This is a genomic window from Azohydromonas sp. (genome assembly GCF_035325925.1).
Classification (GTDB): domain Bacteria; phylum Pseudomonadota; class Gammaproteobacteria; order Burkholderiales; family Burkholderiaceae_C; genus Calidifontimicrobium.
The window spans coordinates 55,132-108,884 of the sequence record NZ_DAOKZA010000005.1 but is presented as its reverse complement, the minus strand read 5'-3'; the positions used below and the strand labels follow the sequence as shown (position 1 = coordinate 108,884).

At 71.4% G+C, this 53,753-nt stretch carries 47 protein-coding genes; 25 read left to right on the top strand and 22 right to left on the bottom strand.

Annotated features, from left to right (window positions below; all coding sequences use genetic code 11):
* The 11 genes from PKC53_RS03370 to PKC53_RS03320 form a co-directional block, all read right to left on the bottom strand.
* Positions 1–3,465: glutamate synthase-related protein (locus tag PKC53_RS03370; RefSeq protein ID WP_324426296.1), on the bottom strand; the 3,465-nt coding region annotated here is incomplete at its 3' end.
* Between the two features lie 391 nt (positions 3,466–3,856).
* Complete coding sequence (locus PKC53_RS03365; RefSeq protein ID WP_324426294.1) at positions 3,857–4,546, bottom strand: transposase; 690 nt, start codon at positions 4,544–4,546, stop codon at positions 3,857–3,859.
* Between the two features lies 1 nt (position 4,547).
* A complete protein-coding gene (locus PKC53_RS03360; protein ID WP_324426292.1) occupies positions 4,548–5,702 on the bottom strand; it encodes a deoxyguanosinetriphosphate triphosphohydrolase in 1,155 nt (384 codons plus the stop codon).
* The gene (gene aroB / locus PKC53_RS03355; protein ID WP_324426290.1) at positions 5,699–6,805 is read right to left on the bottom strand and encodes a 3-dehydroquinate synthase; all 1,107 of its coding nucleotides are present in this window, start codon (positions 6,803–6,805) and stop codon (positions 5,699–5,701) included. Before aroB ends, PKC53_RS03360 begins: the two co-directional genes overlap by 4 nt.
* Positions 6,806–6,873: 68 nt before the next feature.
* Positions 6,874–7,452, bottom strand: coding sequence for a shikimate kinase (locus PKC53_RS03350; protein ID WP_324426288.1), 579 nt, complete (start codon positions 7,450–7,452; stop codon positions 6,874–6,876).
* A 43-nt stretch (positions 7,453–7,495) separates the two neighbouring features.
* On the bottom strand, positions 7,496–9,175 hold the full coding sequence (locus PKC53_RS03345; protein WP_324426285.1) for an Ig-like domain-containing protein: 1,680 nt from the start codon (positions 9,173–9,175) through the stop codon (positions 7,496–7,498).
* 52 nt (positions 9,176–9,227) lie between these two features.
* Positions 9,228–11,378, bottom strand: coding sequence for a type IV pilus secretin PilQ (locus PKC53_RS03340; protein WP_324426283.1), 2,151 nt, complete (start codon positions 11,376–11,378; stop codon positions 9,228–9,230).
* A gap of 41 nt (positions 11,379–11,419) precedes the next feature.
* Positions 11,420–11,962, bottom strand: a complete 543-nt coding sequence (locus tag PKC53_RS03335; protein WP_324426281.1) for a pilus assembly protein PilP — start codon at positions 11,960–11,962, stop codon at positions 11,420–11,422.
* Complete coding sequence (locus PKC53_RS03330; protein WP_324426279.1) at positions 11,959–12,669, bottom strand: type 4a pilus biogenesis protein PilO; 711 nt, start codon at positions 12,667–12,669, stop codon at positions 11,959–11,961. The genes PKC53_RS03335 and PKC53_RS03330 overlap by 4 nt, the downstream gene beginning before the upstream one ends.
* 9 nt (positions 12,670–12,678) lie before the next feature.
* Positions 12,679–13,323, bottom strand: a complete 645-nt coding sequence (locus tag PKC53_RS03325; RefSeq protein ID WP_324426277.1) for a PilN domain-containing protein — start codon at positions 13,321–13,323, stop codon at positions 12,679–12,681.
* Positions 13,320–14,357 carry a pilus assembly protein PilM gene (locus tag PKC53_RS03320; protein ID WP_324426314.1) on the bottom strand — a complete coding sequence of 346 codons (1,038 nt, stop codon included), beginning with the start codon at positions 14,355–14,357 and terminating at the stop codon, positions 13,320–13,322. The genes PKC53_RS03325 and PKC53_RS03320 overlap by 4 nt, the downstream gene beginning before the upstream one ends.
* Before the next feature lie 468 nt (positions 14,358–14,825).
* Here PKC53_RS03320 and PKC53_RS03315 point away from each other — a divergent pair, with 468 nt between their 5' ends.
* Positions 14,826–17,117, top strand: coding sequence for a penicillin-binding protein 1A (locus tag PKC53_RS03315; protein WP_324426275.1), 2,292 nt, complete (start codon positions 14,826–14,828; stop codon positions 17,115–17,117).
* A gap of 9 nt (positions 17,118–17,126) precedes the next feature.
* Here PKC53_RS03315 and cyaY read toward each other — a convergent pair whose 3' ends face one another.
* On the bottom strand, positions 17,127–17,477 hold the full coding sequence (gene cyaY, locus PKC53_RS03310; RefSeq protein WP_324426273.1) for an iron donor protein CyaY: 351 nt from the start codon (positions 17,475–17,477) through the stop codon (positions 17,127–17,129).
* Here cyaY and PKC53_RS18920 point away from each other — a divergent pair.
* Together PKC53_RS18920 and lysA are read left to right on the top strand one after the other, a co-directional pair.
* The gene (locus PKC53_RS18920) at positions 17,476–17,661 is read left to right on the top strand and encodes a lipoprotein (RefSeq protein ID WP_349255492.1); all 186 of its coding nucleotides are present in this window, start codon (positions 17,476–17,478) and stop codon (positions 17,659–17,661) included. The two genes, cyaY and PKC53_RS18920, sit on opposite strands and share 2 nt — an antisense overlap.
* Positions 17,658–18,929 carry a diaminopimelate decarboxylase gene (gene lysA, locus PKC53_RS03305; protein WP_324426271.1) on the top strand — a complete coding sequence of 424 codons (1,272 nt, stop codon included), beginning with the start codon at positions 17,658–17,660 and terminating at the stop codon, positions 18,927–18,929. The genes PKC53_RS18920 and lysA overlap by 4 nt, the downstream gene beginning before the upstream one ends.
* Positions 18,930–19,114: 185 nt before the next feature.
* Here lysA and PKC53_RS03300 read toward each other — a convergent pair whose 3' ends face one another.
* The 7 genes from PKC53_RS03300 to PKC53_RS03270 all read right to left on the bottom strand — a co-directional run bounded on the left by PKC53_RS03300 (position 19,115) and on the right by PKC53_RS03270 (position 27,757).
* Positions 19,115–20,125, bottom strand: a complete 1,011-nt coding sequence (locus PKC53_RS03300) for an oligopeptide/dipeptide ABC transporter ATP-binding protein (RefSeq protein WP_324426269.1) — start codon at positions 20,123–20,125, stop codon at positions 19,115–19,117.
* Complete coding sequence (locus PKC53_RS03295; RefSeq protein WP_324426266.1) at positions 20,122–21,096, bottom strand: ABC transporter ATP-binding protein; 975 nt, start codon at positions 21,094–21,096, stop codon at positions 20,122–20,124. The genes PKC53_RS03300 and PKC53_RS03295 overlap by 4 nt, the downstream gene beginning before the upstream one ends.
* A gap of 139 nt (positions 21,097–21,235) precedes the next feature.
* The gene (locus PKC53_RS03290; protein ID WP_324426264.1) at positions 21,236–22,147 is read right to left on the bottom strand and encodes an ABC transporter permease; all 912 of its coding nucleotides are present in this window, start codon (positions 22,145–22,147) and stop codon (positions 21,236–21,238) included.
* Positions 22,148–22,208: 61 nt separating this feature from the next.
* Complete coding sequence (locus tag PKC53_RS03285) at positions 22,209–23,777, bottom strand: ABC transporter substrate-binding protein (protein ID WP_324426262.1); 1,569 nt, start codon at positions 23,775–23,777, stop codon at positions 22,209–22,211.
* A 72-nt stretch (positions 23,778–23,849) separates the two neighbouring features.
* Positions 23,850–24,833 carry an ABC transporter permease gene (locus tag PKC53_RS03280; protein ID WP_324426260.1) on the bottom strand — a complete coding sequence of 328 codons (984 nt, stop codon included), beginning with the start codon at positions 24,831–24,833 and terminating at the stop codon, positions 23,850–23,852.
* 171 nt (positions 24,834–25,004) lie between these two features.
* A complete protein-coding gene (locus tag PKC53_RS03275) occupies positions 25,005–26,546 on the bottom strand; it encodes an ABC transporter substrate-binding protein (protein WP_324426312.1) in 1,542 nt (513 codons plus the stop codon).
* A gap of 200 nt (positions 26,547–26,746) precedes the next feature.
* Complete coding sequence (locus tag PKC53_RS03270; protein ID WP_324426258.1) at positions 26,747–27,757, bottom strand: porin; 1,011 nt, start codon at positions 27,755–27,757, stop codon at positions 26,747–26,749.
* A 266-nt stretch (positions 27,758–28,023) separates the two neighbouring features.
* On the opposite strand from PKC53_RS03270, the gene coq7 reads away from it, so the two are divergent.
* Positions 28,024–28,647 carry a 2-polyprenyl-3-methyl-6-methoxy-1,4-benzoquinone monooxygenase gene (coq7, locus tag PKC53_RS03265; protein ID WP_324426255.1) on the top strand — a complete coding sequence of 208 codons (624 nt, stop codon included), beginning with the start codon at positions 28,024–28,026 and terminating at the stop codon, positions 28,645–28,647.
* Between the two features lie 17 nt (positions 28,648–28,664).
* Here coq7 and PKC53_RS03260 read toward each other — a convergent pair whose 3' ends face one another.
* Entirely contained in the window at positions 28,665–29,087 is a 423-nt protein-coding gene (locus PKC53_RS03260) for an OsmC family protein (protein WP_324426253.1), read from the bottom strand.
* Positions 29,088–29,413: 326 nt separating this feature from the next.
* On the opposite strand from PKC53_RS03260, the gene ilvA reads away from it, so the two are divergent.
* Together ilvA and PKC53_RS03250 are read left to right on the top strand one after the other, a co-directional pair.
* Positions 29,414–30,958, top strand: a complete 1,545-nt coding sequence (ilvA, locus tag PKC53_RS03255; RefSeq protein ID WP_324426251.1) for a threonine ammonia-lyase, biosynthetic — start codon at positions 29,414–29,416, stop codon at positions 30,956–30,958.
* Between the two features lie 54 nt (positions 30,959–31,012).
* Positions 31,013–32,089: a nicotinate-nucleotide--dimethylbenzimidazole phosphoribosyltransferase gene (locus PKC53_RS03250; RefSeq protein WP_324426249.1), complete on the top strand. Its 1,077-nt coding sequence runs from the start codon at positions 31,013–31,015 to the stop codon at positions 32,087–32,089.
* Positions 32,090–32,134: 45 nt separating this feature from the next.
* On the opposite strand, the gene PKC53_RS03245 is transcribed toward PKC53_RS03250, so the two are convergent.
* Positions 32,135–32,800 carry a hypothetical protein gene (locus PKC53_RS03245; RefSeq protein ID WP_324426247.1) on the bottom strand — a complete coding sequence of 222 codons (666 nt, stop codon included), beginning with the start codon at positions 32,798–32,800 and terminating at the stop codon, positions 32,135–32,137.
* Positions 32,801–32,855: 55 nt separating this feature from the next.
* Between PKC53_RS03245 and gspG the strand changes: the two genes are divergently transcribed.
* From gspG to PKC53_RS03180, 13 genes are all read left to right on the top strand, one after another.
* On the top strand, positions 32,856–33,302 hold the full coding sequence (gene gspG / locus PKC53_RS03240) for a type II secretion system major pseudopilin GspG (protein ID WP_324426245.1): 447 nt from the start codon (positions 32,856–32,858) through the stop codon (positions 33,300–33,302).
* A 29-nt stretch (positions 33,303–33,331) separates the two neighbouring features.
* Positions 33,332–33,790 (top strand): type II secretion system protein, encoded by a 459-nt coding sequence (locus PKC53_RS03235; protein WP_324426243.1) that lies wholly within the window; start codon positions 33,332–33,334, stop codon positions 33,788–33,790.
* A complete protein-coding gene (gene gspI, locus PKC53_RS03230) occupies positions 33,787–34,158 on the top strand; it encodes a type II secretion system minor pseudopilin GspI (RefSeq protein WP_324426241.1) in 372 nt (123 codons plus the stop codon). Before PKC53_RS03235 ends, gspI begins: the two co-directional genes overlap by 4 nt.
* On the top strand, positions 34,158–34,874 hold the full coding sequence (locus PKC53_RS03225) for a prepilin-type N-terminal cleavage/methylation domain-containing protein (RefSeq protein WP_324426240.1): 717 nt from the start codon (positions 34,158–34,160) through the stop codon (positions 34,872–34,874). The genes gspI and PKC53_RS03225 overlap by 1 nt, the downstream gene beginning before the upstream one ends.
* Entirely contained in the window at positions 34,871–35,848 is a 978-nt protein-coding gene (gspK, locus tag PKC53_RS03220; protein ID WP_324426238.1) for a type II secretion system minor pseudopilin GspK, read from the top strand. Before PKC53_RS03225 ends, gspK begins: the two co-directional genes overlap by 4 nt.
* Before the next feature lie 139 nt (positions 35,849–35,987).
* Positions 35,988–37,232, top strand: coding sequence for a type II secretion system protein GspL (gene gspL / locus PKC53_RS03215; RefSeq protein ID WP_324426236.1), 1,245 nt, complete (start codon positions 35,988–35,990; stop codon positions 37,230–37,232).
* Entirely contained in the window at positions 37,229–37,753 is a 525-nt protein-coding gene (gspM, locus tag PKC53_RS03210; RefSeq protein ID WP_324426234.1) for a type II secretion system protein GspM, read from the top strand. Before gspL ends, gspM begins: the two co-directional genes overlap by 4 nt.
* Positions 37,750–38,640, top strand: a complete 891-nt coding sequence (gspN, locus tag PKC53_RS03205) for a type II secretion system protein N (RefSeq protein ID WP_324426232.1) — start codon at positions 37,750–37,752, stop codon at positions 38,638–38,640. Before gspM ends, gspN begins: the two co-directional genes overlap by 4 nt.
* Before the next feature lie 11 nt (positions 38,641–38,651).
* Positions 38,652–40,901 (top strand): type II secretion system secretin GspD, encoded by a 2,250-nt coding sequence (gspD, locus tag PKC53_RS03200; RefSeq protein ID WP_324426230.1) that lies wholly within the window; start codon positions 38,652–38,654, stop codon positions 40,899–40,901.
* 10 nt (positions 40,902–40,911) lie between these two features.
* A complete protein-coding gene (gene gspE, locus PKC53_RS03195) occupies positions 40,912–42,333 on the top strand; it encodes a type II secretion system ATPase GspE (protein ID WP_324426228.1) in 1,422 nt (473 codons plus the stop codon).
* A gap of 4 nt (positions 42,334–42,337) precedes the next feature.
* Positions 42,338–43,546, top strand: a complete 1,209-nt coding sequence (gene gspF / locus PKC53_RS03190; RefSeq protein ID WP_324426226.1) for a type II secretion system inner membrane protein GspF — start codon at positions 42,338–42,340, stop codon at positions 43,544–43,546.
* A 112-nt stretch (positions 43,547–43,658) separates the two neighbouring features.
* Entirely contained in the window at positions 43,659–44,654 is a 996-nt protein-coding gene (locus tag PKC53_RS03185; protein WP_324426224.1) for an AAA family ATPase, read from the top strand.
* 49 nt (positions 44,655–44,703) lie between these two features.
* Positions 44,704–45,642, top strand: a complete 939-nt coding sequence (locus PKC53_RS03180; protein WP_324426223.1) for a 5'-nucleotidase — start codon at positions 44,704–44,706, stop codon at positions 45,640–45,642.
* On the opposite strand, the gene PKC53_RS03175 is transcribed toward PKC53_RS03180, so the two are convergent.
* Positions 45,633–46,349: a Crp/Fnr family transcriptional regulator gene (locus PKC53_RS03175; protein ID WP_324426221.1), complete on the bottom strand. Its 717-nt coding sequence runs from the start codon at positions 46,347–46,349 to the stop codon at positions 45,633–45,635. The genes PKC53_RS03180 and PKC53_RS03175 overlap by 10 nt on opposite strands.
* Positions 46,350–46,495: 146 nt before the next feature.
* Here PKC53_RS03175 and PKC53_RS03170 point away from each other — a divergent pair, with 146 nt between their 5' ends.
* The 6 genes from PKC53_RS03170 (at position 46,496) to PKC53_RS03145 (ending at position 53,746) form a co-directional block, all read left to right on the top strand.
* Positions 46,496–48,430 (top strand): AMP-binding protein, encoded by a 1,935-nt coding sequence (locus tag PKC53_RS03170; protein WP_324426218.1) that lies wholly within the window; start codon positions 46,496–46,498, stop codon positions 48,428–48,430.
* A complete protein-coding gene (locus PKC53_RS03165) occupies positions 48,427–49,257 on the top strand; it encodes an ABC transporter ATP-binding protein (protein WP_324426216.1) in 831 nt (276 codons plus the stop codon). Before PKC53_RS03170 ends, PKC53_RS03165 begins: the two co-directional genes overlap by 4 nt.
* Before the next feature lie 9 nt (positions 49,258–49,266).
* Positions 49,267–50,196, top strand: coding sequence for a branched-chain amino acid ABC transporter permease (locus PKC53_RS03160; protein ID WP_324426214.1), 930 nt, complete (start codon positions 49,267–49,269; stop codon positions 50,194–50,196).
* A gap of 88 nt (positions 50,197–50,284) precedes the next feature.
* Positions 50,285–51,361 carry a branched-chain amino acid ABC transporter permease gene (locus PKC53_RS03155; protein ID WP_324426212.1) on the top strand — a complete coding sequence of 359 codons (1,077 nt, stop codon included), beginning with the start codon at positions 50,285–50,287 and terminating at the stop codon, positions 51,359–51,361.
* A gap of 114 nt (positions 51,362–51,475) precedes the next feature.
* On the top strand, positions 51,476–52,810 hold the full coding sequence (locus tag PKC53_RS03150) for an ABC transporter substrate-binding protein (RefSeq protein ID WP_324426210.1): 1,335 nt from the start codon (positions 51,476–51,478) through the stop codon (positions 52,808–52,810).
* Between the two features lie 129 nt (positions 52,811–52,939).
* Positions 52,940–53,746: an ABC transporter ATP-binding protein gene (locus tag PKC53_RS03145; RefSeq protein ID WP_324426208.1), complete on the top strand. Its 807-nt coding sequence runs from the start codon at positions 52,940–52,942 to the stop codon at positions 53,744–53,746.
* Positions 53,747–53,753: the final 7 nt, after the last annotated feature.

Sequence of the window (53,753 nt, the reverse complement as noted above, 5' to 3'; positions counted from 1 at the left end):
GTCGCGGCCGGTCTTCATCTGGCCGTCGGCCTGCACGCGGATGCGCCCGCGCAGCCGGTTGAGCACCAGCGTCTGCTGCGTCTCGGCCAGGCCCAGCTCCCACGGCGTGCCGGCGTGCTTGATGCTGCTCCACGGCGACGCGCCGGTGCCGCCGTCGTGGCCGGCGATGACGACGTGGTCGGCCTTGCACTTGGCCACGCCGGCGGCGACCGTGCCCACGCCGACCTCCGAGACGAGCTTGACGCTGACGTCGGCCTTCGGGTTGGCGTTCTTCAGGTCGTGGATCAGTTGCGCCAGGTCCTCGATCGAATAGATGTCGTGATGCGGCGGCGGGCTGATCAGGCCCACGCCCGGCACGCTGTAGCGCAGGAAGCCGATGTACTCGCTGACCTTGCCGCCGGGCAACTGGCCGCCCTCGCCGGGCTTGGCGCCCTGGGCCATCTTGATCTGGATCTGGTCGGCCGACACCAGGTACTCGGTGGTCACGCCGAAGCGCCCCGACGCCACCTGCTTGATGCGGCTGCGCAGGCTGTCGCCGTCCTTCAGCTCGTAGTCGGCCTCGATGACCTTGGCGCCGATCACGTCGCTGACCCTGGTGCCGGCGGTGATGGCGATGCCCTTCAACTCGTTGCGGTAGCGCGCCGGGTCCTCGCCGCCCTCGCCGGTGTTGCTCTTGCCGCCGATGCGGTTCATCGCGATCGCCAGCGTCGAGTGCGCCTCGGTCGAGATCGAGCCGAGCGACATCGCGCCGGTGGCGAAACGCTTGACGATCTCGCTGGCCGGCTCGACCTCGTCGAGCGGGACCGCCTTGCCCGGGTCGAGCCTGAACTCGAACAGCCCGCGCAGCGTCATGTGGCGTCGGCTCTGGTCGTTGATCAGCTGCGCGTACTCCTTGTACGTCTCGAAGCGGCCGGCGCGCGTGGCGTGCTGCAGCTTGGCGATCGCGTCGGGCGTCCACATGTGCTCCTCGCCGCGCGTGCGCCAGGCGTACTCGCCGCCGGCGTCGAGCATGCCGGCGAGCACCGGGTCGTCGCCGAACGCGGCGCGGTGCATGCGGATCGCCTCCTCGGCGACCTCGAACACGCCGACGCCGCCGATCTGGCTCGCGGTGCCGCGGAAGTACTTGTCGACGAACTCCTTCTGCAGGCCGATGGCCTCGAAGATCTGGGCCCCGCAGTACGACATGTACGTGCTGATGCCCATCTTCGACATGATCTTCGACAGCCCCTTGCCGACCGCCTTGACGTAGTTGGCGATCGCCTTCTCGGGCTTCAGGTCGCCCGGCAGGTCGCGGTGCAGCGCGACCAGCGTCTCGAGCGCAAGGTACGGGTGCACCGCCTCGGCGCCGTAGCCGGCGAGCACCGCGAAGTGGTGCACCTCGCGCGCCGACCCGGTCTCCACCACCAGCCCGGCCGTGGTGCGCAGGCCCTCGCGCACCAGGTGGTGGTGCACCGCCGACAGGGCCAGCAGCGCGGGGATCGCGACGTGGTCGCGGTCCATGCGGCGGTCGGTGATGATGAGGATGTTGTGCCCGCCGGCGATCGCGTCCTGCGCCTCGGCGGCCAGCGACGCCAGCTTGGCCTCGACGCCCTCGCGGCCCCAGGCCAGCGGGTAGACGATGTCGAGCTCGTAGGGCTTGAACTTGCCGTGCGTGGACTTCTCGATCGCGCGCAGCCGCGCCATGTCGTCGAAGTCGAGCACCGGCTGCGACACCTCCAGACGCATCGGCGGGTTGACCGCGTTGATGTCGAGCAGGTTCGGCTTCGGCCCGATGAAGCTGTTCAGGCTCATCACGATGGCCTCGCGGATCGGGTCGATCGGCGGGTTCGTGACCTGCGCGAACAACTGCTTGAAGTAGTTGTACAGCGGCTTGTTCTTGTCCGACAGCACCGCCAGCGGCGAGTCGTTGCCCATCGAGCCGATGCCCTCCTCGCCGGTGGCGGCCATCGGGCTCATCAGGAACTTGAGGTCCTCCTGCGTGTAGCCGAACGCCTGCTGGCGGTCGAGCAGCGGCTCGGCGAACGGCAGCGGCGCCGCGTCGGCGTGCGGCACGTCGTCGAGCCGGATGCGCACGTTCTCGATCCACTGCCGGTACGGGCGCGCCGACGCGAACTGGTTCTTCAGCTCCTCGTCGTCGACGATGCGGCCCTGCTCGAGGTCGATCAGGAACATCTTGCCCGGCTGCAGGCGCCACTTCTTGACGATCTTGTTCTCCGGGATCGGCAGCACGCCGGACTCCGAGGCCATGACCACCAGGTCGTCGTCGGTGACGATGTAGCGCGCCGGCCGCAGGCCGTTGCGGTCGAGCGTGGCGCCGATCTGCTTGCCGTCGGTGAACACCATCGCCGCCGGGCCGTCCCACGGCTCGATCATCGCCGCGTGGTACTCGTAGAACGCGCGGCGGCGCTCGTCCATCAGCTCGTGGTTCTCCCAGGCCTCGGGGATCATCATCATCGCCGCGTGCGCCAGCGGGTAGCCGGCCATCGTCAGCAGCTCGAGCGCGTTGTCGAAAGTGGCGGTGTCGCTCTGGTACTCGAAGCTGATCGGGTACAGCTTCTTCAGGTCGTCGCCGAGCACGGGCGACTTCATCACCCCCTCGCGCGCGCGCATCCAGTTGAAGTTGCCCTTGACGGTGTTGATCTCGCCGTTGTGCGCCACCATGCGGTACGGGTGCGCGAGCGGCCACTCGGGGAAGGTGTTGGTGGAGAAGCGCTGGTGCACCAGCGCGAGCGCCGAGACGGCGCGCCGGTCCTGCAGGTCCCTGTAGTACACGCCGACCTGGTCGGCGAGCAGCAGACCTTTGTAGATCACCGTGCGGCAGCTCATGCTGGGCACGTAGTACTCGCGGCTGTGCGTGAGCTTCAGGCGCTGGATCGCCGCCGAGGCCGTCTTGCGAATGACGTACAGCTTGCGCTCGAGCGCGTCGGGCACGATCACGTCGGGGCCGCGGCCGATGAAGATCTGGCGGATCACCGGTTCCTTCGCGCGCACCGCCGGGCTCATCGGCATCTCGCGGTCGACCGGCACGTCGCGCCAGCCGAGCAGCACCTGGCCCTCGGCCCTTACCGCGCGCTCGAGCTCCTGCACGCAGGCCAGTCGCGACGCGTGCTCCTTCGGCAGGAAGATCATGCCCACGCCGTACTCGCCCGGCGGCGGCAGCTCGACGCCCTGCGCCGCCATCTCGGCGCGGTACAGCTCGTCGGGGATCTGGATCAGGATGCCGGCGCCGTCGCCCATCAGCTTGTCGGCGCCGACGGCGCCGCGATGGTCGAGGTTCTCGAGGATCTTCAGCCCCTGCTCGACGATCGGGTGCGAGCGCTCGCCCTTGATGTGCGCGACGAAACCGACGCCGCAGGCGTCGTGTTCGTTGGCCGGGTCGTACAGGCCGCCGCGCGCCGGCGCGCGGCGGGGTTCGTCGGGGTGGGTGGGTTGCGGGGCGCGGGCCCCTGAGGTCAGTCGGCGCATGGCGACCTCCGATCCGGACTGAGGAAGGTCGCGCAGCGTACTGCACCGCAGCATCGATCACAAGAGAAAATTAATAGGGTCGGAGTCTTTAAAGGAAGCAGAGTCTGATCGCGATGCTTAAATAGGGACACATTAAGAATCGCCACGTCGAACGCGCAACCGCCGTCGTCGGGCCGATACCCGCCGGTCGCTGCCGCTGCGTGGGCGCCCGACGAAGTGGCGGCGCCACGCCGGGCCGCGCGCAGGCGCCGCGGCGAGGCGCGGCGAGCCGCCGCGGGGCGCACGCGTTCGCGGGGGTGCCGGCCCGGCCGAAGCCGCCTCGGGCCGATCCTGCCGATCCTGCCGATCCTGCCGATCCTGCCGATCCTGCCGATCCTGCCGATCCTGCTGATCAGCCCGCCTTGCGTGGCCGCCCGCGCGCGCGGCGCTGCACCGGCCGGCCGGCCTGCGCCGCGACGACGTCGACGAAGCCCGGCGGGCCCAGCGCCCAGCCCTTCAGCGCGGCGTCGTCGATCGTCCGTCGCCGGACCGCCGGCAGCCCGACGTCGAGCCGCCTGCGCCAGGCGGTGTCGCGCTCGAACGGCGTGTTGCCCAGCGCCCACAGTTGCGGGTGCTCGTCGAGGGCAGCATCGCGTGCCAGACCCAGGTGATGCCGCGCGCTCGACCACGGCCAGTCGCCGGCCGACGACGCCAGCCCGGCGTCGACCGGCTTGGTCTCGAGGTGCACGAGCACGTCGACCAGTTGCGTCGGCGCGTCGAACACCGTGGCGCGGAACCGCCCGTCCCACAGCGTGCCGCGGCGCGCGTGGCGGCGGTTGACGGCGGCGACGAAGCGGCGGCCCAGCGCCTGCATCGTGCGGCTGAGCGCCGCCGCCTCGACCGGTTGCAGCACCAGCCAGACCTCGGTGTCGAGCAGCGCGTAGCCGTGCATCGCGACGCCGTGCGCGCGCAGCACGTCGTGCAGCGACGCCAGGTAGGTCTGGCGGTCGACGTCGTCGACGAACACCGGCTGCCGGTTGTGCCCCTGCTGCACGACCAGGTGCAGCGCGCCGGCGACGGCCAGCCGCGGCAGCCGCGCCATCTCACGCCTCGGAGAACACCGCGCGGCCGGTCAGCCGCTGGTGCTCGCGCAGCGCGAAGCGGTCGGTCATGCCGGCGATGTAGTCGGCCACGGCGCGCACGCGGTCGTCGGCGTCGGCGTAGTCGCCCGGCATCTCGGCGGGGGCGTCGCAATACGCGTCGAACAGCTCGCGCACCACGCGCCGCGCCGCGTCGGTCTTCGCGACGACCTGCGGGTGGCGGTACAGCGACTGGAACAGGAAGCGCTTGAGTTCGACGATCTGCGTGCGCATCGGCTCGCCGAAGCCGATCAGCGGCGGCGCGCGGCGCGCCGCATCGACGTCGGCCGGCGCCGCCTCGCGCAACCGGGCGCTGCTGTGGTCGATCAGGTCGTAGACCTGCTGCGACAGCATGCGGCGGATCGTCTCGAACAGCAGTCTGCGGCCGGCGAGCGCCGGGTGCGCGGCCTGCGCCCCGGCGCGGAAACGCGCCACCAGCGGCACCGCGGCGTCGAGCTGCTCGAGCGTCAGCAAGCCGGAGCGCACGCCGTCGTCGATGTCGTGCGCGCTGTAGGCGATCTCGTCGGCCAGGTTGACCAGCTGCGCCTCGAGCGACGGCTGCGTGCCGTCGACGAAGCGGCGTGCGACGCCGCCCGGCTCGCGCGCCTCGATCTCGTCGGCGTGGCGCCGCGAACAGTGCTTGAGGACGCCCTCGCGCGTCTCGAACGTCAGGTTCAGGCCGTCGAAGTCGGGGTAGCGCTGCTCGAGGCGGTCGACCACGCGCAGGCTCTGCAGGTTGTGCTCGAAGCCGCCGTGGGCACGCATGCACTCGGCCAAGGCGTCCTGGCCGGCGTGGCCGAAAGGCGTGTGGCCCAGGTCGTGCGCCAGCGCGATCGCCTCGACGAGGTCCTCGTTCAGGCGCAGCGTGCGCGCCGCCGAGCGCCCGAGCTGCGCCACCTCGAGCGAGTGCGTCAGCCGCGTGCGGAACAGGTCGCCTTCGTGGTTGAGGAAGACCTGGGTCTTGTAGACCAGGCGCCGGAACGCGGTGCTGTGCACGATGCGGTCGCGGTCGCGCTGGTGGTCGTTGCGCGTCGGCGCCGGCGCCTCGGGGTGGCGCCGGCCGCGCGATCGCGCGGGGTCGCATGCGTAGGGCGCCAGCGCGCCGCCGCCGACGCTCATGCGCTGCAGGCGGCGATCGTCTGGCGCACCAGCGCGTCGGGTGCGGCACGCTGCACCGCGCGGCCCGGCGCCTCGATCAGCACGAAGCGGATCTCGCCGCCCTCGGCCTTCTTGTCGACGCGCATCAGCTCGACGAAGCGCCCGGCGCCGATCGACGCCGGCGCCGCCACCGGCAGCCTCGCCCGCGCCACGAGCCGGCGCATGCGCTCGACGAACGCCTGCGGCACCAGCCCCAGCCGCGCCGACAGGTCGGCGGCCATGACCATGCCGCAGCCGACCGCCTCGCCGTGCAGCCACTCGCCGTAGCCCAGCGCCGCCTCGATCGCGTGGCCGAAGGTGTGGCCGTAGTTCAGGATCGCGCGCAGCCCGCTCTCGCGCTCGTCGGCGCCGACCACCGCGGCCTTCAGCTCGCACGAGCGGCGCACCGCGTGCGCCAGCGCCGCCTTGTCGCGCGCCAGCAGCGCGTCCAGGTGCGACTCGACCCAGTCGAGGAACGCGGCGTCGGCGATCGGGCCGTACTTGATGACCTCGGCCAGCCCGGCGCCGAGCTCGCGCTCGGGCAGCGTGTCGAGCACGCCCAGGTCGGCGATCACGCGCAGCGGCTGGTGGAACGCGCCGATCATGTTCTTGCCGCGCGGGTGGTTGATGGCGGTCTTGCCGCCCACCGACGAGTCGACCTGCGCGAGCAGCGTGGTCGGCACCTGCACGAACGGCACGCCGCGCATGTAGCAGGCCGCGGCGAAGCCGGCGACGTCGCCGACCACGCCGCCGCCGAGCGCGAACAGCACCGACTTGCGGTCGCAGGCCTGTGCGAGCAGGGCGTCGAAGATCCGGTCCAGCGAGGCCCAGTCCTTGTGCGCCTCGCCGTCGGGCATGTCGACGTGCAGCACGCGCGCGAACCGGCCCTCGAGCATCGCGTGCAGCCGCGCGCCGTACAGCGCCGACACCGTCGGGTTGCTCACCACCATCGCGCTGGCCGCGCGCGGCAGTCCGTCGTACGACGCCGGGTCGTCGAGCACGCGCTCGCCGATCAGGATCTCGTAGCTGCGCTCGCCGAGTTCGATCGGCACGCGCACGGCGGCGGCAGGGCGGGAGGCGCTCATGCGCCGGAGTGTACGTACCGGGTGCCCTGCGGCGCGGGCCGCCACGACGCCGCCGCGCAGCGTGCCGCTCAGGTGGCGCCGGCCTCGCCTTCGGGCCGCATCGGGTTGATCGGCGACGGCACGCGGCTCGTGTCGACGAGGCCGGCGAGCTCGAGCTGCATCAGGATCATCTGCACCAGCGCCGGCACCGACGGGCGGCCGGTCTCGATGACGTAGTGCGCGGTGCGTCGGTACAGCGGGTCGCGCTCGCGGAACAGCTGGCGCAGCTTCTTCAGCGGGTCGCCGCCCTGCAGCAGCGGTCGCTGCGTGTCGTGGCGCAGCCGGCGCCACAGTTCCTCGGGCGTCGAGCGCAGGTAGATCACCGTCGTGCGCTCGTGCAGCGCGCGCCGGTTGGCCTCGCGCAGCACCGCGCCGCCGCCGGTGGCCAGCACGATCGGCCGGCCCTGCGTGAGCACGTCGATCGCATCCTGCTCGAGGTCGCGGAACGCCGCCTCGCCGTGCGAGGCGAAGAAGTCGCGGATCGTGCAGCCGATGACCGACTCGATCTCGTGGTCGGTGTCGCGGAACGCCAGCCCCAGCTGGCGGGCAAGATGACGCCCGACGGTGGACTTGCCACCGCCGGGCATGCCGACCAGGCTGATGATCACGCGGTCATCCGGCCGCCGATCACGGCGACGCGCGGTCGCCTCGTCAGCCCGCCGGCTTGCCGCAGAGCACGACCGTGCCCCCGCCGAAGGTCTCGACCTGCACCGCGTCGGGCACCTGGGTGCCGAACGGGCTGAGGCCGAAGGCCGGGAACACGTCGCGGTTCTTGATGGCCGCGGCGTCGGCCGGAATCGGGTCGATGCGGAACGTCGCGCGCCCTTCGCTGCCACCGACGCCGGAGGCAGCCACCGTCAGGTCGGCGTCGATCCAGGTCGCGAAGCTCTTCGCGTACAGGATCTCGACGATGGCCGTGCCGTCGGTCGCGGTGCGCGGCTCGAGGAGGCGAATCGAGATGTCCGAGCGTCCGGGCTCGAGTCGGCCATCCTCGTCGGCGTCCTCCCGACCCACCAGCAGCATCTCGGACACGCCGTTGCGGTTCAGGTCCTCGTTCGGGCAGGTGACGTCGAGCGCCTTGACCCACGAGTCGCCCGACAGCACGTAGTAGCCCTTGTGGTAGTTCTTCAGGTTCAGCGACACCGACAGGTCGACGTCGGGTTTGGCCGCGCCGGCCGAGTCGGTCACCGAGACGAGGAAACGCTTCACGTAGGTGAGCTCGTTGACGACGATCAGCTCGTTGGTGCCGATCGACACGCCCAACGCCTCGTTGGCCACCGTCAGCGTCGCGTCGCGGAAGGCCGTGCAGTCGAGCAGGTCGGGGTCGGTGTCGGACTTGCCGTAGCAGGCGCGCACGACGACGCCGTCGGTCGGGCTCGAGCGCGTGCCCGGGATGTACGCCGTCGTCACCACGCCGTTGGCGTCGGTGTACAGCGTCGTCGCCCCGGTCGAGAAGCTGCCGCCGACGTTGTTCGGGTCGGGCAGCGCGAAGCGCACGCGCACGTTCTTGATCGGCTTGTTGAACTTGTCGAGGAACAGCGCGCGCACCTCGGCGCGGTTGGTCTGGCCGCTGGCGTTGACCGACACCACGCTGGGACTGACCGCGACCGAAGCTGCGACGATGTCGACGCCGGCCGGCACCTCCTCGACCTGGCTGGCCGGCTGCACCTGCAGCGTGCGCGTGTCGCTGGCCTCGCCGACGCGCGCGACGATCTGCACGCTGCCCGGCGCCGCCGGCGCGGTGAAGCCGAACGAGAACTCGCCGTTCGGCCCGGTCTTGCCCGACGCCGACTCGGGCGACAGGCCCGGCGCCGACACCGCGATGTCCTGGTTGGCCATCGCGGTGCCCGAACGGTCGACGACGCGGTACTGCACGCTGGCCGCCGCGCCCGGGTCGACCACCGGTGGCAGCGTCGCGGTGATGCGCGTGCCGATGACCTGCACCTGCGCCGTGCGCTTGACCGAGCCGGACTGCGCGGTGACGGTCAGCATGCGGTCGGCGCGGTTGGCGCCGATCGACAGCGTGGCCTGGATCTGGCCGTTGTCGCCGGTGGTGTCCGGCGCGGTGATCGTGCCGCCGTTGTCGATGGCGAAGGTCACCGGCACGCCGGACAGCGTGCGGCCGCCGGCGTCGACGGCGGTGACCGTGACCGTGGCCGTCGACGAGGTCGTGTTCGGCACCTGCACCGGCGCCTCGATCGTCAGGTTGGCCACCGCGGCCGTGCCCTGGCCGCCGCCGAACGGCGGCGTGCCGGAACTGCCGCCGCCGCCCCCGCAGGCCGCGACCATCACCGCGGCACAGGCCGCCAACCAGCTCTTGAAGCTGCGCATCTTCGCTCCCAACCGGAATCGTCTTGGAATGGTTCGTCGGTGCGCCGCGCGTTCAGCGCGCCGCCGTCTTCTCGGTGACCACCTTCGGCGTGATGAACACCAGCAGTTCGGTCTTGTTCGACGAGCGCACCGTGTTCTTGAACAGGTTGCCGAGCACCGGCACGTCGCCGAGCACGGGCACCTTGTTGACGTCGGTGCGGTCCTCCTGCTGGAAGATGCCGCCGATGACCACCGTGCCGCCGTTCTCGACCAGCACCTGCGTGCGCACGCGCTTGGTGTTGATCGCCGGCCCCGCCAGGGTCAGCTCGCCGCGGCTGTCCTTCGTCACGTTGACGTCGAGGATCACGTTGCCCTCGGGGGTGATCTGCGGCGTCACTTCCAGGCGCATGCTGGCCTTCTTGAACTCGACCGCCGTCGCGCCCGAGCTGGTGGCGTTCTGGTACGGGATCTCCTCGCCCTGCTCGATCTCGGCCTTGACCTGGTCGGCGGTGATCACGCGCGGGCTCGAGACGATCTTGCCGCGCCCGTCGGCCTCGAGCGCCGACAGCTCGAGGTTGAGGAAGCGGTTGGCGGTGGCGCTGAACAGCGACAGCGCGAAGGTGGCCGGGCTGCCGGCCCCCGCGAGTGCCGCGGCCGGCAGGTTGACGAAGTTCGAGTCGCCGTAGCTGAACGCCGGGCCCTGCAGCGACTGCGCGCCGACGGCGTTGTAGTTGCCGCCGGGCATCAGGTAGTTGCTGCCGCCGACCTTGTAGCCGGGCACGCCGCCGCGCAGCCCGCGCAGGTCGGTGGCGCCGAGCTTGACGCCGAGCGAGCGCCCGAAGCGGTCGTCGGCCTCGACGATGCGCGCCTCGATCTGCACCTGCCGCACCGGGATGTCGATCTTGGCGATCATCGCCTGGATCTCCTCGAGCTTGCCCGGGATGTCGGTGACGAACAGCTGGTTGGTGCGCGTCTCGTAGATCACGCTGCCGCGCGGGCTGAGGATGCGCGCCGGGTTGTTGTTGGCGCCGCCGGTCGAGCCGCCGCTCAGTCCCTGGCCGGTCAGTCCCTTGGCGACCTCCTCGGACTTGGTGTAGTTGAGCTGGAACGACTGCGTGCGCACCGGTTCGAGTTCGGCGATCTTCTGCCGCGCCTCGAGCTCGACCTGCTCCTTGGCCAGCAGTTCGTCCTTCGGCGCGATCCAGATCACGTTGCCGGTCTTGCGCAGCCCCAGACCCTTGGCCTGCAGGATGATGTCCAGCGCCTGGTCCCAGGGCACGTCCTTCAGCCGCAGCGTGACGTTGCCGGTGACGGTGTCGCTGGTGACCACGTTGAAGTTCGTGAAGTCGGCGATCACCTGCAGCAGCGCGCGCACCTCGATGTTCTGGAAGTTCAGGCTCAGCTTCTCGCCCGCGTAGCCGGGACCCTGCACCAGCTTGTTCGGGTCGACGGCCATCGGGCGCACCTCGAGCACGAACTGCGTGTCGCTCTGGTACGCGCTGTGCTCCCACGCCCCGCGCGGCTGCACGACCATGCGCACGCGGTCGCCGTCCTGCGTGGTGGTGATGGTGTTCACCGGGGTGCCGAAGTCGGTCACGTCCAGGCGCCGGCGCAGCGCCTCGGGCACCGTCGCGCGCGGGAAGTCGACGACCAGGTTCTGGCCCTGCTGGCGGATGTCGACACCCACCAGCGTGCTCGGCAGCTCGACGACGACGCGGCCCGCGCCGTCGGGGCCGCGGCGGAAATCGATGTCGCGCAGCGCCTGCGCCTGGACGTTCTGCGCCGGCGCGAACGAGGGCGCGGCCGGCGCGGCGCCGGCGGCGGCCACCGTCGGCGACGGCGCACCGCTGTCGACCACCAGCACCAGCGTCTTGCCGTCGAGCTGCGCGCGGTAGTTGGCGGCCTGGCGCAGATTGAGCACCAGCCGCGTGCGGTCCTCGCCCTGGGCGATCGCCACCGAGCGCAGGTTGCCCTGGTTGACCTCGACGCTGGGCCGGCCGGTGGCGTTCTTCACGCCGGGCAGGTCGATCGCGATGCGCGGCGGCGTCTGCACCGAGAAGCCGGTGGGCAACGCGGCCAGCGGCTCGCTGAGCTGGATGCGCACCACGTCGGCGCCCGCCTGCTGGCTGCTGCTGATCGACTCGATCACGCCCTGCGCCCAGGCCAGCGGCGAGGCTGCGGCCAGGGCGAGCACCGCGCCCCAGGCGCGCCGTTGGATCGTCATGCACTTCTCCCGCATCTCAGTTGCCTTGTGTGCAGCCGCCTTCACCGCTTGCCCTCCTGCAGTTGCAGCGTCATCGGGCGCTCGATCCACTCGCCGGCCGCGTCCTGCACGATCTCGCGCAGCCGCACCTCGGTCTCGGTGATCGCGGTGATGCGCCCGAAGTTCTGCCCGATGTGGTCGCCCACCGCCACCTGGTACAGCAGGCGGTCGACGCGCAGCAGCGCGTGCGGCCGGCCCTGCTTGCTGACGCTGCCGACCATCGCCATGCTGTCCAGCGGATAGTCTTCCAGCGGTTCCTTGCGGCGGTTCAGCTCGGACGCCAGCACCGAGCTCGTCTGGCGCGCCTCCTGCCGAAGCGCGACCGTGAGCTTCTGGTTGCTGAACGGCTCGACCAGGTCGAGCGCGGCGTACGGCTCGGGGTCGAAGGTCTTCGGCGGCGACAGCGGCTGCACGCTCGGCTTGACCTCGCGCTTCTGCTGCTCCATCCACTGCGCGAGGTCGCCGTTCTGTTCGGCACAGCCGGCGACGCCGAGCGCCGCCGCGGCGATGAGCAACGCCAGGCGCGGTTGCAGGGACGCGGTCATTTCCTCGCTCCGGGCTTGGCCTTGGCGGCCGCGGCCGCCTGGCGCTGCGCGGCCACCTCGCTCTCGTCGAGGTAGCGGTAGGTGCGCGCGGTGGCTTCCATCGTCAGCGCGCCGCTGCCGGTCTGCGCGTCGCGGCCGGTCGGCGCGGCGACGTTCAGGTCGTGCAGCGTGACGATGCGCGACAGGTTGGCGACGTCGGCGGTGAAGGCGCCGATGTCGTGGTAGCGGCCGCTGACCTTGATCGCGATCGGCAGCTCGGCGTAGTAGTCCTTCACGGCCACCTGGCCGGGGCGGAACAGCTCGAACTGCAGGCCGCGTCCGAGTCCGGCCTGGTTGATGTCGGACAGCAGCGCGTCCATCTCGGCCTTGCCGGGCAGCTGCTTCTCGAGCTGGGTCACGTACTCCTCGACCTGCAGCTTCTGCTTGCGCAGTTCCTCGAGGTTGACGGCCTGGGCCAGCTTGCTGCGGTAGTCCTGCTTGAGCGCCGGCTCGCGGTCGCGCGCGGCCTGCAGCTCGTCGGTGGCGTCCGACAGCAGCAGGAACCAGCCGATCACGACCACCGCCACGGCGACCAGCAGGTACGCGGCGATCTTGGGCAGCGGCGGCCACTGGCCGGGCTCGTTCAGGTTCAGGCCGCGGAACTGCGACGCCGCGTCCTGCAGCACGCGTCCGACGTCGACGCTGGGCTTGTTCGCCTTGGTGGCCATCGTGCGTCCTCAGGGCTTCTTGGCAGGCGCGCGCGACGGCGCGGCACCGCGGGCCGGTGCCACTGCATCGGCCGGCGGCTGCAGCGGCTTGAGCGACACGCGCATCGCGAAGTCGTACAGGCGGCGCTGGTCGCGCGCGGCATCGCGCGAGCTGGCCGCCGTCTGTGCCGCCACCTTGATCTCGACCAGTTCCGGGCGCTCGAGCCAGGGCGAGCTGTGCTGCGTGTTGCGCAGGAACTCGGAGACGCGCTCGTTGGTCTGTGCGATGCCGTTGATCGCCACCACCTGTCCGGTCTGCTTGATCGACTTCAGGTAGACACCCTCGGGCGTCTGCCGCGCTAGCTCGTTGAGCAGGTACACCGGCACGTTGCGGTTGGTCTGCAGGTCCTCGACGGCGCGCTGGCGCGCCTTCAGCGCCTCGATCTCCGAGCGCAGGCTGGCGATGTCCTTGATCTGCGCGTCGAGCTTGGCGATCTCGGCCGACAGGAACGCGTTGCGCGCCAGCTGCTGCGCCGTCAGGTGCTGCAGCGCGAGCAGCCACGCGCCGGCGATCACCACGCCGAGCACGGCGGCGGCGCCGAGGCCGGCGAAGAAGGCTTGCTTGCGCCGGCGGCGCTTTTCTTCCCGGTGGGGAAGCAGGTTGATCAGGATCACTGCACGAACCTCCGCATCGCCAGACCGCAGGCGGTCAGGTACGACGGCGCCTCGCGCCGCACGCGCGACTCGCGCACGGCCGAACCCAGCTTCATGTGGTCGAACGGGTTGACCACCTGCGACGCGAAGCCGGTGAGGTCGGTGACCCGCTCCTTGAGCCCCGGCAGCGTCGCCGTGCCGCCGGCGAGCATGATGTAGTGCACCTTGTGGTGCGGCGTGCTGGTGAAGAAGTACTGCAGCGCGCGGCCGATCTCCTGCGACAGCGTGTCGACGAACGGCGCGAGCACGCCCTGCTCGTAGTCGTCGGGCAGGTCGCCGGAGAGCTTCTTCGCCTCGGCCTCCTCGAACGAGAAGCCGTACTGGCGCGAGATCAGGTGCGTGAGCTGCGAACCGCCGAAGGCCTGGTCGCGGTCGTACAGCAGTTCCTCGTCGCGCAGCACCTTCAGGCTGGTGGTGTCGGCACCGATCTCGAACAGCGCCACCAGCGCGTCCTTGCCGTGGCCGGGCAGCTGGTGCACGAGGCGGCCCATCGCCAGGCGCGACGCGTGCGACTCGATGTCGAGGATCACCGGCTTCAGGCCCGCGGCCTCGGCCAGGCCCTGGCGGTCCTGCACCTTGTCCTTGCGCGACGCCGCGATCAGCACCTCGACGTCGCCGACCGAGGTCGGGCTCGGGCCGATGACGCAGAAGTCGAGGCTGACCTCGTCGAGCGAGAACGGGATGTACTGGTTCGCCTCGGACTCGACCTGCAGTTCGAGCTCCTCCTCGCGCAGGCCGGCGGGCAGCATGATCTTCTTCGTGATCACCGCCGACTGCGGCATCGCGAGCACCGCCTGGCGCGTCTTCGTGCCGCTCTTGCCGACCACGCGGCGCACCGCGTCGACGACCTCGTCGAACTTCTCGATCTGGCCGTCGGCGATCCAGCCCTTCTCGAACGGTTCGAACGCGAAACGCTCGAGCACGTACTCGCCGTCGGCGCCGCGCCCGAGTTCGACCAGCTTGACGCTCGACGAGCTGACGTCCAGCCCGAACATCGGCGGATGCTTGCGCCCGAGCAGCACATCGACAAAGCTCACGACCGAATCTCCCAACGCGTGGCCGGCGCCGGTGGGCACCGGCCTCGAGCCTGTTGTGCCGAGGTTCCCGAAGGACCGCGGCGACTCTTAATAGGTCCGTTCAATGCTAGCAGCAAAGCCTTGATGCACCGAGGGAAAAGCCGGCACTTCCCCGCGCATCTCGTTGCGCCGGACCGACGCTCCGTAGGCCTTCACTGCCGCCTGATGCGTAGCATCGACCATCGCCGCAGGCCGCGCACAACTCGCTTCGCGGCACACTTCACACGCCGGCGCAGTTCCTGCACCCGGTTTCTATAATCGCGTCCCGAGGTTCGGCGTTCGCCGTGCCGATTCCGTGCCCTCACCGTGCTGGCCAGCGCCGGTGGCGGCGTCGATCGCCCGCGTCGCGCGGGCCCGCTTGTGGCCGCATCGAACCCCTATCCCTGGTTGCTGAAGTCCGCGGCGTGGGTCGTCGGTCTGGCGCTGGCCGCCGCACTGGCGGGGCTGTCGCTGCTGGCCATCGCGCTGGCATTCGCGTACCCGAACCTGCCGCCGATCGACAGCCTGACCGACTACCAGCCGAAGCTGCCGATGCGCGTGTACTCGGCCGACAAGGTGCTGCTGGCCGAGTTCGGCGAAGAGCGCCGCCACTTCGTGCCGATCGCGCAGATTCCGCAGGTGATGCGCCACGCGGTGCTGGCCATCGAGGACGCGCGGTTCTACGAGCACGACGGCGTCGACGTGCTGGGCATCGTGCGCGCCGGGCTGGCCAACGTCGGCGAGGCCAAGAGCCAGGGCGCCTCGACGATCACGATGCAGGTCGCGCGCAACTTCTACCTGTCGTCGGAGAAGACGTTCACGCGCAAGATCTACGAGATCCTGCTGGCGCTGAAGATCGAGACCAAGCTGACCAAGGACCAGATCCTCGAGGTCTACATGAACCAGATCTTCCTCGGCCAGCGCGCCTACGGCTTCGCCGCCGCCGCCGAGACCTACTTCGGCAAGCCGCTGGCGCAGCTGAACACCGCCGAGGCGGCGATGCTCGCCGGCCTGCCGAAGGCGCCGTCGGCGTACAACCCGATCGCCAACCCGCAGCGCGCGCTGGCGCGCCAGCGCCACATCCTCGAGCGCATGCGCGAGGTCGGCTTCATCGACGACGCCGAACTCGCCGCCGCGAAGGCGCAACCGATGGTCTACCGCCAACCGTCGGAGGTGTCGGTGCACGCCGAGCACGCCGCCGAGACGGCACGCCAGCTGGTGTACGCCCAGTGGGGCGACGAGGCCTACGCGCGCGGCCTGAACGTGGTGCTCACGCTGGACACGCGCGACCAGGTCGCGGCCTACAAGGCGCTGCGCGAAGGGCTGATGAACTACGAGCGCCGGCAGCACTTCCGCGGCCCCGAGGCCTACGTCGACCTGCCCGCCGACCCGGCGGCGATCGACCTGCGCATCGCCGAGGCGCTGGCCGAGCACCCCGACAACGACGAGCTGCGCGCGGTCGTCGTGCTCGAGGCGTCGCCGAAGCGCGTCGTCGCCGCGTTGCAATCGGGCGAGACCATCACCGTCACCGGCGCCGGGCTGAAGCCGGTCGAGTCGGGGCTGTCGAGCCGCGCGGCACCGAACAAGCAGATCCGCCGCGGCGCCGTGGTGCGCGCCGTCGAGACCGGCAAGGGCCAGTGGACGCTGACGCAGATGCCCGAAGTCGAGGGCGCGTTCGTCTCGCTCGACCCGCGCAGCGGGCACGTGCGCGCGATGGTCGGCGGCTTCGACTTCCGCAAGAGCAAGTTCAACCGCGTCACGCAGGGCTGGCGCCAGCCGGGGTCGAGCTTCAAGCCGTTCATCTACTCGGCCGCGCTCGAGCAGGGCGTGACGCCGTCGACGGTGATCAACGACGCGCCGCTGTTCTTCGACGCCACGACCACCGGCAGCCAGCCCTGGGAGCCGAAGAACTACGACGGCAAGTTCGAGGGCCCGATGTCGATGCGCACCGCGCTGGCCAAGTCGAAGAACATGGTGTCGATCCGCCTGCTGCAGACCATCGGCCCCGAGACGGCGCAGCGCTGGGTCGCGCGTTTCGGGTTCGACGCCGAGCGCCACCCGCCGTACCTGACGATGGCGCTGGGCGCCGGCGCGGTGACGCCGCTGCAGATGGCCAGCGCCTACGCCGTGTTCGCCAACGGCGGCCACCGCGTCGCGCCGACGCTGGTCAAGCGCATCACCGATGCACGCTCGCGCGTGCTGTTCGAGGCCGTGCCGCCGCCGCTGGACGCGAACTCGCGCGCCATCGACGAGCGCAACGCGTTCATCATGTCGAGCCTGCTGCAGGAGGTCACGCGCAGCGGCACCGCGGCGCGCGCGCAGGGCACGCTCAAGCGTCCCGACCTGTTCGGCAAGACCGGCACGACCAACGACTCGATGGATGCCTGGTTCGCCGGCTGGGGCCCGGGCGTGGTCGCGGTCGCCTGGGTCGGCCACGACACGCCGCGCAAACTCGGCGACCGCGAGACCGGCGGCGGGCTCGCGCTGCCGATCTGGATCGACTACATGGCGCAGGCGCTCAAGGGCGTGCCCGTGTACGCGCCGCAGGTGCCCGCCGGGGTCGTCAACGGCGGCGGCGACTGGGTCTACACCGAGTTCGCGCACGGCGGCGCGGTGACCAGCATCGGCATGGAGGACCTGGTGCCGCGCGCGCCCAGCGAGGACGAGCGGCGCGGCATCCTCGACCTGTTCAGGCGCTGAGCGGGCGCCTCACGGCTCGAAACGCAGCGCGCGGCCGGCGTACTCGCTGGCGCATTCGGACAGCACGTCGAAGAACTCGCGCCCGCCGCGCTCGAGCCAGCGCCCCGCGACGTGGTGGAAGTGGTAGCCCTGGCGCGCGGCGAGCCAGATCTCGTGCAGCGGCGGCTGCGTGTTGACGACGATCTTGCGCCCGCCGGGAAAACCCAGCTCGAGCAGGCCGCCGGTGCGCTGGGCGTCGATGTCGATCACGTCGTCCTGCAGCCAGCGGTCGGCGCGCGCCTCCACCGCGGCCAGCAGCGCACCGCTGAGGCGGTCGTACTCGGTGTCGGTCAGGGGCGTGACGGCGGGTCGGTCGGCCATGGTCGATAGAATTTGCGGCATGCAACGAGAAGGTCGACCGAGTGTAGCGGCCGCGCCGATGCCCCTGCGCGCGACGGCGCTGCTGGCGCTGGCGCTGGTGGCGGGCGCGCTCGCCGGATGCGGCCAGAAGGGGTCGTTGCATCTGCCGGCGCCCTCGGGCGCGGCGTCGGCGCCTGCGCGATGACGCTGCCCGGAGCGCCCTGGCTGCAGCGCCGCGGCCGATCGCTGTGGCTCGAGCAGGTCGACCTCGAGGCGCTCGCCCATGCCCACGGCACGCCGCTGTACGTCTACTCGCGCGCCGCCATGCGCGCCGCCGCCGCCGGCTATCGCCAGGCGTTGGCGGGCCGGCCGCACCTGCTGTGCTACGCGATGAAGGCCAACTCGAACCTCGCGGTGCTGCAGACGCTGGCCGCCGAGGGCTGCGGGTTCGACATCGTGTCGGCGGGCGAACTCGAGCGCGTGCTCGCCGCCGGCGGCGACCCGGCGCGTGTCGTGTTCTCGGGCGTCGGCAAGACCCGCGCCGAGATGCAGCGCGCACTCGAAGCCGGCGTGCGCTGCTTCAACGTCGAGAGCGCGTCCGAGCTCGAACGGCTGAACGAGGTGGCGCTGGCGCTGGGCCGCCGCGCGCCGGTGAGCCTGCGCGTGAACCCCGACGTCGACGCGCGCACGCACCCGTACATCTCGACGGGGCTGCGCGACAACAAGTTCGGCATCGCCCACGACGAGGCGCTCGCCGCGTACCACCGCGCCGCGTCGCTGCGCGGCATCGAGGTGCGCGGCATCGATTGCCACATCGGATCGCAGATCACCGAGGTCGCGCCGTACCTCGACGCGCTCGACCGCGTGCTCGACCTCGTCGAGGCCGTCGAGCGCGAGGGCATCGCGCTGCACCACCTCGACCTCGGTGGCGGGCTGGGCATCACCTACACCGACGAGAGTCCGCCGAGCGCCGACACGCTGGTGCGCGCGCTGCTGGCGCGCATCGACGCGCGCGGCCACGGCGCGCGCGAAATCGTGCTCGAACCCGGGCGCTCGCTGGTGGGCAACGCCGGCGTGCTGCTCACCGAAGTGCAGGTGCTCAAGCCGGGCGCGCACAAGAACTTCTGCATCGTCGACGCGGCGATGAACGACCTCGTGCGCCCCGCGATGTACGGGGCGTGGATGGCGATCGTGGCGTGCCGCGAGCGCGATGCCGCCGCGACGGTGTGGGACGTGGTCGGACCGGTGTGCGAGTCGGGCGACTGGCTCGGCCGCGACCGCCAGCTCGCCGTCGAGCCCGGCGACGTGCTCGCCGTGCTCTCGGCGGGCGCCTACGGCATGGTGATGGCGAGCAACTACAACAGCCGCCCGCGCGCCGCCGAGGTGATGGTCGACGGCGCGCTCGCGCACCTGGTGCGCGAGCGCGAGAGCGTGCACGACCTCTTTGCCGGCGAGCGACTGCTGCCGGGGTGAGGACCGGCTGCGGCAGGGCGTCGCGCGCGGCGGCAGGTCACCCACGCGAGCCCGCAGCGGGCACCGCCTGCCCCGACGCACGGCCCGGCGCAGTCCGCCGGCGCGGCGCCGGCGGACTGCGCGGGTCGGCGACGGACGACGGGTGTGCGGCGTTCGCGGTCACGGGAAACGGACACGTCGGCGGCTCAGATCCGCCCCTCCTCGACCGCGTGGCACGCCACCTGCACGCTGCGGATCGATTGCAGCGCCGGACGCTCGCGGTGGCAGCGTTCGTTGGCGTGCGGGCAGCGCGGGTGGAACGCGCAACCGCTCGGCGGGTTCAGCGGGTTGGGCACCTCGCCCTGCACCGGCGTGCGCGAGCGCCCGGACATGTGGATGTCGGGGATCGCGTCGAGCAGCATGCGCGTGTACGGGTGGCGTGGCGCGGCGAACAGCTGGCGCTTGGGCGACAGCTCGACCAGACGCCCGAGGTACATCACGCCGACCTCGTCGGAGACGTGACGCACCACCGCGAGGTTGTGCGAGATGAACAGGTAGGTCAGCTGCCGCTCGCGCTGCAGGTCCTTCATGATGTTCAGCACCTGGGCCTGCACCGACACGTCGAGCGCCGACGTGGGCTCGTCGCAGACCAGGAACTCGGGGCCGGTGGCGAGCGCGCGCGCGATCGAGATGCGCTGGCGCTGGCCGCCCGAGAACTGGTGCGGGAACTTCTCGCAGTCGGCCTCGGCCAGCCCGACCGAACGCAGCAGTTCGACGACGCGCGCGCGCAGCGCCGCGTCGCCCTGCACCAGCGCGTGCTCGCGCAGCGGCTCGGCGATGATGTCCAGCACCTTCCAGCGCGGGTTGAGGCTGGCGTACGGATCCTGGAAGATCATCTGCATGCGCCGGCGCAGCGCCCGCAGCTCGGCGCCGCGCACGCTGGCGGCGTCGACGCCGTCGAAGTGCACCGAGCCGCGCGTGGGCGCGTACAGCCCGACCAGCAGCCGCGCGACCGTGCTCTTGCCGCAGCCCGACTCGCCGACCAGCGCCAGCGTCGTGCCGCGCGCGATCGCGAAGCTCACGCCGTCGACCGCGTGGACGAACTGGCGCGGCTTGCGCTCGACGACGCGATTCAGCCAAGGCGCCGACACGTCGAACACCTTGGCCAGGTCGCGCACCTCGACCAGCGTGCGCGTGGCCACTGAAGCCTCGCTCATGCCGCGCCTCCCGCGCGCAGCCAGCACGCGGCGCGCGTCGCGCCGGCGACCATCAGCTCGGGGCGCTCGCGCCGGCAGCGCTCGAACGCCTGCGGGCAGCGCGGGTTGAACGCGCATCCGGTGGGAATCGCGTTCAGGCGCGGCATCGCGCCGTCGATCTGCAGCAGCCGTTCGCGGTCTTCGTCCATCGCCGGGATCGAGCCCATCAGGCCCTCGGTGTAGGGGTGGTGCGGGCGGTGGATCACGTCGTGCACCGGCCCCACCTCGACGATGCGCCCGGCGTACATCACCGCGACGCGGTCGCAGGTCTCGGCGATCACCCCCATGTCGTGGGTGACCAGCATCACCGCCGCGCCGTGCACCTTGCACAGCTTCTTCAGCAGCGAAATGATCTGCGCCTGGATCGACACGTCGAGCGCGGTGGTCGGCTCGTCGGCGACGATCAGCCGCGGCTCGGCCGCCAGCGCCAGCGCGATCACCACGCGCTGGCGCATGCCGCCCGAGAACTGGTGCGGGTACTGGTCGATGCGCTGCTCGGCGGCCGGGATGCCGGTTTCCTGCAGCAGCCGGATCGCGCGCTGCCGCGCCTCGGCCTCGGACACCGGCAGGTGCGTGCGGATCGTCTCGACGAGCTGGCGCCCGATCGTGTACAGCGGGTTCAGCGACGTGAGCGGGTCCTGGAAGATCGCGCCGATCTTGCGCCCGCGGATCGCGCGCATGCGCTCGTACGGCAGGTCGTCGATGCGCTGGCCCTCGAGGCGGATCTCGCCGCCGGCGATGCGCCCCGGCGGCTCGAGCAGCCCGATGATCGCCGCGCCCGTCAGGCTCTTGCCCGCCCCCGACTCGCCGACCACGCCGAGGATCTCTCCCGGCGCGATCTCGAACGACACGTCGTCGAGCGCGAGCAAGGTGCCGCGGCGCGTCGGGAACTCGACGCGCAGGTGCTTCACTTCGAGCAGGGGCGCCGTCATGGCCGTGGTCCGCGGCGCGGCGGCGCCACCCGCGACAAGTCGTCGACCGGCTTTCGAGCGACCGCTACGGGTGAGGCTTCGCCGGTCCGCTGGCGGTGCCCCCCCGGGGGGGAGGCGCCGAAGGCGCTTCGGGGGGGATTCATCTCAGCCTCGGGTTCAGCGCGTCGCGCAGCCAGTCGCCGAGCAGGTTCACGGACAGCGCGATCAGCACCAGCACCACGCCCGGGAAGATCGTGATCCACCACTCGCCGGAGAACAGGAAGTCGTTGCCGATGCGGATCAGCGTGCCCAGCGACGGCTGCGTCGGCGGCACGCCGACGCCGAGGAACGACAGCGTGGCCTCGATGATGATCGCCGACGCGACCTGGATCGTCGCCAGCACCAGCACCGGTCCGAGCACGTTGGGCAGCACGTGCTTGCGCATGATGCGAAACGGCGCGACGCCGACCACGCGCGCCGCCTGCACGTACTCCTTGTGGCGCTCGACCAGCGTCGAGCCGCGCACGGTGCGCGCGTACTGCACCCAGCCCGACAGCGAGATCGCGAGGATCAGCACCGCGAAGGCCAGCGTCTCGTGCGCGTTGGGGAACATCGCCCGGCCGACGCCGTCGATCAGCAGCGCGATCAGGATCGCCGGGAACGACAGCATCACGTCGCACACGCGCATGATGAAGGCGTCGGTCTTGCCGCCGGCAAAACCCGACAGCAGCCCCAGCGCGACGCCGATCAGCACCGACAGCGCCACCGACGCCAGCCCGACGAACAGCGAGATGCGCGCGCCGTACATCAGCGCGGACAGGATGTCGCGCCCCTGGTCGTCGGTGCCCAGCAGGTACTTGCTCGTGCCGCCCTCGAGCCACGCCGGCGGCAGCCGCGAGTCGGCGAGCTCGAGCGAGGCCAGGTCGAACGGGTTGTGCGGCGCGACGAAGTCGGCGAACACCGCGCAGAAGGCGCACACCAGCGCGATCGCCGCGGCGACGATCGCCACCGGTGAACTGCGGAAACTGTGCCAGACGTCGCCGTCGAAGAACCGGCGCAGGGCGGCTTGCATCGGGTGGGGGAGCGAAACGCGTGGGGGCCCGCCGGCGGCCGCACCGCCGGCGGGTGCCGGGTCACTTGACCGTGACGTAGCGGTACGGCATGAAATTGTCGGGCAGCTGCACCAGGTCGACGTTCCTCTTCATCGCCCACGCCAGCGCCTGCTGGTGCAGCGGGATGTGGCCGACGTCGTCGGCGTGGATCTTGAACGCCTCGGCGATCATCGCGTTGCGCTTGGCCTGGTCGGTCTCGCTCTGGATCTGCTGCGTCAGCTCGTCGAGCCGCGGGTTGCTGTACCAGCCCAGGTTGAACTGCCCCTGCCCCTTGTCGTTGGGCGTGGCCATCAGCGACGACAGCGGGTTGTGCGAGTCGTACGTGCCCGGCGTCCAGCCCAGCAGGTAGAAGCTGGTGTCGCGGCGCAGGATCTTCGGGAAGTACGTGGTCTTGCTCTCGGCCATCAGGTTGACCTTGACACCGATGCGCGCCAGGTTCGCGGCGACCGCCTGGCAGATCTCGCCGTCGTTGACGTAGCGGTCGTTCGGGCAGTTCATGCCGACCTCGAAGCCGCTCGGGTAGCCGGCCTCGGCGAGCAGCTTCTTCGCCGCCTCGGGGTCGTACGGCAGGCGCTTGTTCTGCTCCGCGACGAAGCCCTTGATGCCGGGCGCGACCATCAGCGCCGTCGGCGTGGCGGCGCCGCGCATCACGCGCGACTTGATGGTCTCGATGTCGATGGCCTGGTAGAAGGCCTGGCGCACGCGCCGGTCCTTGAACGGGTTCTTGCCCTTGACGCTGGAGAACAGCAGTTCGTCGCGCCGCTGGTCCATGCCGAGGAAGATCGTGCGCAGCTCGGGGCCCTGCATCACCTTCAGGTTGGGGCTGGCCTGCAGGCGCGCGACGTCCTGCAGCGGCACCGGCTCCATCACGTCGATCTCGCCCGACAGCAGTGCGGCCACGCGCGTCGCGTCGTTGCCGATCGGCGTGAAGACGACCTCGGTGACGTTGCCCTCGATCTTGCCCCAGTAGCCGGGGTTGCGCTGCAGCACCGTGCGCTGGCTGGGCTGGCGCTCGCGCAGGCGGAACGGGCCGGTGCCGTTGGCACGGAAGCTCGCGGCGTTCTCGATGCCCTTGCGGCGGTCGACCGGCAGCGCCGCGTTGTTGTCCTCGCACCACTTCTTGCTGAGGATGTAGACGAGCGAGATCACGTCGGGAAGGATCGGGAACGGCGAGGCCGTCTCGATCTCGACGGTGTGGTCGTCGACCTTGCGCACCTCCTTGATCGACGAGGTGTAGCCCTTCATGTCCGAGCCCTCGCCGGCGGCGCGCTTGAACGAGAAGACGACGTCGTCGGCGGCGAAGGGCGTGCCGTCGTGGAACGTCACGTTGCGGCGCAGGTCGAAGCGCCAGACGGTGGGCGACGTCTGCCGCCACGCGGTGGCCAGCCCCGGCGTCAGCGCGAGTTTGCTGTCGCGCGCCACCAGCGGCTCGTAGATGTTGCCGGTGACGCTGAGCTGCAGCGACTCGTTGAGCGAGTGCGGGTCCATCGACATCGCGTCGCCCTGGTTGGCCACGCGCAGCGTGGCGGCCGAGGCGGCACCGAAGGCGAGCGCCAGTGCGGCGGCGACGAGGGTGGTCTTGAGCTTCATGGTCGCACTCTCCTGGGGGTCATGCGGGCGGGCGGGCCGCCTCGGGGTTGGCGTATCGGCACGGGCGGACCCTCAGTGGCCGGCCGCGGCCTTGTCGATACGCAGGCGCGGATCGACGGCGAAGTACAGCAGGTCGACGATCAGGTTGATGACGACGAAGATCAGCGCGATCAGGCACAGGTACGCCGCCATCACCGGGATGTCGGCGAACTGCACCGCCTGGATGAACAGCAGTCCCATGCCCGGCCACTGGAACACCGTCTCGGTGATGATCGCGAAGGCGATCAGCGAGCCGAGCTGCAGCCCGGTGATCGTGATCACCGGCACCAGCGTGTTCTTCAGCGCGTGGCCGAAGTACACGGCGCGGTTGGGCAGCCCGCGCGCCTTCGCGAACTTGATGTAGTCGGTGCGCAGCACCTCGAGCATCTCGGCGCGCACCAGGCGCATGATCAGCGCGAGCTGGAACACGCACAGCGTCACCGAAGGCAGGATCAGGTGCTTCCAGCCCACCGGCGACAGGAAGCCGGTGGTCCACGCGCCGATCGCGACGACCTCGCCGCGGCCGAAGCTGGGCAGCACCTTCAGCTCGACCGCGAAGACGAGGATCAGCAGGATGCCGATCAGGAACGTCGGCAGCGACACGCCGAGCAGCGAGCCCGCCATCGCCAGCTGCGCGCCGAAGCCGCCGCGCTTGAGCGCCGCGTAGACCCCCAGCGGGATGCCCACGACCAGTGCCAGCACCCCGGCGCAGATCGCCAGTTCCATCGTCGCCGGAAAGCGCTCGACGATCAGCGCCGACACCTTGCGCCCCTGTCGCAGGCTCAGCCCGAACTCGCCGCGCACCGCGTTGCCCACGAAGCGCGCGAACTGCACCGGGAACGGCTGGTCGAGGCCGAGGTCGGCGCGCAGGCGGTCGCGCTGCTCGGGCGTGGCGTCCTGGCCGAGCAGGTTGGTCACCGGGTCGCCGACGTACTGGAACAGCATGAAGGCGATGAACGCCACCGTCAGCATCACGATGACGGCCTGGACCAGGCGGCGGAGGATGAAGGCGAGCATGGGGGAGGCGGACTGTACCGCGGCGGGGCGGCGCGGGATCGGCTCGGCGCGCAGCGATGGCGGCTGCAGCCGCCAGCGGTGGGTCGCGGCTGCGGCGCGCGGCCTCGCAGGTCAACTTCCGGGCGGGCCCGAAGTCGGCCTAGGCCGCAACCGCACCGACGTCGCGCCGGGTCAATTGACCTTGACCAGGCGCATGTCGATGCGGTTGTCGGCGCGATGCACCAGCTCGACGCTGGTCTTCATCGCCCACGGGATCACCTGGTTGTGCAGCGGGATGTGCGACACGTCCTGGTGGCTCAGCAGCAGCGCCTGCTCGATCAGCTCGTTGCGCGTCTTCTGGTCGACCTCCTTCTTGACGCGTTCGACCAGCGCGTCCATCTGCGGGTTGCTGTAGCGCCCGACGTTGTAGTTGCCGTCGCCCTGCGCGCCGACCGAGCGCACCAGCGACTGCAGCGAGTACAGCGCGTCGAACGTCGGCACGCCCCAGCCGAGCATGTAGATGCTGGCCTCGTAGCGCTGGATCATCGGGAAGTAGGTCACCAGCGGCAGCGTGCGCAGCTTGGCCTTGACGCCGACGCGCGCCCACATCGCGGTCACCGCCTGGCAGATCTCCTCGTCGTTGATGTAGCGGTTGTTCGGGCACGCGAAGTCGACCTCGAAGCCGTCGGGATAGCCGGCCTCGGCGAGCAGCTTCTTCGCCGCGTCGACGTCGTACGGCCAGCGCTGGTCGGCCTTCTTCGTCCAGCCGTTGACCTGCGGCGCGATCAGCGTTCCCGTGGGCTGCGCCAGGCCGCGCATCGTCACGCGCGCGATCGTGTTGATGTCGATCGCCTGGTACAGCGCCTTGCGCACGCGAACGTCCTTCAGCGGGTTCTTGCCCTTGACGTTGCTGCCCGGCAGCTCGTCGCGGAACTGGTCCATGCCGAGGAAGATGGTGCGGTTCTCGGCCCCGTCGACCACCTTCAGCCCCTGCGTGCTGCGCAGCCGCGGCAGGTCGGCCGGCGAGGGGTCGAGGATCATGTCGACCTCGCCCGACAGCAGCGCGGCCACGCGCGTGGCCTCGGCCTTGATCGGCGTGTAGACGATTTCGGTGACGTTGCCCTCCATCTTGCCCCACCAGTTGGGGTTGCGCGCCAGCACCAGGCGCACGTCCTGCTCCCAGCTCTTGAGCATGAACGGGCCGGTGCCGTTGGCGTTGCGGTGCGCGAAGTTCTCGTCCTTGGTCTTGATGTCCTTCGGCTCGAGCGAGTTGTTCTTCTCGGCCCAGCCGCGGTCCATCATGCGCAGTTCGGTGAGCTGGCGCAGCAGCACCGGGTTCGGGCCCTTCGTCGTGATGTCGATGGTGTGGCTGTCGACCTTGGTGACCTTGTCGATGCCCTGCGTGTACACGCCGAAGTTCGACGTCTTGGCCATCGCGCGCTCGAGCGAGTAGACCGCGTCGTCGGCGTCGAAGTCGGCGCCGTCGTGGAACTTCACGCCCTGGCGCAACGTGACGCGCACCTGCGTGGGGCTGACCTGCTTGTAGCCCGTGGCCAGCAGCGGCTCGAGCGCGAAGTTGCGGCTGTTGTAATAGAACAGCGCCTCGTACACCGCGGCGTGGATGCCGTTGGCCAGCGCGTTGTTCTGCGAGTGGATGTCCCAGGTGGGGATGTCGCTGGCGCTGGCCCAGCGGAAGGTCTTGGCCTCGGCGGCGGTCAGGCCCAGGGCGAGCATCGCGGCGACGCCTGCCGCCGCGGACTTGCTGAACAGTTGCACCATGTCGGGGACTCTCTGATGACGAGACCCGGATGTTGCGCAAACGGCGTGGCGGACGTGAGCGGGAATGTCCTGATCCCGCCGCGTGCCGCGCGGCCAGAAAAAAGGCCGCCCGAAGGCGGCCTGCTGCAGTCGACGCGCCCGATCGGCGCGATCGATCAGAAGCTGTGGCGGATGCCGAACTCGTAGCCCGTCGACTTGTCGCCAGCCAGGATGGCCGGGCCGCTGCCCGACGCCGTGAACCGCGCCGCGCCGTCGTTGTCGACCTGCGAGTAATGCGCGTACAGCGCGGTGCGCTTCGACAGGTCGTAGACGTAGCCGACGGCGATCTGGGTCGCCTCGAACAGGTCGTCGGCGACGCCGTACGACACCTTGAAGGTGCCCGGGCCGACCGGCACGTTGGCGCCGACGAGCCAGTTGGTCTGCTTGTTCGCCGCCTTGTACTGGTGGTACTGGGCCATGAACGTGGCGAAGCCGGCGTTGAACGACGCGCCGATGTTCCAGGCCTTCAGCGTGTCGGCGGTGGTGTCGGTTTCGCCATAGGCGACGGCCACGTTGGCCGGGCCGCCTTGCCAGCCCAGACGAACACCCCAGTACTCGTTGTTCTTCGTGCCGCCGATCTTGTCCTCGCCCATCGCGTACTGCGCCTGACCGTACAGGCCGCCCAGGCCGGCCGGCAGGAAGTAGCCGATCGTGTTGTTGGCGCGCACCAGCGTGATCGCGGTCGTGCCCGTGGTCTGGATGTTGGTCTGCGAACCGACGCCCTGCGTGCCGAACGGATCGAACACGGTGTGGTTCCAGAAGGTCGGGGTGTAGTCGCGGCCGAGGCGGATCTCACCGAAACCGCCCATCAGGCTGACCGTCGAGCGACGGTTGAAGAACACCGAAGTCTGGCCGTTGCTGCCACCGGTGCCGCCGGTGTCCATCGACAGGCCGCCCTCGAGCCAGAAACCGGCCTTCAGGCCACCGCCGATGTCCTCGACGCCGCGGAAGCCGAGGCGCGACGACGCGTTGCCGTCCTGGCTCAGCGAGGTCTCCGAACCGGCACTGTCGTTGTCGACATGGCGAACGTTCAGGTCGGCGATACCGAACAGCGTGACCGACGACTGGGCCATGGCCGAACCGGCGAACGCGCCGAGGACGGCCAGAGCGATCAGGGATTTTTTCATTGCCACTATCTCCTGGGTTGAACAAGAAGTGCCGATCGGGGGAGGAGCCAATCACCGCGAGGCGAGGCTGATCGGACCGACCTCCGTGACGGAAGCTGAACGTATTGCACCAGACCGCCGTGACCGGCGCCAAGCGTTGCCCCTGAAAAAGGCCGCCGCTGTTGCAGTAGCACAACGAGCAGACAAACATAGTGGGCACATACTTGCCTTTACGGCCTTCGCCGCGGGTCCAGGGCCCCGACGCGGCATCGGCTATGCTGTTTCGCATGAATCCGACCGACGACGTCCTGGTCGCGCTGGACAACGGACTGCGCACCCTGTTCGGCACCGTGCACGCGTCGCGGCCGGCGCCGGCCGCGCCGAGCGGCGGGGACCTCGACCCCGGGCAGCGCGCGCTGTCGGGAGCCTTGATGCGTGTCAATCACGTCGGCGAGGTCTGCGCCCAGGCGCTGTACCAGGCGCAGGCGCTGACCGCGCGCACACCCGAACTGCGCGAGCAGATGCGGCGCGCCGCGCGCGAGGAGACCGACCACCTGGCGTGGACGCAGCGCCGCCTCGACGAGCTCGGCGACCACGCCAGCCGGCTCAACCCGCTGTGGTACGCCGGCGCCTTCGGCATCGGGCTGGTCGCCGGGCGTTTCGGTGACCGCGTCAGCCTGGGTTTCGTCGTCGAGACCGAACGCCAGGTCGAGCAGCACCTGGCCGGGCACCTGCAGCGCCTGCCCGAGGCCGACACCGCATCGCGCGCGATCGTCGAGCAGATGATGCACGACGAGGCACGCCACGGCGCCGAGGCGCTGGCCTCCGGCGGCGCCGAACTGCCGCTGCCGGTGCGCGCGCTGATGCGTGCCGCCGCCAAGGTCATGACGCTGACCGCGCACCGCGTCTGAGCGCGCCGACGGCGCGCTCAGGCCTCGACGATCTCGAACGAAGTCGTGATCTCGGCCGTCTTGCCCAGCATCGCGCTGGCCGAGCAGTACTTCTCGTGCGACAGCGCGATCGCGCGCTCGACCGCCGCCGGGGGCAGGCCGCGGCCGCTGACGGTGAAGTGCAGGCGGATGCGGGTGAAGACCTTCGGGTCGGTCGGCGCGCGCTCGGCGTCGACCGCGACACGGCAGCCGCGCACGTCGTGGCGACCGCGCTTGAGGATCAGCACCACGTCGTAGGCGCTGCAAGCCCCGCTGCCGGCGAGCACCGTCTCCATCGGCCGAGGTGCCAGGTTGCGCCCGCCGCCGTCGGGCGCCCCATCCATCGTCAGCAGGTGGCCGCTGCCGGTCTCGGCGACGAAGCCCATGCCGCTGTCGGGCACCCAGTGGATCGTGCATTGCATGGCTGCGCTTCCTGCACCGCAACGGCGCGTGGTCGGTGACACGGGGCCGGATTGTGCCCGTGCCGGTCGGCTGGAGGCTCTTCCCTAGGCCCGCGCCCACCGTGGATATTGCAGCGCAACATCGGGCACGCTAGACTGACTCCAAGGTTGTGCGATCAGCGGCATGCGCCGCCGGCGCTCGGCAACCACCGCTTGTCTCCTCCACCTCCTTCAATGGTGGTTCGGGCCCGGGGCGCGAGTCCCGGGCTCTTTTTTTGCCTCGCCGGGCCGCGGCTATCATCGCGGCCCCATTCGACCGGCTGCCGCCGCGGCGGCAGCGCAGCTTCATGCCCGGCGCCGCCAACACGCGCAACCCGCGCCCGACCGACGAATACCTGCGCAGGATCCTCACCGCCAAGGTCTACGACGTGGCGATCGAGTCGCCGCTGGAGCCGGCGCGTGCGCTGTCGAAGCGGCTCGGCCACACGGTGCTGCTCAAGCGCGAGGACCAGCAGCCGGTGTTCAGCTTCAAGCTGCGCGGCGCGTACAACAAGATGGCGCACCTCGCGCCCGAGCAGCTGGCGCGCGGCGTGATCTGCGCGTCGGCGGGCAACCACGCGCAAGGCGTCGCGCTGGCCGCCAAGCGGCTGGGCTGCCGCGCCGAGGTGGTGATGCCGGTGACCACGCCGCAGCTGAAGATCGACGCGGTGCGCGCGCTCGGCGGCCACGTCGTGCTGCACGGCGACAGCTATTCCGACGCCTACACCCACGCGCTGGAACTCGAACGCGAGCGCGGCCTGACCTTCGTGCACCCGTTCGACGACCCCGACGTGATCGCCGGCCAGGGCACGATCGGCATGGAGATCCTGCGTCAGCACCAGGGGCCGATCGACGCGGTCTTCGTGGCCATCGGCGGCGGGGGGCTGGTCTCCGGCGTGGCCGCCTACATCAAGGCGGTGCGCCCCGAGATCCGCGTGATCGGCGTGCAGACCGCCGACTCCGACGCGATGCTGCGCTCGGTGCGCGCCGGCAGGCGGGTGCAGCTGCACGACGTGGGGCTGTTCTCCGACGGCACCGCGGTCAAGCTCGTCGGCGAGGAGACCTTCCGGCTGGCGCGCGAGCTGGTCGACGACTTCGTCGTCGTCGACACCGACGCGGTGTGCGCCGCGATCAAGGACGTGTTCGAGGACACGCGCAGCATCATGGAGCCCGCCGGCGCGCTGGGCGTGGCCGCGCTCAAGCAATACGCCGCCGCGCAGGCCACCAGGGGGCAGACGCTGGTGGCGATCACCTGCGGCGCGAACATGAACTTCGACCGCCTGCGCTTCGTCGCCGAGCGCGCCGAGGTCGGCGAGCAGCGCGAGGCGCTGTTCGCGGTGACGATCCCCGAGGAGCGCGGCTCGTTCAAGCGCTTCTGCGCGCTGGTCGGCCCGCGCAACGTGACCGAGTTCAACTACCGCATCAGCGACACGCAGGTGGCGCACGTGTTCGTCGGCGTCGCGATCCACCGCGCCGGCGAGGCCGACACGATCGCGCGAAACTTCGAGCGCCACGGCTTCGCCACCATCAACCTGACCGACGACGAGCTCGCCAAGCTGCACATCCGCCACCTGGTCGGCGGGCACTCGGACCTCGCGCACGACGAGCGGCTGTTCCGCTTCACCTTCCCCGAGCGCCCCGGCGCGCTGATGAAGTTCCTCGCGGCGATGCACCCGGGCTGGAACATCAGCCTGTTCCACTACCGCAACCAGGGCGCCGACTACGGGCGCATCCTGGTGGGCATCCAAGTGCCGCGCAGCGACCGGCGCGCGCTGCGCGAGTTCCTCGACGCGCTCGGTTACGCCTACGTCGACGAGACCGACAACCCCGTGTACCGGTTGTTCCTGCGCTGAGCGGCGCCGGCGGCGCGGCGCTGCCGCCCACCGGCGGATCCGTACACTGCGCGCATGGCTGGCTCCCGCTCGCTCGTCGCGCCGACGTCGAACCCGCTGCTCGAACGCGCGCTGCGCGACAAGCTGCAGCGGCGCAGCGCCACCTGCGGCAGCCTCGGCGAGCTCGAACCGCTGGCGATCCGCCTCGGGCTGATGCAGAACACGCTCAAGCCGCGGCTGCGCGACCCGCAGGTGCTGCTATTCGCCAGCGATCACGGCCTGGTCGTCGACGGCGTCGCCGCACCGCAGCGCAGCACGCGCGACCAGGTGCTGCAGGTGCTGGGCGGCCAGTCGCCGCTGACGGTGTTCGCGCGCATCCAGGGCATGGCGCTGGCCGTCGTCGACGCCGGCGTCGCCGAGCCGCTGCCCAAGCACGACCACCTGCTGGTGCGCAAGATCGCGCACGGCACGCGCAACGCGCGCGTGCACGCCGCGATGAGCGTCGACCAGGCGCACGCGGCGATCCGAGCCGGCATGGAGATCGCCGAGGCGCTACGCGGCAACGTGGTGCTGTGCGCGGGGCTCGGCGTGGGCGCCGACGTCAGCGCCGCGCTGGTGCTGTCGAGGCTGTCCGACTGCCCGGTGCGCGACCTGCTGCTCGCCGACGAGGACATGGACGGCGAGGCGCTGATGCGCCTGCTCGCGGTGGCGCAGGGGGCGCAGGCGCGCCACCGCGACCTCACCGACCCGGTCGAGGTGCTGGCGGCGTTCGGCGGCTTCGAGATCGCGATGATGGCCGGGCTGATGCTCGCCGCGGCCGCCAAGCGACAGCTGCTGCTGGTCGACGGCATGGCCGCGTGCGCCGCGCTGCGCGTGGCGCAGCGCATCGCCGCGCCGGTCACCGACTACTGCGTGTTCTGCCGCAGCCACGGCGCGTCGGGGCTGGACCACGCGCTGGCGCTGTTCCACGCGACGGCGCTGCTCGAGCTGGGCATGGACAGCATCGACGGCACCGGCGGCACGCTCGCGTGGCCGCTGATCAAGGCCGCCGCGGCGCTGCTGACCGAGGTCGCCGACGGCGAGGACCCGGGCCCGTCGCACCCCGGCGCGCTCGACGGCGCGACGAACACGCTGGCCGGCAGCGCACCCTGAGCGTCCACCGGCCCGGGCTGCACCCGGGGCGGGGCTGAAGCCGGGTCAGTCGGCGAGGTCGTTCGCCGGCTGCTCGCCGTCGGCCGCCGGCGGCAGCGACTGCACCTGCGCAGGCGTCGGCACCAGCTGGCCGGGCAGCGACACCGGCGGCGGCAGGCCCGGCCGGGGCACGCCCAGGACCGCGCCCCCCGGTCGCGGCAGTGCCACGCGTGCGGCGCCGCCCGGCGACGCACCGGCGGCCGCCAGCGTGCCGGTCGCCGGCGGCGGCAGCGCGGGCAGTTGCAGCCGCACCTCGACGCCCCCGCCGCGCGGCCCGAGTTCGGCGCCGAACGCGTGCACCGACTGCAGCACCGTCTGCCCCTCGACCACCGCGCCGACGCGGAACGCCTTGGCCGGCGCATCGTCGACGGCGATCAGCGCCACGCCCTCGGTGCGCGACGGGGCCTTCGGGGCGACCACGCCGACCAGGCGCAGCCGCGACGCCAGCCCGGGATCGGCCGACGGCTCGACGTCGCCCGCGCCCTGCGCGTCGGGATCGGCCTCGTCGCCGCCGAGCACGCGGCTCCAGTCGGCCCGGCCGGCGGCCGCGACGTCGACCAGCGTCGTGTGCGCCGGCGCCGTCGGCGACTCGACGCCCAGGCGCAGCGCCCAGTACACCGCGCTGGCGGCCACCGCCGCCCAGATCACGAAGGCCGACAGACGAGCGAACATGGGGCTTGATTATCATTGACCGCACCGTCACCCCGGCCCTCGACGCCCTCGCACCATGCCACCGCCGAACCGCCGCCTTGCCTTGCGCGACCCGCGCCGGCGCGGCTTCACGTTGATCGAGCTGATGGTGGTGCTGGTCATCATCGGCGTGCTCGCCGCGCTGATCGTGCCCAACGTGCTCGACCGCGCCGACGACGCACGCGTGACGGCCGCGCGCACCGACGTCGCCAACCTGATGCAGGCGCTCAAGCTGTACAAGCTCGACAACCAGCGCTTTCCCAGCGCCGAGCAGGGCCTCGAGGCGCTGGTGCGGCGCCCCGGCGTCGGCGTGGTCCCGACGAACTGGAAGCCCTACCTCGACAAGCTGCCCAACGACCCCTGGGGCCGGCCGTACCAGTACCTCAACCCCGGCGTGCGCGGCGAGATCGACGTGTTCAGCTTCGGCGCCGACGGCCAGCCCGGCGGTGAAGGCAACGACGCCGACGTCGGCTCCTGGCAGTAGGGGCCGACGCCGGCCCGACGGCGTTCGCGATGCGCCCGCCCCGCCGCCCCCGCGGCTTCACGATGGTCGAGCTGCTGGTGGTGGTCGCGCTGTTCGCGATCGCCGCCGGCGCGGTCAGCTTCGCGCTGCACGACGGCAGCGCCGCGCGCCTCGAACGCGACGCGGCGCGGCTGGCCGCGCTGCTCGAGTCGGCGCGCGCCGAGGCCCGCGCGTCGGCGCTGCCGGTGCGCTTCGAGGTGGCGTCGGCCGACGCTGCCGACCGTGCGCAGTTCCGCTTCGTCGGGTTGCCGCCGTCGTCGAAACTGCCGCAGCGCTTCCTCGACGACGAGGTCACCGCCGAAGTCGTCGGCGCCCGTGCGCTGGTGCTCGGCCCCGAGCCGCTGCTGCCGGCGCAGCGCGTCGTGCTCGCGCTCGGCGAGCGCCGGCTGGTGCTGGCCACCGACGGCCTCGCGCCGTTCGCGCCGCTGGCCGCCGAGGGCGCCCAGTGACGCCGCTTTGCCCGCCGCCGCGCGGCTTCACGCTGGTCGAGGTGCTGGTGGCCACCGCGGTGGTCGCGATCACGCTCGGCGCCGGGCTGAAGGCCGCCGGGGCGCTGGCCGGCAACACCCAGCGCCTGACCGACGTCAGCGCCGCGCAGTGGTGTGCCGACAACCGCCTCACCGAGCTGCGGCTGACGCGCCAGTTCCCCGGCATCGGCGACAGCGACTTCGGCTGCGAGCAGCTCGGCCGCCGCTACGCCGGCCGGCTTGAGGTGCGTGCGACGCCGAACCCGAACTTCCGCCGCGTCGACGCGCGCATCGCCGACGAGGACGGCATGCCGCTGCTGACGCTGTCGACCGTGCTGCCGAGGTTCTGATGCCTCGACCGGCCCAGCCCACGGCACGGCGACGCACACGGCCGGCACCGCGCGGCTTCACGCTGGTCGAGGTGCTCGTCGCGTTGGTCGTGATGGCTACGCTGACGGCGCTGGCCTGGCGCGGCATCGACGGCATCGCCCGCTCGCGCGAAACCAACGCCGCGCAGATGGAGCGCACGCTGCGGCTGAACACGGTGCTCGCGCAGTGGGCGCAGGACCTGCAGCGACTGCACCCGACCGACGTGGTGCCGGCCATCGCCTTCGATGGCGCATCGCTGCGGCTGGTGCGCGACGCCGACGGCGGCGTGCAGGTCGTCGTCTGGGCGCACCGCGGCAACCAGCTCACGCGCTGGAGCGGCCCGGTGGTCACGCGCGTCGCCGCGCTGCAGGACAGCTGGCTGGGCAGCCAGCAGCTGCTGGGCAACGAGGCGAACCAGTTGCGTGCGCTCGGCGGCGTCGCCGGCGTGCAGCTGTACTTCTTCCGCCGCGACGGCTGGAGCAACGCGCAGTCCAGCGGCGACCTGACGCGCACCGCCCCGGTGCCGGCGGCCGGCGCGTCGGCCCCCGCGGACGCGGCGTCGCAGCCGCCGGCGGCCGCGCGGCAGGTCGAGGAACTGCCCGGTGGCGTGCGCCTCGTGCTCGAGTTCGACGGCAGCGCCGGCTGGGGCGGCACGCTGACCCGCGACGTCGCGCTGGCGCCGCAGATGCTGCCATGACGCGGGACGCACCGCGACTGCAGCGCCGCCGGGTGACGCCGGCACGCCGCCCGGCACGCCAGCGCGGCGCCGCGCTGCTGGTGGCGATGCTCGTCGTGACGCTGGTGGCGACGCTGGCTGCCGGCATGATCTGGCAGCAGTGGCGCGCGGTGCAGGTGGAGGTGGCCGAACGCGCGCGGCTGCAGTCGGCGTGGATCCTGCAAGGCGCGCTCGACTGGGTGCGGCTGATCCTGCGCGAAGACGCGCGCAGCGGCGGCCCGGACCACCTCGGCGAGCCCTGGGCGGTGCCGCTGGCCGAGGCGCGGCTGTCGACCTTCCTCGCCGTCGACGGCGAGCACCACGCCGACACGGGCCCCGAGGCCTTCATGTCGGGCCGCATCCACGACGCGCAGGCGCGGCTGAACCTGCGCAACCTCGTCGACACCGAGGGCAAGGTCGACGCGGCGCAGCTGCGCATGCTGCAGCGGCTGTGCCAGGCGGGCGGGCTGCCGGCGTCGCTGGCCGAGCAGATCGCCGCCGGGCTGCGCGACGCCTGGGGCGAGGACCCCGGCACCGCGCCGCTGGCACCGCGCCGCGTCGACGAACTGCGCTGGCTCGGGCTCGACGCGTCGGCCGTCGCGCGGCTGGCGCCGTGGCTGGTGCTGCTGCCGACGCCGACACCGGTGAACCTGAACACCGCGCCACGCGAGGTGCTGATGGCCGCGCTCGAGGGCCTCGACGGCGGCAGCGCCGAGCGGCTGGTGCAGGCGCGCGATCGCGACCCGTTCCGGTCGGTCGAGCAGGCCAAGGCGCTGCTCGGCGCCGACACCGAGGTCCGCTTCGACGGTGCCGCGGTGTCGAGCCAGTTCTTCGTCGTCGAGGCGCGCATCCGACTCGACGATCGCGTGCTCGAGGAGCGCTCGCTGGTGCAGCGCGTCGACCGCGATGTGGTCACGCTGCAACGCGAGCGCGTGAACACGGTGCTGACGCGGTGATGCGACCGCCTCGCGATCCCGTGCGTGCCACTGCGCCCGCCGTCGGGGGTTATGCTGCGCGCGCCGAGCGGCGGCCCTGGCCCGTGCCGCGCCGCGACGACGCTCGGCACCGACCCATGACGCCCCCTGCACCGCCACGATGTCGCTGCTCGTGATCCTGATCCCGCCGCGCGAGCGCCTGCGCGCCGGCGGCGGCGCACCGGCGGCGCGGCCGGGCGGCGAGTTCGCGTACGTGCTCAGCGACGACGGGCTGACGCCGCGCCGGCACGGGCGCAGCGCCGCGGCGCTGCTGCCGCGCGCCGACAGCGTGGTCGCCGTGCTCGCCGACGGCGACGTGGGCTGGCACCGCGTCACGCTGCCGAAGGCGCCGCCGGCACGTCTGCGCGCCGCGCTGGCCGGTGTGCTCGAAGATGCGCTGCTCGACGAACCCGAGGCGATGCACTTCGCGCTCGCGCCGGGGGCCGTGTCCGGGCAGCCGACCTGGGTCGCCGCGGTGCACAAGGCGTGGCTGGCGGCGCACATCGCCGTGCTCGAACAGGCAGGCCGCAGCGTCGAACGCGTGCTGCCGTCGACCTGGCCCGACGAGCCCCCGCACGGGCACTTCTGGCTGCCCGACGACGCCGACGCCGGCGGCGCGCTGACGCTCGCCTGGAGCGACGCGCAGGGTGTGGTGCAGATGCGTGTGCAGGGCACGCTGGCGCGTGCCTGGCTGGCGCAGCGCCCGGGCGACGGCGTGCGCTGGACCGCGAGCCCGGCGGCGGCGGCGCCGGCCGAGCGCTGGCTCGGCGCGCCGGTGCAGGTGCTCGGCGACGACGAACGCGCGCTGCAGCCGGCGCGCACGCTGTGGAACCTGCGCCAGTTCGACCTCGCGCCGCGCCACCGCGGCACGCGCGCGCTGCGCGACCTGCTGCAGCGGCTGCGGTCGCCGGCGTGGCGGCCGGTGCGGCTCGGGCTGGCGGCGCTCGCGGCGCTGCACCTGGTCGGGCTGAACCTGTGGGCCTGGCAGCAGCGCAGCGCGATCGACGAGCGGCGTCAGGCGATGGTCGAGCTGCTGCGCAGCACGCACCCGCAGGTGCGCGCGGTGCTCGACGCGCCGCTGCAGATGCAGCGCGAGACCGCGGTGCTGCGTGGCGCCGCCGGCCGCGCCGGCGCGTCGGACCTGGAGGCGCTGCTGGACGCCGCCGCCGGCGCGTGGCCCGAGCCGCAGGGGCCGGCGCAGACGCTGCGCTACGAGGGCGACAGCCTGAGCTTTGCCGCCGCGGGCTGGGACGAGGCGCAGGTCGAGGCCTTCCGCCGGCGGTTGCGCGCCGACGGCTGGCAGCTCGAGTCGGTCGACGGGCGGTTGCGGCTGTCGCGCGCCGGCGGCGCGGGGGTGCGGTCGTGACGTCGCGCGGCGACGCGTTGGCCGCCGCGTTCGGTGCGCGGCTGGCGCCGTGGCGCGACCGCTGGCGCGCGCTGGCGCCGCGAGAACGCCGCCTGCTCGCGCTGGCCGCCGCGGTGGCCGGTGCGTTCGTGCTGTGGGCGGTCGCCGTCGCGCCGGCGTGGCGCACCGCGCGCACCGCACCGCTCGAACTCGAGCGGCTCGAGCGGCAGTGGCAGCAGATGCAGCGGCTGGCCGCCGAGGCGCGCGAACTGCGCGCGACGCCCGCGGTGTCGGCGACGAAGGCGGTGGCCGCGCTGCAGGCGTCGACGGCACGGCTGGGCGACGCGGCGCGGCTGACGCTGGCCGGCGACCGCGCGACCGTGACGCTGGCCGGCGTCGACGGGGCGCAGCTGCGCGACTGGCTCGCCGAGGTGCGCAGCGGCGCGCGCGCGCGGCCGGTCGAGGCGCAGCTGGTGCGCGGACCCGAGGGGTACGCGGGCAGTGTCGTGCTGGCGCTGCCCGACGGGGGCGGCGGGTCGTGAGCCGCCGCGTCGCCGCCTGGCTGCCGCGGCGCCGCGCCGCAGCCTTCGCCCGCAGCACGCACGCCGAGTCGACGCTGTCGGAACTGGCCTGGAAGCGGCGCCGCCACGCGACGCGGCGCTGGGCGCTGTGGGGCATACTCGTCGGCGCCTTGCTGGCGCTGCCGGCGTTCGCCCCCGCGGCGTGGCTGGCGCGCGCGCTGGCCGCCGGCACCGACGGCCGGCTGCTGCTGGCCGACGCGCGCGGCACGGCGTGGCGCGGCAGCGCGGTGCCGGTGCTCACCGGCGGGCCCGACAGCCGCGACGCGGCGGCCCTGCCCGGGCGTCTGGGCTGGCAACTGCGCTGGCGCGGCAGCGGCTTCGACCTGGTGCTGACGCACGACGGCTGCATCGACGGTGACCTGGTGCTGCACTGGCAACCCGGGCTGTCGCGGCAGACGCTGGCGCTGCAGCCGCGCGCCGACGGCGCCGTCGGCCAGTGGCCGATGGCCTGGCTGGCCGGCCTGGGCACGCCGTGGAACACGCTGCAGCCCGGCGGGCGCGCGCGGCTGAGCGCGTCGGCGGCGCGATTCGTGTGGGCCGGCAACCGCGTCGCCTTCGACGGCGCGGCGCAGTTGGACCTGCTCGGCGTGTCGTCGCGGCTGTCGACGGTCGACCCGCTGGGCAGCTACCGCCTGACGCTGCAGGGCCAGGGCGACGGCGCGACCGCGCTGGCGCTGTCGACGCTCGACGGCGCGCTGCGGCTGGACGGCAGCGGGCGCCTGGCTGGTGGCCGACTGCAGTTTCGCGGCCGTGGCCAGGCCGCGCCGGGCAGCGAGGCCGCGCTGGACAACCTGCTGAACATCATCGGGCGGCGCCAAGGCGCGTCGACCCTCGTTTCGATCGGATGAGCATGCCCCTGATGCACCACCCTCCCCGCGCCCGGTGCGGCACCCCCACCGCGTTGGCGATGCTGCTGGCGCTCGGCGCGGCGGCCCCGGCGGCTGCGCAGGGCGATGCGTCGCGCGACGCCGGAATGCAGAGCCCGGCGCTGCGTTCGCGCACCCCGGTGACGCTGAACTTCGTCAACGCCGACATCGACGCGGTCAGCCGGGCGATGAGCGCGATGATCGACCGCGCGATCGTCGTCGACCCGCGCGTGCGCGGCGCGATCACGCTGTACAGCGAGCAGCCGCAGACGGTGCGCCAGGCCTACCTCAGCTTCCTGGCGGCGCTGCGCGGGCTGGGCTTCACGGTGGTCGAGAACAACGGCCTGCTCAAGGTGGTGCCCGAGGCCGACGCCAAGCTGCAGACCGGCACCGTGTCGGTCGACGCGCCGACCGCGCGCGGCGACACCATCCTCACGCAGATCTTCCGCCTGAGCTACGAGAACCCGAACAACCTGGTGGCGATCCTGCGCCCGCTGATCAGTCCGAACAACACGATCAACGCGAACCCGGCGAGCGCGTCGCTGGTGATCACCGACTACGCCGACAACCTGCAGCGCATCGCGAAGATCATCGCCGCGCTCGACCAGCCCTCGGCCGCCGACGTCGAGGTGGTGCCGCTGAAACACGCGGTCGCGGCCGACCTGGCGCCACTGGTGCAGCGCCTGGCCGCCGACGGCGGCCAGGCGCTGGTGCCCGGCGCGCCGGCCGCCGCGATCGGCGGCGGCGCGGTGCAGGTGCTGCCCGACGGGCGTGCCAACGCGCTGATCGTGCGCGCGCCGAACAACGCGCGCCTGGGCCAGGTGCGCGCGCTGATCGACAAGCTCGACGTGCCCGCCGCCGGCGCCGGCCCGGCGGGCCAGATCTGGGTCGTGCACCTGAAGAACGCCGACGCAACCAAGCTCGCCACGGTGCTGCGTGCGGCCTTCGCGACGGGCGGCGCCAGCGGGGCTGGTGGCGCGGCGTCGGCCGCGCCGGCCGCGCCCACCGCGCCGACGACACCGGCGACGGCCGGCCTGACGGGCGCCGCGGCGACGCCGGCCGCCGCGCCGCTGGCCGCGTCGACCGGGCCGTCGACCGGCGGTTTCGTGCAGGCCGACCCGTCGACCAACTCGCTGATCATCACCGCGCCCGAGCCGATGTACCGGCAGATCCGCGCGATGATCGAGCAGCTCGACACGCGCCGCGCGCAGGTCTACATCGAGAGCATGATCGTCGAGGTCAAGGGCGACAACGCCGCCGACTTCGGTTTCCAGTGGCAGGGGCTGCTGGGCAGCAAGGGCGACCGCTTCGTCGCCGGCACCGGCACCAACTTCGGCAGCACCGGCAACATCATCGGCATCACCACCGGCACCGCCGGCGGCAACGTCGAGGGCGTTTCGCTGGGCGAGGGGCTGAACTTCGCGCTGCTGCGCAACTACGGGGGCACCTACGCGCTGGCGGCGATCGCGCGCATGCTGCAGAGCCAGACCAACACCAACATCGTCTCGACGCCGAACCTGATCACGCTCGACAACGAGGAGGCGAAGATCGTCGTCGGCGCCAACGTGCCCTTCGTCACCGGCCAGTTCACCAACACCGGCACCGGCGCGGTGACCAACCCGTTTCAGACCATCGAGCGCAAGGACGTCGGGCTGACGCTGCGCATCAAGCCGCAGATCGGCGAGGGCGGCAGCGTGCGCATGACGATCTACCAGGAGTCGTCGAGCGTCGACGCGCGCGTCGCGCCGGGCACCTCGAACGCCGGCCCGTCGACGAGCAAGCGCTCGATCGAGTCGACGGTGGTCGTCGACGACGGCGCGATCCTCGTGCTCGGGGGGCTGATCGAGGACCGCTTCGAGGAGAGCCGCTCGCAGGTGCCGGTGCTCGGCGACCTGCCGGTCGTCGGCGGGCTGTTCCGCAACCAGAACCGCACCAAGCAGCGCACCAACCTGATGGTGTTCCTGCGCCCGGTGATCATGCGCGACGCCGACAGCAGCGCGCGCCTGTCGCTGGACCGCTACGACCTGATCCGCGCGCAGCAGAAGGACGCGCAGCCGACGCCGAGCCAGGTGCTGCCGATCAACGAGGCCCCGGTGCTGCCGCCGATGCGCGAGGCGCCGGCGGCGCCGCCCGCGACACCGCCGCTGGCGCCGCCTGCGCCGTCCGCCCCGGCAGCGGCCGCGGCTGCCCCGCCGCAGCCACCGTCGGGCACGGTGTTGCCCAGCGGACAAGTCGTGCCCTGAGGCCGTCACGATGGGCGCGCGCCACCCGCTGCCGTACGCCTTCGCGAAGGCGAACACGCTGCTGCTCGAGGACGACGGCCGCACGCTGACGCTGTGGGCCGGCGAGACCACGCCGCCGGCGGCGCTGTCCGAGGTGCTGCGCGTGTTCGACGTCGAGGCCTTCGAGCGCGAGGCCTCGGCGACGCTGGCGCAGCGCATCGCCGCCGCCTACGCCGGGGGCGAGTCGAGCGCCGCGGCGGTGGTCGGGGAGGTCGAGAGCGCGGTCGACCTGTCGCGCCTGATGCAGGACCTTCCCGCCGTCGAGGACCTGCTCGAGGCCGCCGACGACGCCCCGATCATCCGCATGCTCAACGCGCTGCTGACACAGGCGGCCAAGGACGGCGCGAGCGACATCCACATCGAGCCGTACGAGCGCAGCTCGAGCGTGCGCTTCCGCGTCGACGGCACGCTGCGCGAGGTGGTGCAGCCGAACAAGGCGCTGCACGCGGCGCTGATCAGCCGGCTGAAGATCATGGCCGAGCTCGACATCGCCGAGAAGCGCCTGCCGCAGGACGGGCGCATCAGCCTGCGCATCGGCCAGCGCGCGATCGACGTGCGCGTCTCGACGCTGCCCAGCGCGCACGGCGAGCGCGCCGTGCTGCGCCTGCTCGACAAGAGCGAGAGCCGCTTCACGCTCGAGGGCCTGGGCATGAGCGGCGACGTGCTGGCGGGCTTTCGCCGGCTGGTGCAGCAGCCGCACGGCATCGTGCTCGTCACCGGCCCCACCGGCAGCGGCAAGACGACCACGCTGTACGCCTCGCTGCTGACCGTGGACACCGCGACCACCAACGTGCTCACCGTCGAGGACCCGATCGAGTACGAGCTGCCGGGCATCGGCCAGACGCAGGTCAACCCGAAGATCGAGCTGACCTTCGCGAAGGCGCTGCGCGCGATCCTGCGCCAGGACCCCGACGTGATCATGATCGGCGAGATCCGCGACTTCGAGACCGCGCAGATCGCGATCCAGGCCTCCCTCACCGGGCACCTGGTGCTGGCCACGCTGCACACCAACGACGCGCCCAGCGCGGTGACGCGGCTGACCGACATGGGCGTCGAGCCGTTCCTGCTGTCGAGCTCGCTGCTGGGCGTGCTCGCGCAGCGCCTGGTGCGCAAGCTGTGCCCCGGGTGCCGGCGGCGCGACGACCGCGGGCGCTACCACCCGGTGGGCTGCGCCGCCTGCGGGCACACCGGCTACAAGGGCCGCACCGGCGTGTACGAGCTGATGGTCGCCGACGACAAGGTGCGCTCGCTGATCCACGCGCGCGCCGCCGAGAGCCAGCTGTTCGTCGCCGCCGAGGCCGCCGGGCTGCGCTCGATGCGCGAGGACGGCGAGCGGCTGGTCGCCGAGGGCATCACGTCGCCGGAGGAGGTCATGCGCGTGACCCGCGACTGACGCGATGCCCGCATACAGGTTCGAGGCGCTCGACGCCGCCGGCAAGCCGACCACCGGCCTGCTCGAGGCCGACAACGCGAAGGCCGCGCGCGCCCAGCTGCGCGCGCAGGCGCTGGTGCCGCTGGCGGTGGCGCCGGTGGCCGCCGGCGACGCGCGCGCGGTGCGCTTCGGGCGGCGCGTGTTCGGCGCGACCACGCTGGCGGTGTGGACGCGCCAGCTCGCGGGCCTGGTCGCCTCGGGACTGCCGCTCGAGCGCGCGCTGACCGCGCTCGCCGACGAAGCCGACGACACCCGCCAGCGCGAGCTGGTGGCGCACCTGCGCGCCGAGGTCAACGCCGGCAGCACGTTCGCGCGCGCGCTGGCCGCGGCGCCGCGCGAGTTCGACGACGTCTATCGCGCGGTGGTCGCCGCCGGCGAGCACAGCGGCGCGCTCGGCGCGGTGCTCGAACGCCTGGCCGACGACCTCGAGGCGCGCCAGGCGCTCAAGGCCAAGCTGGTCGGCGCGACGCTGTACCCGGCGATCGTCTCGGTGATCGCGGTGGCGATCGTGGTGTTCCTCGTCACCTACGTCGTGCCGCAGGTGGCCAGCGTGTTCGCCGGTTCGAAGCGCGCGCTGCCGGCGCTGACGGTGGCGATGCTGGCGGTCAGCGACTTCGTGCGCCACTGGGGCTGGCTGGTGCTGCTGGCGCTGGCCGCCGGCGGCGCGGCGCTGGTGCTGGCGCTGCGCAGCGACGCGTTCCGCGAGCGGTTCGACGCCGGCTGGCTGAAGCTGCCGCTGGTCGGGCGCCTGGCGCGCGGCTACAACGCGGCGCGCTTCGCCGGCACGCTGGCGATGCTCGCCGGCGCCGGCGTGCCGATCCTCAAGGCGCTGCAGGCCGCCGCCGAGACGCTGGGCAACCGCGCGATGCGCGCCGACGCGATGGACGCGCTGGTGCAGGTGCGCGAAGGCGCACCGCTGGCCGCGGCGCTGGCCGCGAAGAAGCGTTTTCCCGGCCTGCTGGCGATGTTCGCGCGCCTCGGCGAACAGACCGGCACACTGCCGCAGATGCTGCAGCGCGCCGCCGGCCAGCAGGGCGCCGAAGTGCAGCGCCGCGCGCTGGCGCTGGCGACGATCCTCGAGCCGCTTCTGATCGTCGTGATGGGCGTGCTGGTGATGCTGATCGTGCTCGCCGTGCTGCTGCCGATCATCCAGCTCAACACCTGGGTGCGCTGAGCCCGGCGCGCACCTTGCGGCCAGTTGTCGGGAATTCCCCCGTTGCTCCGGGGTTGAAACCCACCCCGGTTTGCTTGAATCATAGGCACGTGTGCATGGTCTGGAGGTGTGCATGTCGTCGTCGCACGAACTGGTTCCGGTCGACCGCCCGGCGATCCCGATCGCCCAGATGCGCAACGTCTACCGCGTCGGCGACGTCGAGAAGCGGCTGGCCAAGCTGCCGCCGAAGGAGCACGAGTCGCTGCGTGCCACGTACGAGCGCATGCTCGAAAAGGGCCCCGAGCGCTTCCAGGTCAAGCCGGCCGGGCTGCTGGCGATGGACCACCTGTACGACGAGCTGCCGAACTTCCACCCGGCGCTCGACGACGTGAAGCGCCAGCTCGCGCTGTGCCACGACAGCCGCGATGCGCTCGAGATCACGCCGATGCTGCTGCTGGGCCCGCCCGGCGTCGGCAAGACGCACTTCGCGCGCGAGGTCGCGCAGCTGCTGGGCACCGGGCTGGGCTTCGTCTCGATGAGCTCGCTGACCGCCGGATGGGTGCTCTCGGGCGCCTCCAGCCAGTGGAAGGGGGCACGCCCGGGCAAGGTGTTCGAGACGCTGGTCGACGGCAACTACGCCAACCCGGTGATGGTCGTCGACGAAATCGACAAGGCGCGCGGCGAACACGCCTACGACCCGCTGGGCGCGCTGTACAGCCTGCTCGAGCACGACACCGCGCACCACTTCACCGACGAGTTCGCCGAGGTCGCGATCGACGCCAGCCAGGTGATCTGGGTCGCCACCGCCAACGACGAGCGCGCGATCCCCGAACCGATCCTCAACCGCATGAACGTGTTCGAGGTGCAGATGCCCGACCGCGACGCGGCGCGCACGATCGCGCTGCGGCTGTACGCGGGCATCCGGCAGGCCCACGCGTGGGGCGAGCGTTTCGACCCGCAGCCGGTCGACGCGGTGCTCGAGCGCATGGCCGAGCTGGCGCCGCGCGAGATGCGCCGCGCGTGGATGACCGCCTTCGGCAACGCCCGGCTCGACGGCCGCGACGCCGTCGAGGTGCGCGACCTGCCCGAGGCGGGCGCCAAGCGCGCGCCGATCGGGTTCGTGCACTGAGCCCGCGCCGCCGCGGGCCGGTGCCGCGCGGCGGCTTACCATCGGCCGCATGCCCGCGTCCCTCGAAGGTCGACTCGTCGTCGCGATCTCGTCGCGCGCGCTGTTCGACTTCGAGGACGAGAACCGCGTCTTCGAGGCCGGCGACGACCGCGCCTACATGCAGCTGCAGCTGGCGCGGCTCGACGAACCCGCTCCGCCGGGCGTCGCGTTCTCGCTGGTGCACAAGCTGCTGGCGTTCAACGCCGATGGCGCCGAGCGCGAGCGCGTCGAGGTGGTCGTGCTGTCGCGCAACGACCCGGTGTCGGGGCTGCGCGTGTTCCGCTCGGCGCGCCACTACGCGCTGGCGATCGACCGCGGCGTGTTCACCCGCGGCGAGAGCCCGTGGCGCTACCTGCGCCCGCTGAAGGCCAACCTGTTCCTGTCGGCCAACGAGGCCGACGTGCGCGCCGCGCTGGCCGCCGGCGTGCCGGCCGCGCGCGTGTACCCGCACAGCGCGCGCGCGTCGCAGCGCCACCCACACGAAGTGCGCATCGCCTTCGACGGCGACGCGGTGCTGTTCTCCGACGAGGCCGAGCGGGTGTTCCGCAGCGGCGGCATCGACGCGTTCCACGACCACGAGCACGCGCGCGCCGCGACGCCGCTGGCGCCGGGGCCGTTCAAGCCGTTGCTCGAGGCGCTGCACCGGCTGCAGCAGCAGCCGGCGCCGCGCATGCGCATCCGCACCGCGCTGGTCACCGCGCGCAGCGCGCCGGCGCACGAGCGCGCGATCCGCACGCTGATGGACTGGCGCATCGACGTCGACGAGGCGATGTTCCTCGGCGGCCTGCCGAAGGGCGAGTTCCTGCGCGAGTTCGAGCCCGACTTCTTCTTCGACGACCAGACCGGCCACGTCGAGCACGCGGCGTCGCACGTGCCCGCCGGGCACGTCGCGGCCGGGGTCGCGAACCCGACGCCCGACGCCGCCCCCCTGCGCGGCGCTCAGCCGTAGCGGCGCAGCCGCTCGAGGTCGATCACGCGCACGCCGCCGTACTCGATGCGGATCAGCTGCTGCTGCTGCAGGTGCCCGAGGGCGACGTTGACACGCTGACGCGACAGCCCGACGAGGTAACCCAGCTCCTGCTGCGTGATGCGCAGCAGCTCGCCGACCCCCGGATACAGCACCGGGTGGAACAGCGCGGCCAGGCTGCGCGCGACGCGCTGGTCAGGCTCGGTCAGGCGGTCGATCTCGCGCGCGCCGATGAACTGGCCCAGCCGTTCGTTGAGTTGCATCATCACGAAGCGGTTGAAGCCGATGCTGCGGTCGAGCAGCCAGTCGAAGGTGGCCACCGTCAGCCCGGCGACCACGCTGCGCCGCAGCGCCTGGATGTTGTAGCGGTACGGCTCGTGCTTGAGCACCGTGCCTTCGCCGAACCAGCCGCCGGGGGGCAGCCCGGTGAAGGTCATCGGCAGGCCCAGCGCGCTGTCGTTGCTCATCTTCAGCAGCCCGTCGATCAGCCCGAACCAGTAGGTCACCGGACGGCCGACCCGGCACACGTACTCGCCGACCTCGACGTCGACCACGCGCAGGTCGGCCTCGGCACGCGCACGCTCGACGCGGTCGAGCGTGCGCAGCCACGGGATGCTGCGCAGCTCGACGGCATGCGGCGCGCGCGAGCGCGCCAGCAGCGCCGTTGCCGGCACGACGCCGGATCTCACCTCGGGAAAAGCCGCATAGGACAAGCCCGCAGATTGTCGTCGCAACGACAACCCGGCGTCAAACATGTTCCCAGAATCGGACCCCTCAGGACGCCACGGTCCCGGGGTGCCCACGCGCCCCTGCCCCTCGTCCGCAGGAGACCGCAGTGACCGCCACGTTCCCCCGCCTGTTGCTCGAGCACGCCGTCAAGCGCCCGCAGGCGCCGGCGCTGCGCGAGAAGGTGTACGGCATCTGGCAGACGCTGACCTGGGCCGCGCTGGCGACGCTGGTGCGCCAGCTCGCCTGCGGGCTCGAGCAGGCCGGGCTGAAGCGCGGCGACCACATCGTGATCGTCGGCGAGAACCGCCCTCGCCTGTACGCCGCGATGCTGGCTTCGCAGGCGCTCGGCGCCGTGCCGGTGCCGCTGTACCAGGACGCGGTGGCGGCGGAGTTCGTCTACCCGATCCGCAACGCCGAGGTCGACTTCGCGATCGTCGAGGACCAGGAGCAGGTCGACAAGATGCTCGAGATCCGCGCGCAGTGCCCGCAGCTGGCGCGCATCTGGTACGACGACCCGCGCGGGCTGCGCAACTACGCCGAGCCAGGGCTGGCGTCGCTCGACGTGCTGCTCGCCGCCGGCGCCGAGCACGACAAGCAGCACCCGCGGCTGTTCGACGACGAGGTCGCCAAGGGGCGCGCCGACGACGTCGCGGCGATGTTCTTCACCTCGGGCACCACCGGCAACCCGAAAGGCGTGGTGCACACGCATTTCACGCTGCTCGACCGCGCCAGCGCCGGCGCGCGCTTCGACAGGCTGACCGAGCACGAGGAGGTGCTCGCCTACCTGCCGCCGGCGTGGATCGGGCAGAACATCTTCAGCTACGCCCAGTGGCTGGCCTGCGGCTACGTGGTCAACTGCCCCGAGTCGTCGAGCACGGTGACGATCGACCTGAAGGAGATCGGGCCGACCTACTACTTCGCGCCGCCACGCATCTTCGAGGCGCTGCTGACCAGCGTGATGATCCGCATGGAGGACGCCGGCGCGATCAAGCGCTGGCTGTTCCACAGGTACATGGAGCTGGCCAGACGCGTCGGCCCGGCGCGCATGGACGGCAGGCCCGTGGGCACGTTCGACCGGCTGAACTACGCGCTGGGCAACCTGCTGATCTACGGCCCGCTGCGCAACACGCTGGGCTTCAGCCGCGTGCGCGTGGCCTACACCGCCGGCGAGGCGATCGGCCCCGACCTGTTCACCTTCTACCGCTCGATCGGCATCAACCTGAAGCAGCTGTACGGCAGCACCGAGACCGCGGTATTCGTCTGCCTGCAGCCCGACCACGAGGCCAAGGCCGACACGGTGGGCGTGCCGATCGAGGGCGTCGAGATCAGGCTCGCCGACAACGGCGAGATCCTCGTCAAGTCGGCCGGGCTGCTGAAGGAGTACTACAAGAACCCCGAGGCCACCGCCGAGGTGCTCACGCCCGACGGCTGGTACCACACCGGCGACGCCGGTTTCCTCGACGCCGGGGGACACCTGAAGATCATCGACCGCGCGAAGGACGTCGGCCGCATGGCCGACGGCGCGATGTTCGCGCCCAAGTACATCGAAAACAAGCTCAAGTTCTTCCCGCACATCAAGGAGGCGGTGGCCTTCGGCGACCAGCGCGACAAGGTCTGCGCCTTCGTCAACATCGACTTCGAGGCGGTGGGCAACTGGGCCGAGCGACGCAACTTGCCGTACGCCGGCTACACCGACCTCGCGTGCAAGAAGGAGGTGCTCGAACTGGTCCGCGAGTGCGTCGAGAAGGTCAACGCCGACCTCGCCGCCGACGACAAGCTCGCCGGCAGCCAGATCAGCCGCTTCCTGGTGCTGCACAAGGAGCTCGACGCCGACGACGGCGAGCTCACGCGCACGCGCAAGGTGCGCCGCGGCTACATCGGCGACAAGTACCGGGTGCTCGTCGACGCGATGTACGGCGGCAAGAGCGAGCAGTACATCGAGACGCAGGTCAAGTTTGAGGACGGGCGCACCGGCAGCGTGTCGGCGACGCTGAGGATCGTCGACGCCAAGACGTATCCGGCACTGCGGAGGGCGGCTTGAACGACGCCGCGGCAGCGTCGGACGCGCGCGTCGACGCCGGCGCGCGCCAGCGCCGCGTCGGCGACGTGATCCTCGAGGTGAGGAACATCTCGCTGCGCTTCGGCGGCGTGAAGGCGCTGACCGACATCAGCTTCGACGTGCGCGAGCACGAGGTGCGCGCGATCATCGGGCCCAACGGCGCCGGCAAGAGCAGCATGCTCAACTGCATCAACGGCGTGTACCAGCCGCAGGAGGGATCGATCACGTTCCGCGGCAAGACCTTCAGCCACATGAACTCGCGTCAGGTCGCCGAGATGGGCGTGGCGCGCACGTTCCAGAACCTGGCGCTGTTCAAGGGCATGAGCGTGCTCGAGAACATCATGACCGGGCGCAACCTGCGCATGAAGTCGAACCTCTTCCAGCAAGCGATCCGCTGGGGCGCCGCCGAGCGCGAGGAGACCGAGCACCGCGCCTTCGTCGAGAAGATCATCGACTTCCTCGAGATCCAGGCCTACCGCAAGACGCCGGTCGGCCGCCTGCCCTACGGCCTGCAGAAGCGCGTGGACCTGGGCCGTGCGCTGGCGATGGAGCCGCAGGTGCTGCTGCTCGACGAGCCGATGGCCGGCATGAACGTCGAGGAGAAGCAGGACATGAGCCGCTTCATCCTCGACGTCAACGACGAGTACGGCACCACCGTCGTGCTGATCGAGCACGACATGGGCGTCGTGATGGACATCAGCGACCGCGTCGTCGTGCTCGACTACGGCAGGAAGATCGGCGACGGCACGCCCGACGAGGTGCGCAGCAACCCCGACGTGATCAGCGCCTACCTGGGCACCTCCCACTGAAGGCTGGCCATGGGATTCTTCATCGAGACCCTGTTCGGCGGCCTGATGGCCGGCATGCTGTACTCGCTGATCGCACTGGGCTTCGTGCTGATCTTCAAGGCCAGCGGGGTGTTCAACTTCGCGCAGGGCGCGATGGTGCTGTTCGCGGCGCTCGCGATGGCGCGCTTCTCGGAGTGGTTCCCGGCACTGCTGGGCTTCGACAGCAAGCTGCTGGCCAACCTGCTGGCGTTCGTCGCCGCGATGGCGGTGATGATCGTCGTTGCCTGGCTGGTCGAGAAGCTGGTGCTCGGCCGGCTGGTCAACCAGGAGGGCATCACGCTGCTGATGGCCACGCTGGGCATCACCTACTTCCTCGACGGCTTCGGCCAGACCATCTTCGGCAGCGACATCTACAAGATCGACGTCGGCCTGCCGAAGGACCCGATCTTCCTGTTCGAGAGCCTGTTCGAGGGCGGCGTGCTGATCAACAAGGAAGACCTGTACGCCGCGGTGATCGCCGCCGCGCTGGTTGCGCTGCTGAGCCTGTTCTTCCAGAAGACCGCCACCGGCCGCGCGCTGCGCGCGGTGGCCGACGACCACCAGGCGGCGCAGTCGATCGGCATCCCGCTCAACCGCATCTGGGTGATCGTCTGGAGCGTCGCCGGCTTCGTGGCGCTGGTGGCCGGCATCATCTGGGGCAGCAAGCTGGGCGTGCAGTTCTCGCTGAGCCTGGTCGCGCTGAAGGCGCTGCCGGTGGTGATCCTCGGTGGGCTGACCTCGGTGCCCGGCGCGATCGTCGGCGGGCTGATCATCGGCGTGGGCGAGAAGCTGTCCGAGGTCTACATCGGGCCGATGCTCGGCGGCGGCATCGAGATCTGGTTCGCCTACGTGCTCGCGCTCGCGTTCCTGCTGGTGCGTCCGCAGGGCCTGTTCGGCGAAAAGATCATTGACCGCGTATGAACGCGGGCAATGATTCTTCGGCGAAGGCCAACTTGCCGCAGGCAAGTTAAGCGAAGCGGGCCGAAGCCGAAAGATCAACGAGACATCCATGTTCTACCGAGAAAACGGCCAGTACAAGACCAGCTACCGCGCCGACCAGCAGATCTTCCCGATCCGGCAGGATCGCTGGACCATCGCGATCCTGCTGGCGGTCGCGTTCGTCGCGGTGCCGCTGCTGGCCGACGAGTACCTGCTGCGCGCGATCCTGATCCCGTTCCTGATCCTGTCGCTGGCCGCGCTCGGGCTGAACGTGCTGGTTGGCTACTGCGGCCAGATCTCGCTGGGCGCCGGCGCGTTCATGGCGGTGGGCGCCTACGCGGCGTACAACTTCTTCGTGCGCGTCGAGGGCATGCCGATGCTCGTGGCGGTGCTGCTCGGCGGCCTGCTCGCCACCGGCGTCGGTGTCGTGTTCGGCGTCCCGTCGCTGCGCATCAAGGGGCTGTACCTCGCGGTGGCCACGCTGGCCGCGCAGTTCTTCGTCGACTGGGCCTTCCTGCGCATCGGCTGGTTCACCAACCACTCGCCGTCCGGGTCGGTGTCGGTCGCCGGGCTCAGCGTGTTCGGCCTGCCGGTGGCCACGCCGCAGGAGAAGTACCTGTTCTGCCTGGCCCTGGTGACGGTGTTCGCGCTGCTGGTGAAGAACCTGGTGCGCGGTCACATCGGCCGCGAGTGGATGGCGATCCGCGACATGGACGTCGCCGCCGCGGTGATCGGCATCCGGCCGGTGTACGCCAAGCTCACCGCGTTCGCCGTCAGCTCGTTCATCATCGGTGTGGCCGGCGCGCTGTGGGCCTTCATCTACCTCGGCTCGTGGGAGCCGGCGGCGTTCAACATCAACCGCTCGTTCGACCTGCTGTTCATGATCATCATCGGCGGGCTCGGCTCGGTGATGGGCAGCTTCTTCGGCGCCGCGTTCATCGTCTTGCTGCCGATCGTGCTCGACCAGCTGCTGCCGGCCATGGGATCGCTGCTCGGCATCCCGATCAACACGGCGACCGTCTCGCACATCGTCTTCATGATCTTCGGCAGCCTGATCGTGTTCTTCCTCATCGTCGAGCCGCACGGCCTCGCGCGGCTGTGGTCGATCGGCAAGGAGAAGCTGCGCCTGTGGCCGTTCCCGCACTGAGACCGCCGTCGAAACCCCCGAGATCGACGATGCCCTTCATCCGAATGCGCCGCCACCCAGCGACGACACCGTGCACCGACAAGTGCGCTTTTCTCTAGACCACTGGAGGTAGACATGAAACTGAAGTCCCTTGCAGCAGCCGTCGCGGTCGCGGCGGCAGGTGCCTCGCTGTTCGGCGCCACGCCTGCGTTCGCGCAGGCGAAGGAGCAGTTCTTCCCCGGCCTGCCGTACCGCACCGGGCCCTACGGCCCGAACGGCGCGCCGTGGGCCAACGGCTACGCCGACTACCTGAAGCTGGTCAACGCCAAGGGCGGCATCAACGGCGTGAAGATCGTCTACGAGGAGTGCGAGACCGGCTACGACACCGCCAAGGGCGTCGAGTGCTACGAGCGCCTGAAGGGCAAGCACGGCGGCGCGACGCTGTTCCAGCCGCTGTCCACCGGCATCACCTTCGCGCTCACCGACAAGGCCCCGGTCGACAAGATCCCGCTGATCACCGCCGGCTACGGACGCAGCGAGTCGCAGGACGGCCTGGTGTTCGGCTGGAACTTCCCGCTGGCCGGCACCTACTGGGTCGGCGCCGACGTGCTGGTGCAGCACATCGCGAAGAAGGAGGGCGGCTTCGACAAGCTCAAGGGCAAGAAGATCACGCTCGTCTACCACGACAGCCCGTACGGCAAGGAGCCGATCGCGCTGCTGCAGGAGCGCAGCAGGGCGCACGGCTTCGACCTGCAGCTGCTGCCGGTCACGCACCCCGGGGTCGAGCAGAAGGCGACCTGGCTGCAGATCCGCCAGTCCCGGCCCGACTACGTGTTCCTGTGGGGCTGGGGCGTGATGAACTCGGTGGCGCTGAAGGAGGCGCAGGCCACGGGATTCCCGCGCGAGAAGATGTACGGTGTGTGGTGGTCGGCCGCCGAGCCCGACGTGAAGGACCTCGGCGAGGCCGCCAAGGGCTACAACGGCCTGGCGATGCAGCACGGCGCGCACCCCAACGCCAAGGTCACGAAGGACATCCTGGCGATGGTGCACGACAAGGGCCAGGGCACGGGCCCGAAGGAAGAGGTCGGCTCGGTGCTGTACATGCGCGGCGCGATGAGCGCGATGCTCGCCGTCGAGGGCGTCAAGCGCGCGCAGGAGCGTTACGGCAAGGGCAAGTGGATGACCGCCGAGCAGACCCGCTGGGGCCTGGAGAACCTCTCGCTGGACGCGAAGAAGCTCGAGGCGCTGGGCTTCGCCGAGGTGATGCGGCCGGTGTCGACCACCTGCGCCGATCACATGGGGCCGGCCTGGGCGCGCATCCACACCTGGGACGGCAAGGCGTGGCAGTTCACGTCGGACTGGTACCAGGCCGACGAGGCCATCCTCAAGCCGCTGGTCAAGGCCACGGCGGCCAAGTACGCCGCGGAGAAGAAGATCACGCCGCGCACCGCGGCGGACTGCCAGTCCTGACCCTCCGGCGAGGCGGCTCGCGCCGCCTCGCCGATGGGACACGAAGGGGCCCTTTCGGTCCCCAAGGGGCGCCGCCAGCGGCCCGGCGAAGCCGGATCCGCGGCGGCCGCCTGCAACCGGCGCCGGACCATGTCGAACATCCTCCTCAACGTCAACGGCATCGAGGTCATCTACAACCACGTGATCCTCGTGCTCAAGGGCGTGTCGCTGCAGGTGCCCGAGGGCGGCGTCGTCGCGCTGCTCGGTGGCAACGGCGCGGGTAAGACGACGACGCTGCGCGCGGTGAGCAACCTGCTCGCCGGCGAGCGCGGCGAGGTCACCAAGGGCTCGATCGAGTACGGCGGCGAGCGCATCGAGAGGCTGTCGACCGCCGAGATGGTCGACCGCGGCGTGATCCAGGTGATGGAAGGCCGCCACTGCTTCGCTCACCTGACCATCGAGGAGAACCTGATGACCGGCGCGTACACGCGCCGCGACGGCAAGGCCGCGGTGGCGCAGACGCTGGACAAGGTCTACACGTACTTCCCCCGCCTGAAGCAGCGTCGCACGTCGCAGGCCGCCTACACCTCGGGCGGCGAGCAGCAGATGTGCGCGATCGGCCGCGCGCTGATGGCCAACCCGAAGATGGTGCTGCTCGACGAGCCGAGCATGGGCCTGGCGCCGCAGATCGTCGAGGAGGTGTTCGAGATCGTCAAGGACCTCAACACCAAGGAACGCGTGACCTTCCTGCTCGCCGAGCAGAACACCAACATGGCGCTGCGCTATGCCGACTACGGCTACATCCTCGAGAACGGGCGCATCGTCATGGACGGCGAGGCCAAAGCGCTGCGCGAGAACGAGGACGTCAAGGAGTTCTACCTGGGCATGGGCGGCGGCGACCGCAAGAGCTTCCGCGACGTCAAGAGCTACAAGCGCCGCAAACGCTGGTTGTCATGATCCCCCC

Bases quoted from the DNA above. Each gene is read 5' to 3' on its own strand.
- PKC53_RS03365 (WP_324426294.1), bottom strand. From the start codon at position 4,546: ATGGCGCGGCTGCCGCGGCTGGCCGTCGCCGGCGCGCTGCACCTGGTC.
- PKC53_RS03360 (WP_324426292.1), bottom strand. From the start codon at position 5,702: ATGAGCGTCGGCGGCGGCGCGCTGGCGCCCTACGCATGCGACCCCGCG.
- aroB (WP_324426290.1), bottom strand. From the start codon at position 6,805: ATGAGCGCCTCCCGCCCTGCCGCCGCCGTGCGCGTGCCGATCGAACTC.
- PKC53_RS03345 (WP_324426285.1), bottom strand. From the start codon at position 9,175: ATGCGCAGCTTCAAGAGCTGGTTGGCGGCCTGTGCCGCGGTGATGGTC.
- PKC53_RS03340 (WP_324426283.1), bottom strand. From the start codon at position 11,378: ATGACGATCCAACGGCGCGCCTGGGGCGCGGTGCTCGCCCTGGCCGCA.
- PKC53_RS03335 (WP_324426281.1), bottom strand. From the start codon at position 11,962: ATGACCGCGTCCCTGCAACCGCGCCTGGCGTTGCTCATCGCCGCGGCG.
- PKC53_RS03330 (WP_324426279.1), bottom strand. From the start codon at position 12,669: ATGGCCACCAAGGCGAACAAGCCCAGCGTCGACGTCGGACGCGTGCTG.
- PKC53_RS03320 (WP_324426314.1), bottom strand. From the start codon at position 14,357: ATGTTCGGGCTGGACGTCAGCTCGTCGAGCGTCAAGCTGGTCGAACTC.
- PKC53_RS18920 (WP_349255492.1), top strand. From the start codon at position 17,476: ATGGTCGATAGAATTTGCGGCATGCAACGAGAAGGTCGACCGAGTGTA.
- cyaY (WP_324426273.1), bottom strand. From the start codon at position 17,477: ATGGCCGACCGACCCGCCGTCACGCCCCTGACCGACACCGAGTACGAC.
- lysA (WP_324426271.1), top strand. From the start codon at position 17,658: ATGACGCTGCCCGGAGCGCCCTGGCTGCAGCGCCGCGGCCGATCGCTG.
- PKC53_RS03300 (WP_324426269.1), bottom strand. From the start codon at position 20,125: ATGAGCGAGGCTTCAGTGGCCACGCGCACGCTGGTCGAGGTGCGCGAC.
- PKC53_RS03295 (WP_324426266.1), bottom strand. From the start codon at position 21,096: ATGACGGCGCCCCTGCTCGAAGTGAAGCACCTGCGCGTCGAGTTCCCG.
- PKC53_RS03290 (WP_324426264.1), bottom strand. From the start codon at position 22,147: ATGCAAGCCGCCCTGCGCCGGTTCTTCGACGGCGACGTCTGGCACAGT.
- PKC53_RS03285 (WP_324426262.1), bottom strand. From the start codon at position 23,777: ATGAAGCTCAAGACCACCCTCGTCGCCGCCGCACTGGCGCTCGCCTTC.
- PKC53_RS03280 (WP_324426260.1), bottom strand. From the start codon at position 24,833: ATGCTCGCCTTCATCCTCCGCCGCCTGGTCCAGGCCGTCATCGTGATG.
- PKC53_RS03275 (WP_324426312.1), bottom strand. From the start codon at position 26,546: ATGCTCGCCCTGGGCCTGACCGCCGCCGAGGCCAAGACCTTCCGCTGG.
- PKC53_RS03270 (WP_324426258.1), bottom strand. From the start codon at position 27,757: ATGAAAAAATCCCTGATCGCTCTGGCCGTCCTCGGCGCGTTCGCCGGT.
- coq7 (WP_324426255.1), top strand. From the start codon at position 28,024: ATGAATCCGACCGACGACGTCCTGGTCGCGCTGGACAACGGACTGCGC.
- PKC53_RS03260 (WP_324426253.1), bottom strand. From the start codon at position 29,087: ATGCAATGCACGATCCACTGGGTGCCCGACAGCGGCATGGGCTTCGTC.
- ilvA (WP_324426251.1), top strand. From the start codon at position 29,414: ATGCCCGGCGCCGCCAACACGCGCAACCCGCGCCCGACCGACGAATAC.
- PKC53_RS03250 (WP_324426249.1), top strand. From the start codon at position 31,013: ATGGCTGGCTCCCGCTCGCTCGTCGCGCCGACGTCGAACCCGCTGCTC.
- PKC53_RS03245 (WP_324426247.1), bottom strand. From the start codon at position 32,800: ATGTTCGCTCGTCTGTCGGCCTTCGTGATCTGGGCGGCGGTGGCCGCC.
- gspG (WP_324426245.1), top strand. From the start codon at position 32,856: ATGCCACCGCCGAACCGCCGCCTTGCCTTGCGCGACCCGCGCCGGCGC.
- PKC53_RS03235 (WP_324426243.1), top strand. From the start codon at position 33,332: ATGCGCCCGCCCCGCCGCCCCCGCGGCTTCACGATGGTCGAGCTGCTG.
- PKC53_RS03225 (WP_324426240.1), top strand. From the start codon at position 34,158: ATGCCTCGACCGGCCCAGCCCACGGCACGGCGACGCACACGGCCGGCA.
- gspK (WP_324426238.1), top strand. From the start codon at position 34,871: ATGACGCGGGACGCACCGCGACTGCAGCGCCGCCGGGTGACGCCGGCA.
- gspL (WP_324426236.1), top strand. From the start codon at position 35,988: ATGTCGCTGCTCGTGATCCTGATCCCGCCGCGCGAGCGCCTGCGCGCC.
- gspD (WP_324426230.1), top strand. From the start codon at position 38,652: ATGCACCACCCTCCCCGCGCCCGGTGCGGCACCCCCACCGCGTTGGCG.
- gspE (WP_324426228.1), top strand. From the start codon at position 40,912: ATGGGCGCGCGCCACCCGCTGCCGTACGCCTTCGCGAAGGCGAACACG.
- gspF (WP_324426226.1), top strand. From the start codon at position 42,338: ATGCCCGCATACAGGTTCGAGGCGCTCGACGCCGCCGGCAAGCCGACC.
- PKC53_RS03185 (WP_324426224.1), top strand. From the start codon at position 43,659: ATGTCGTCGTCGCACGAACTGGTTCCGGTCGACCGCCCGGCGATCCCG.
- PKC53_RS03180 (WP_324426223.1), top strand. From the start codon at position 44,704: ATGCCCGCGTCCCTCGAAGGTCGACTCGTCGTCGCGATCTCGTCGCGC.
- PKC53_RS03160 (WP_324426214.1), top strand. From the start codon at position 49,267: ATGGGATTCTTCATCGAGACCCTGTTCGGCGGCCTGATGGCCGGCATG.
- PKC53_RS03155 (WP_324426212.1), top strand. From the start codon at position 50,285: ATGTTCTACCGAGAAAACGGCCAGTACAAGACCAGCTACCGCGCCGAC.
- PKC53_RS03150 (WP_324426210.1), top strand. From the start codon at position 51,476: ATGAAACTGAAGTCCCTTGCAGCAGCCGTCGCGGTCGCGGCGGCAGGT.
- PKC53_RS03145 (WP_324426208.1), top strand. From the start codon at position 52,940: ATGTCGAACATCCTCCTCAACGTCAACGGCATCGAGGTCATCTACAAC.